The 54,860-nt window shown below is 75.1% G+C and carries 52 protein-coding genes, 1 pseudogene and 1 riboswitch (2 of these 54 cut by a window edge); of the genes and pseudogenes, 28 read left to right on the top strand and 25 right to left on the bottom strand.

All coding sequences use genetic code 11. The annotated features are described in order from the left end of the window. The 5 genes from V6D49_RS01945 to V6D49_RS01925 all read right to left on the bottom strand — a co-directional run. Window positions 1-702, bottom strand: partial view of a glycosyltransferase family 9 protein gene (locus tag V6D49_RS01945; RefSeq protein ID WP_340556521.1) — the 5' portion only. The gene continues 324 nt to the left of window position 1, outside the view; 702 of the gene's 1,026 nt are visible here — the first part of the coding sequence; it begins with the start codon at window positions 700-702; its stop codon lies beyond the left edge, outside the window. Beyond that, window positions 699-1,235, bottom strand: a complete 537-nt coding sequence (locus V6D49_RS01940) for a D-glycero-alpha-D-manno-heptose-1,7-bisphosphate 7-phosphatase (RefSeq protein WP_340556520.1) — start codon at window positions 1,233-1,235, stop codon at window positions 699-701. Before V6D49_RS01940 ends, V6D49_RS01945 begins: the two co-directional genes overlap by 4 nt. Then, on the bottom strand, window positions 1,232-2,290 hold the full coding sequence (locus V6D49_RS01935) for a glycosyltransferase family 2 protein (RefSeq protein WP_340556519.1): 1,059 nt from the start codon (window positions 2,288-2,290) through the stop codon (window positions 1,232-1,234). Before V6D49_RS01935 ends, V6D49_RS01940 begins: the two co-directional genes overlap by 4 nt. After that, on the bottom strand, window positions 2,287-3,924 hold the full coding sequence (locus V6D49_RS01930) for a carbamoyltransferase family protein (RefSeq protein ID WP_340556518.1): 1,638 nt from the start codon (window positions 3,922-3,924) through the stop codon (window positions 2,287-2,289). Before V6D49_RS01930 ends, V6D49_RS01935 begins: the two co-directional genes overlap by 4 nt. 107 nt (window positions 3,925-4,031) lie before the next feature. Then, window positions 4,032-5,030, bottom strand: coding sequence for an NAD-dependent epimerase/dehydratase family protein (locus tag V6D49_RS01925; RefSeq protein ID WP_340556516.1), 999 nt, complete (start codon window positions 5,028-5,030; stop codon window positions 4,032-4,034). Window positions 5,031-5,117: 87 nt separating this feature from the next. On the opposite strand from V6D49_RS01925, the gene V6D49_RS01920 reads away from it, so the two are divergent. Further along, window positions 5,118-5,372 (top strand): DUF6480 family protein, encoded by a 255-nt coding sequence (locus tag V6D49_RS01920; RefSeq protein WP_340556514.1) that lies wholly within the window; start codon window positions 5,118-5,120, stop codon window positions 5,370-5,372. A gap of 14 nt (window positions 5,373-5,386) precedes the next feature. Beyond that, window positions 5,387-6,289 carry a polysaccharide pyruvyl transferase family protein gene (locus V6D49_RS01915; RefSeq protein WP_340556512.1) on the top strand — a complete coding sequence of 301 codons (903 nt, stop codon included), beginning with the start codon at window positions 5,387-5,389 and terminating at the stop codon, window positions 6,287-6,289. Window positions 6,290-6,306: 17 nt separating this feature from the next. On the opposite strand, the gene V6D49_RS01910 is transcribed toward V6D49_RS01915, so the two are convergent. Further along, entirely contained in the window at window positions 6,307-7,392 is a 1,086-nt protein-coding gene (locus V6D49_RS01910) for an NAD-dependent epimerase/dehydratase family protein (protein WP_340556511.1), read from the bottom strand. Window positions 7,393-7,565: 173 nt separating this feature from the next. Here V6D49_RS01910 and V6D49_RS01905 point away from each other — a divergent pair, with 173 nt between their 5' ends. The 3 genes from V6D49_RS01905 to V6D49_RS01895 all read left to right on the top strand — a co-directional run bounded on the left by V6D49_RS01905 (window position 7,566) and on the right by V6D49_RS01895 (window position 9,670). Then, window positions 7,566-7,928, top strand: coding sequence for a DUF6343 family protein (locus V6D49_RS01905; protein ID WP_340556509.1), 363 nt, complete (start codon window positions 7,566-7,568; stop codon window positions 7,926-7,928). A 57-nt stretch (window positions 7,929-7,985) separates the two neighbouring features. Further along, window positions 7,986-9,161, top strand: a complete 1,176-nt coding sequence (locus tag V6D49_RS01900; protein WP_340556507.1) for an anhydro-N-acetylmuramic acid kinase — start codon at window positions 7,986-7,988, stop codon at window positions 9,159-9,161. 62 nt (window positions 9,162-9,223) lie between these two features. Beyond that, window positions 9,224-9,670 (top strand): SRPBCC family protein, encoded by a 447-nt coding sequence (locus V6D49_RS01895; protein WP_340556505.1) that lies wholly within the window; start codon window positions 9,224-9,226, stop codon window positions 9,668-9,670. A 106-nt stretch (window positions 9,671-9,776) separates the two neighbouring features. Here V6D49_RS01895 and V6D49_RS01890 read toward each other — a convergent pair whose 3' ends face one another. Continuing rightward, window positions 9,777-10,976 carry a zinc-dependent alcohol dehydrogenase gene (locus V6D49_RS01890; RefSeq protein WP_340556503.1) on the bottom strand — a complete coding sequence of 400 codons (1,200 nt, stop codon included), beginning with the start codon at window positions 10,974-10,976 and terminating at the stop codon, window positions 9,777-9,779. Between the two features lie 177 nt (window positions 10,977-11,153). Here V6D49_RS01890 and V6D49_RS01885 point away from each other — a divergent pair, with 177 nt between their 5' ends. Next, entirely contained in the window at window positions 11,154-11,612 is a 459-nt protein-coding gene (locus V6D49_RS01885) for a hypothetical protein (RefSeq protein WP_340556501.1), read from the top strand. A gap of 74 nt (window positions 11,613-11,686) precedes the next feature. Then, window positions 11,687-12,943 (top strand): cation:proton antiporter domain-containing protein, encoded by a 1,257-nt coding sequence (locus tag V6D49_RS01880; protein ID WP_340556499.1) that lies wholly within the window; start codon window positions 11,687-11,689, stop codon window positions 12,941-12,943. A 53-nt stretch (window positions 12,944-12,996) separates the two neighbouring features. On the opposite strand, the gene V6D49_RS01875 is transcribed toward V6D49_RS01880, so the two are convergent. The 6 genes from V6D49_RS01875 to V6D49_RS01850 form a co-directional block, all read right to left on the bottom strand. Beyond that, window positions 12,997-14,352 (bottom strand): transglycosylase family protein, encoded by a 1,356-nt coding sequence (locus tag V6D49_RS01875; protein ID WP_340556497.1) that lies wholly within the window; start codon window positions 14,350-14,352, stop codon window positions 12,997-12,999. 111 nt (window positions 14,353-14,463) lie between these two features. Further along, a complete protein-coding gene (locus tag V6D49_RS01870) occupies window positions 14,464-15,267 on the bottom strand; it encodes a DUF6227 family protein (RefSeq protein ID WP_340556495.1) in 804 nt (267 codons plus the stop codon). 268 nt (window positions 15,268-15,535) lie between these two features. Next, complete coding sequence (locus V6D49_RS01865; RefSeq protein ID WP_340556493.1) at window positions 15,536-15,763, bottom strand: DUF2277 domain-containing protein; 228 nt, start codon at window positions 15,761-15,763, stop codon at window positions 15,536-15,538. 66 nt (window positions 15,764-15,829) lie between these two features. Continuing rightward, window positions 15,830-16,099: a DUF1876 domain-containing protein gene (locus tag V6D49_RS01860; RefSeq protein WP_340556491.1), complete on the bottom strand. Its 270-nt coding sequence runs from the start codon at window positions 16,097-16,099 to the stop codon at window positions 15,830-15,832. A 93-nt stretch (window positions 16,100-16,192) separates the two neighbouring features. Beyond that, window positions 16,193-17,677, bottom strand: a complete 1,485-nt coding sequence (locus tag V6D49_RS01855) for a glycine hydroxymethyltransferase (protein ID WP_340556490.1) — start codon at window positions 17,675-17,677, stop codon at window positions 16,193-16,195. 29 nt (window positions 17,678-17,706) lie between these two features. Further along, window positions 17,707-17,800, bottom strand: a riboswitch (ZMP/ZTP riboswitch). Window positions 17,801-18,005: 205 nt separating this feature from the next. Continuing rightward, entirely contained in the window at window positions 18,006-18,464 is a 459-nt protein-coding gene (locus V6D49_RS01850; RefSeq protein WP_340556488.1) for an SCP2 sterol-binding domain-containing protein, read from the bottom strand. A gap of 70 nt (window positions 18,465-18,534) precedes the next feature. Between V6D49_RS01850 and V6D49_RS01845 the strand changes: the two genes are divergently transcribed. Beyond that, window positions 18,535-19,188, top strand: coding sequence for a TetR/AcrR family transcriptional regulator (locus V6D49_RS01845; protein WP_340556487.1), 654 nt, complete (start codon window positions 18,535-18,537; stop codon window positions 19,186-19,188). Here the strand turns inward: V6D49_RS01845 and V6D49_RS01840 are convergent. Both V6D49_RS01840 and V6D49_RS01835 read right to left on the bottom strand, forming a co-directional pair. Continuing rightward, entirely contained in the window at window positions 19,174-20,043 is an 870-nt protein-coding gene (locus V6D49_RS01840) for a MaoC family dehydratase (RefSeq protein WP_340556486.1), read from the bottom strand. The genes V6D49_RS01845 and V6D49_RS01840 overlap by 15 nt on opposite strands. Window positions 20,044-20,048: 5 nt before the next feature. Continuing rightward, window positions 20,049-21,398, bottom strand: a complete 1,350-nt coding sequence (locus V6D49_RS01835; RefSeq protein WP_340556485.1) for a 3-oxoacyl-ACP reductase — start codon at window positions 21,396-21,398, stop codon at window positions 20,049-20,051. Window positions 21,399-21,473: 75 nt separating this feature from the next. Between V6D49_RS01835 and V6D49_RS01830 the strand changes: the two genes are divergently transcribed. Next, window positions 21,474-23,828: an AMP-binding protein gene (locus V6D49_RS01830; RefSeq protein ID WP_340556484.1), complete on the top strand. Its 2,355-nt coding sequence runs from the start codon at window positions 21,474-21,476 to the stop codon at window positions 23,826-23,828. A 48-nt stretch (window positions 23,829-23,876) separates the two neighbouring features. Here the strand turns inward: V6D49_RS01830 and V6D49_RS01825 are convergent, their stop codons facing one another. Beyond that, the gene (locus tag V6D49_RS01825; protein ID WP_340556483.1) at window positions 23,877-24,110 is read right to left on the bottom strand and encodes a hypothetical protein; all 234 of its coding nucleotides are present in this window, start codon (window positions 24,108-24,110) and stop codon (window positions 23,877-23,879) included. 199 nt (window positions 24,111-24,309) lie between these two features. Between V6D49_RS01825 and V6D49_RS01820 the strand changes: the two genes are divergently transcribed. Beyond that, entirely contained in the window at window positions 24,310-24,732 is a 423-nt protein-coding gene (locus V6D49_RS01820) for an HIT family protein (protein ID WP_340556481.1), read from the top strand. Between the two features lie 39 nt (window positions 24,733-24,771). Here the strand turns inward: V6D49_RS01820 and V6D49_RS01815 are convergent, their stop codons facing one another. Genes V6D49_RS01815 through V6D49_RS01805 form a run of 3 tightly spaced genes read right to left on the bottom strand, consistent with a single transcriptional unit; the run spans window position 24,772 to window position 28,185 of the window. Then, entirely contained in the window at window positions 24,772-26,370 is a 1,599-nt protein-coding gene (locus V6D49_RS01815; protein ID WP_340556479.1) for an ATP-dependent DNA ligase, read from the bottom strand. Window positions 26,371-26,426: 56 nt separating this feature from the next. Then, a complete protein-coding gene (locus V6D49_RS01810; RefSeq protein WP_340563614.1) occupies window positions 26,427-27,161 on the bottom strand; it encodes an ABC transporter permease in 735 nt (244 codons plus the stop codon). A 37-nt stretch (window positions 27,162-27,198) separates the two neighbouring features. After that, window positions 27,199-28,185 carry an ATP-binding cassette domain-containing protein gene (locus V6D49_RS01805; protein WP_340556477.1) on the bottom strand — a complete coding sequence of 329 codons (987 nt, stop codon included), beginning with the start codon at window positions 28,183-28,185 and terminating at the stop codon, window positions 27,199-27,201. Between the two features lie 99 nt (window positions 28,186-28,284). On the opposite strand from V6D49_RS01805, the gene V6D49_RS01800 reads away from it, so the two are divergent. The 6 genes from V6D49_RS01800 to V6D49_RS01775 all read left to right on the top strand — a co-directional run bounded on the left by V6D49_RS01800 (window position 28,285) and on the right by V6D49_RS01775 (window position 34,689). Beyond that, the gene (locus V6D49_RS01800) at window positions 28,285-29,052 is read left to right on the top strand and encodes a TetR/AcrR family transcriptional regulator (RefSeq protein WP_340556475.1); all 768 of its coding nucleotides are present in this window, start codon (window positions 28,285-28,287) and stop codon (window positions 29,050-29,052) included. Beyond that, window positions 29,039-29,530 carry a DUF309 domain-containing protein gene (locus tag V6D49_RS01795; RefSeq protein ID WP_340556474.1) on the top strand — a complete coding sequence of 164 codons (492 nt, stop codon included), beginning with the start codon at window positions 29,039-29,041 and terminating at the stop codon, window positions 29,528-29,530. Before V6D49_RS01800 ends, V6D49_RS01795 begins: the two co-directional genes overlap by 14 nt. Before the next feature lie 423 nt (window positions 29,531-29,953). Next, the gene (locus tag V6D49_RS01790) at window positions 29,954-30,508 is read left to right on the top strand and encodes a hypothetical protein (RefSeq protein WP_340556472.1); all 555 of its coding nucleotides are present in this window, start codon (window positions 29,954-29,956) and stop codon (window positions 30,506-30,508) included. 91 nt (window positions 30,509-30,599) lie between these two features. Next, entirely contained in the window at window positions 30,600-32,000 is a 1,401-nt protein-coding gene (locus V6D49_RS01785; protein ID WP_340556470.1) for a hypothetical protein, read from the top strand. Beyond that, window positions 31,997-33,100, top strand: coding sequence for a DUF917 domain-containing protein (locus V6D49_RS01780; protein WP_340556468.1), 1,104 nt, complete (start codon window positions 31,997-31,999; stop codon window positions 33,098-33,100). Before V6D49_RS01785 ends, V6D49_RS01780 begins: the two co-directional genes overlap by 4 nt. Then, window positions 33,097-34,689 (top strand): PucR family transcriptional regulator, encoded by a 1,593-nt coding sequence (locus tag V6D49_RS01775; RefSeq protein ID WP_340556466.1) that lies wholly within the window; start codon window positions 33,097-33,099, stop codon window positions 34,687-34,689. The genes V6D49_RS01780 and V6D49_RS01775 overlap by 4 nt, the downstream gene beginning before the upstream one ends. Here the strand turns inward: V6D49_RS01775 and V6D49_RS01770 are convergent. Both V6D49_RS01770 and V6D49_RS01765 read right to left on the bottom strand, forming a co-directional pair. After that, window positions 34,678-36,411: a hydantoinase B/oxoprolinase family protein gene (locus V6D49_RS01770; RefSeq protein WP_340556465.1), complete on the bottom strand. Its 1,734-nt coding sequence runs from the start codon at window positions 36,409-36,411 to the stop codon at window positions 34,678-34,680. The genes V6D49_RS01775 and V6D49_RS01770 overlap by 12 nt on opposite strands. Continuing rightward, entirely contained in the window at window positions 36,408-38,450 is a 2,043-nt protein-coding gene (locus tag V6D49_RS01765) for a hydantoinase/oxoprolinase family protein (protein WP_340556464.1), read from the bottom strand. The genes V6D49_RS01770 and V6D49_RS01765 overlap by 4 nt, the downstream gene beginning before the upstream one ends. Before the next feature lie 493 nt (window positions 38,451-38,943). On the opposite strand from V6D49_RS01765, the gene V6D49_RS01760 reads away from it, so the two are divergent. The 4 genes from V6D49_RS01760 to V6D49_RS01745 all read left to right on the top strand — a co-directional run bounded on the left by V6D49_RS01760 (window position 38,944) and on the right by V6D49_RS01745 (window position 42,365). Next, on the top strand, window positions 38,944-39,525 hold the full coding sequence (locus V6D49_RS01760; protein ID WP_340556463.1) for a toxin: 582 nt from the start codon (window positions 38,944-38,946) through the stop codon (window positions 39,523-39,525). A 2-nt stretch (window positions 39,526-39,527) separates the two neighbouring features. Further along, a complete protein-coding gene (locus V6D49_RS01755) occupies window positions 39,528-40,736 on the top strand; it encodes an MAB_1171c family putative transporter (RefSeq protein ID WP_340556461.1) in 1,209 nt (402 codons plus the stop codon). 94 nt (window positions 40,737-40,830) lie between these two features. Continuing rightward, on the top strand, window positions 40,831-41,814 hold the full coding sequence (locus tag V6D49_RS01750) for a DNA-binding protein (RefSeq protein ID WP_340556459.1): 984 nt from the start codon (window positions 40,831-40,833) through the stop codon (window positions 41,812-41,814). Next, window positions 41,811-42,365, top strand: a complete 555-nt coding sequence (locus V6D49_RS01745; RefSeq protein WP_340556457.1) for a DUF3574 domain-containing protein — start codon at window positions 41,811-41,813, stop codon at window positions 42,363-42,365. The genes V6D49_RS01750 and V6D49_RS01745 overlap by 4 nt, the downstream gene beginning before the upstream one ends. Window positions 42,366-42,436: 71 nt before the next feature. Here V6D49_RS01745 and V6D49_RS01740 read toward each other — a convergent pair whose 3' ends face one another. Next, the gene (locus tag V6D49_RS01740; RefSeq protein WP_340556455.1) at window positions 42,437-42,997 is read right to left on the bottom strand and encodes a hemerythrin domain-containing protein; all 561 of its coding nucleotides are present in this window, start codon (window positions 42,995-42,997) and stop codon (window positions 42,437-42,439) included. A 227-nt stretch (window positions 42,998-43,224) separates the two neighbouring features. Between V6D49_RS01740 and V6D49_RS01735 the strand changes: the two genes are divergently transcribed. Then, window positions 43,225-43,641 carry a DUF2795 domain-containing protein gene (locus V6D49_RS01735; RefSeq protein WP_340556453.1) on the top strand — a complete coding sequence of 139 codons (417 nt, stop codon included), beginning with the start codon at window positions 43,225-43,227 and terminating at the stop codon, window positions 43,639-43,641. A gap of 120 nt (window positions 43,642-43,761) precedes the next feature. Here the strand turns inward: V6D49_RS01735 and V6D49_RS01730 are convergent, their stop codons facing one another. Beyond that, the gene (locus V6D49_RS01730) at window positions 43,762-44,736 is read right to left on the bottom strand and encodes an SDR family oxidoreductase (protein ID WP_340556451.1); all 975 of its coding nucleotides are present in this window, start codon (window positions 44,734-44,736) and stop codon (window positions 43,762-43,764) included. A gap of 249 nt (window positions 44,737-44,985) precedes the next feature. Between V6D49_RS01730 and V6D49_RS01725 the strand changes: the two genes are divergently transcribed. Further along, window positions 44,986-45,543, top strand: a complete 558-nt coding sequence (locus tag V6D49_RS01725; RefSeq protein WP_340556450.1) for a hypothetical protein — start codon at window positions 44,986-44,988, stop codon at window positions 45,541-45,543. Next, entirely contained in the window at window positions 45,522-47,804 is a 2,283-nt protein-coding gene (locus tag V6D49_RS01720) for a catalase (RefSeq protein ID WP_340556448.1), read from the top strand. The genes V6D49_RS01725 and V6D49_RS01720 overlap by 22 nt, the downstream gene beginning before the upstream one ends. Before the next feature lie 42 nt (window positions 47,805-47,846). Here V6D49_RS01720 and pdxR read toward each other — a convergent pair whose 3' ends face one another. Continuing rightward, window positions 47,847-49,358 (bottom strand): MocR-like pyridoxine biosynthesis transcription factor PdxR, encoded by a 1,512-nt coding sequence (pdxR, locus tag V6D49_RS01715; protein ID WP_340563611.1) that lies wholly within the window; start codon window positions 49,356-49,358, stop codon window positions 47,847-47,849. 135 nt (window positions 49,359-49,493) lie between these two features. Beyond that, the gene (locus V6D49_RS01710; protein ID WP_340556446.1) at window positions 49,494-50,915 is read right to left on the bottom strand and encodes a DUF2252 domain-containing protein; all 1,422 of its coding nucleotides are present in this window, start codon (window positions 50,913-50,915) and stop codon (window positions 49,494-49,496) included. Between the two features lie 170 nt (window positions 50,916-51,085). On the opposite strand from V6D49_RS01710, the gene V6D49_RS01705 reads away from it, so the two are divergent. The 5 genes and pseudogenes from V6D49_RS01705 to V6D49_RS01685 all read left to right on the top strand — a co-directional run. Next, complete coding sequence (locus tag V6D49_RS01705) at window positions 51,086-52,057, top strand: MBL fold metallo-hydrolase (protein WP_340556444.1); 972 nt, start codon at window positions 51,086-51,088, stop codon at window positions 52,055-52,057. 96 nt (window positions 52,058-52,153) lie between these two features. Further along, window positions 52,154-53,722, top strand: a complete 1,569-nt coding sequence (locus V6D49_RS01700) for an ATP-binding protein (RefSeq protein ID WP_340556443.1) — start codon at window positions 52,154-52,156, stop codon at window positions 53,720-53,722. After that, a pseudogene (locus V6D49_RS01695) lies at window positions 53,719-54,142 on the top strand (roadblock/LC7 domain-containing protein); the annotation flags it as partial. The gene V6D49_RS01700 and the pseudogene V6D49_RS01695, both read left to right, overlap by 4 nt. Continuing rightward, complete coding sequence (locus V6D49_RS01690; RefSeq protein WP_340556439.1) at window positions 54,123-54,485, top strand: DUF742 domain-containing protein; 363 nt, start codon at window positions 54,123-54,125, stop codon at window positions 54,483-54,485. The pseudogene V6D49_RS01695 and the gene V6D49_RS01690, both read left to right, overlap by 20 nt. Further along, on the top strand, window positions 54,463-54,860 hold the 5' portion of the coding sequence (locus V6D49_RS01685) for a GTP-binding protein (protein WP_340556437.1). Its footprint extends 226 nt past the window's final position; 398 of the gene's 624 nt are visible here — the first part of the coding sequence; it begins with the start codon at window positions 54,463-54,465; its stop codon lies beyond the right edge, outside the window. The genes V6D49_RS01690 and V6D49_RS01685 overlap by 23 nt, the downstream gene beginning before the upstream one ends.

The following is a 54,860-nucleotide window of genomic DNA, read 5'->3' as shown; positions in this document are numbered from 1 at the left end:
CGCGTGGGCGCCGGCCACGGCGGCCGTCAGCGCGCGCTCCCCGGCGGAGCCGGTCACCACGACGCGGTGCCCGGCGCCGGCCAGGAGCCGCGCCGTCTCGGTGAACCGTCCGCTCTGCCAGCACCGGGCGGGCGCGCTGGCCCCGGGGTGCACGACGACGTAGGGCCCGTCGCCCGTCAGCCGGGCGGCCGCCTCCCGGGCCGCCGCCGAGGGCGGACGGACCCGCAGCGCGCCGTCGTCGCCCTCCGGCAGGGTGAAACCGGCCGCCTCGGCGAGGGCGAGAGCCGCCCGCGCCTCGTGGTGGCCGGGGTCGCGCCGGTGGCGGACGTCCAGCAGACCGCCGGGGTAGTGGACGCTGTCGGCGGCGACGCGGGCGACGCCGGCCAGCCGCAGCACCAGGGCCGTCGGGAGCGGGCTCTGGTGGGCGGAGGCGAGCACCAGCGCGGTGTCGCAGCGGCGTTCGCCCAGGTCGGCGACGACGGCGGCGATGTCGTCCGGCTCCACGGGCAGCGCCTCGGGGCCCGCCCAGGGCGCCTCCCACACCAGGACGTCGTCGACGCCGGGCAGCAGCCGCGCCGCCGCCTCGCCGCGCGGCCCGCACAGGAACGTCACGTGCTCCGCCGACCCGGCCACCGCCCGGACGGCGGGACCGGCCAGCAGCACGTCGCCGAAGCTGTCGACGCGGGCCACCAGTGCCCTCACGGCCGGCCGCCCAGGACGGCGCGGACGGCGGTGAGCAGGTCGGGCGCCACCAGCGGCGCGGCGGCCACCTCGTCGGCCAGCGTCTGCGGCGTGGGCACCAGGACGGACAGGGCGCCGGCCGCGCGGGCGGCGTCCATGTCGGAGCCGATGTCGCCGATGACGGCGCACTCCTGCGGACGCACGCCCAGCCGCCGGGCGGCCTCGATCACCAGCCCGGGCCGGGGCTTGCGGCAGCGGCAGCCGAAGTCGCGGTCGTGCGGGCAGACGACCCAGGCGTCCAGCGGGCCGAGCAGTTCCTCCACCCGCGCGTTGATGCGGCGCAGTTCCGGCCACCGCAGCTGACCGCGTCCGAGGGCCGACTGGTTGGTCACCACCGCCGTCCGCAGTCCGGAGGTCCGCACCCGCTCCAGGGCCTCCCGCGCGGTCGGCATGGGCTCGACCCGGCGCCAGTCGGTGTTGCCGGGGACGTCCGCCACCAGGGTGCCGTCCCGGTCGAAGAGGACCGCGCGCACACGCGTCGCCTCGCCGCTCATCGTCGTGCCTCCCCTCGCCGGGGCGGCCGGGGCGCCGCCCGGTGGCGCACCTCCCCGGCCAGCCGGTGGTAGACGGCCAGCGGTGGGATGAGCACGCTCGTGACGAGCATCGTCGCGATCTCCCCGGCCGTGCGCGGGCCCGGCGCGATGCGGGCGCCCGCGAACTCGGCGGTCCCCACCAGCCAGCCGGTGCCCGCGAGCGCCGCCGCCCGCCGCCGTCCGGACAGGCCGAGCGCCAGTGCCGCCAGCCCGCAGGCGGCGACCGCCGCGTGTCGGCGGATGCGGCCGCGCGGGGCGGCGGCCCGCCGCCACCAGTCCGGGCCGTGCACGGCGCACATCAGGGCGTCGTCCGCGTTGCCCCGCTGCGCCTTGACGGACACCCAGGGGTCGGCGGGGCGCACCGGGTGCCGGGTACGGCGGGTGCCCGACGTGAGGTCGTGGCCCGCCGCCTGGAGCCGCAGTGCCAGGTCGGCGTCCTCGCGGAAGGCCCGGGGGAAGCGTTCGTCGAAGCCGTTCACCGAGGCGAGCGCCGCCGTGCGGAAGGCCATGTCCGCGGTGGCCCAGCGCGCCGTCTCCAGCCCGGCGGTGTTGCGCTCCCAGTCGGTGGGGCGGCGTCCGGACGGCAGCGGGACCTCCAGGACGCCCTGGACGCCCGCGGTCGTGGGGGAGGCGGCGGTGAGGTCCGCGCGGAGCCGCTCGCGCCAGTCGGGGCCGACCCGGACGTCGTCGTCGAGGAAGACCGTCCACGGCACGTCGCCGACGGCCCGCAGACCCGCGTTGCGCGCCCCGGCCGGGCCGCGTCCCCGGGTCCGCAGGACGCTCACGCGTCCGCGCAGCGGCCCGAGGGCGTCCAGGGGCAGGTCGGCGCCGGGGCGTACCGGGCCCCCGCGCGGGGGACCGGGGCGGTCGTCCACGACGACGATCCGCACCGGCTCCGGGCCGGTGGCGTCGGCCAGGGCGCGCAGGCACTCCCGCAGGCACGGCCGTCCGACCGTCGGGATCACGACCGCGTACGCGACGCCCCGCGCCGTCGTCGACCTCTGTCGGCGGCTCATGCGAAGACCGCCCCCCTGCGCACCGCGAACGGTCCGAGGGCCAGCAGGTCCACCGGGGAGGACCCGAAGCACTCCAGCGCGTCGCGCGGGCTGTCGACCATGGGCCGCCCGGCCGTGTTGAGGCTGGTGTTGACGACGGTGGGCAGCCCGGTCCGCCGTTCGAACGCCGCGAGCAGCCGCGCGGTCAGGGGGTCGCTGTCGGCGCCGACGGTCTGGATGCGGGCGGTGCCGTCCACGTGGACGACGGCGGGGATGCGCTCCCGCCACTCCTCCGCCACCTCGTGCGTGAACAGCATGTAGGGGCTGGGCAGCTGACCCCGGAACAGCTCGGCGGCCCGGTGCTCGGCGACCATCGGGGCCACCGGGCGGAACTCCTCCCGCCCCTTGACCCGGTTGAGCCGGTCCAGGTTCTCCGCCCGCCCGGGATGGGCGAGCAGCGAGCGGTGGCCCAGGGCCCGGGGCCCGAACTCGCTGCGTCCCTGGAACCACGCGACGATCTCGTTGCCCGCGAGCACCTCCGCGGCGGCCTCGGCGATGTCCTCGGGCCGGTCGTAGGGGACGCCCGCCTCGGCGAGCCGGGCCGCCAGCTCCTCCTCGCTCCAGCCCCGGCCGAGGTCGGCGCCGGGCATCGGGGCACAGGGGTCGCCCCGCTCGGTGGCGAGGTGCAGGGCCGCGCCCAGCGCGGTGCCCGCGTCCCCGGCGGCCGGCTGCACCCACACGTCCTCGTAGGGGCCCTCGGCCGCGATCCGGGCGTTGGCCACGCAGTTGAGCGCGACGCCGCCCGCGAGGGTCAGGTGCCGGCCCCCGCCGTGGGCGTGCAGCCAGCGCACCAGGTCGAGCAGCGTCTCCTCCAGGCAGGCCTGCGCGCTGGCGGCCAGGTCGGCGTGGTCCTCGGTCCACTCGGTGCCCGGGGGCCGGGCCGGGGCGAGCGCGGCCCAGTCGATGCCGTGGGCGCGGAACCCGCCGTCGTCCGTGCCGTGCACCCACTCCCGCAGCTGCGGCAGGAAGCGCGGTTTGCCGTAGGAGGCGAGGGCCATGACCTTGTACTCGTCGCTGGAGCGCAGGAAGCCCAGGTGGGCCGTCAGCTCCTCGTAGACCAGGCCCAGGGAGTGCGGGAGCCGTTGCCCCGCCAGCACCTCCAGGGCGCCGTCGCGGTAGCGGCCGGAGAGGTGGGAGGACGCCTCGCCACGCCCGTCGAGGACGAGGACCGCGTTGTCGCGGTGCGGACCGGCGATCCCGCAGGAGGCGGCATGCGCGACGTGGTGCGGCACGAACCGCACGAGGGCCGGGTCGAGGCCGGGCAGAGCGGTGGCCAGGAAGAAGGGCGCCTCACGGGCGTAGGTCTGGCGCAGCGCGTCCCACGGGTCGTCCAGCCCCATCTCGGGGGCGGGCAGGGCGAGCGCGGGGTCGTAGGAGAAGGCCACGGCGTCCAGGTCCTCGGGCGTGAGGCCGGCGTGTTCCAGGCACCAGGCCGCCGCCTGCTCCGGCATCTCCCAGGCCGAGAACGGGACCGGGCGCTTGCCGTGCTTGCGTCGGCTGAATCGTTCCTCCTCCGCAGCCGCCACAGTTGTCCCGTCGATCACCAGAGCTGCGGCGGGATCGTGGAAGACGGCGTTGACGCCGAGAATGCGCATGCGAACCTCCTGCGGGGTCGGCGTTGCTCATGGGGCAGCCGAGGCCCTCGGGGCCACTGTGGTTACCCTCGGCAGCGCTCCCAAACGCCCTGAAGCGGCTCGCGCGCTCAGCGCCCGGCCGGCGAGGGAGCGGGCGGCTGCGGAACCGGCAGCTCGGCGAACCAGCTCACCGTCCGCTTCAGACCGTGCTCCCAGCTCGTCCGCGGAGCCCAGCCGAGTCCTTCGCGGGCGAGCGTCGTGTCCGGCCTCCGGCGCACCGGGTCGTCGTCGGGCAGGCCGATGTGGGAGATGTGCGAGCGCGAGCCCGTCAGGGCGATGATGCGGCGCGCCAGTTCGGCGATGGAGATCTCCTCGTCGCCGCCGATGTTCACCGGGCCGTCGAGCTCCGAGGCGGCCAGCGCCACCAGGCCCTCCACGGTGTCGTCCACGTAGCACAGGGAACGGGTCTGACTGCCGTCCCCCGCGACGGTCAGCGGCTCCCCGGCCAGCGCCTGGCGCACGAACGTGGGCACCGCCCGGCCGTCCCCCGGCCGCATACGCGGGCCGTAGGTGTTGAAGATCCGCACGATGGCGGCGTCCGTGCCCCGCGCGCCCCGGTGCGCGGTGACCAGCGCCTCCGCGAACCGCTTGGCCTCGTCGTAGACGCTGCGCGGCCCCACCGGGTTCACGTGCCCCCAGTACGTCTCGCGCTGCGGGTGCTCCTGCGGGTCCCCGTACACCTCGGACGTCGAGGCCAGCAGCAGCCGGGAGCCGTCGCGGCGGGCGAGTTCCAGGGCGTTGCGGGTGCCACTGCTGCCCGCCTCCAGCGTCTCCAGCGGCAGCCGCAGGTAGTCGGCGGGCGAGGCCGGGCACGCCAGGTGCATCACCAGCCCGTACGGGCCGCCGGGCAGGTCCTCCAGCGCGCCGGGCGCACAGATGTCACGTTCCAGGAACCGGAATCCGGGGCGGCCCTCCAGCGCGGTGAGGTTCCGCCGGTCGCCGGAGAGGAGGTTGTCCACGGCCAGGACCCGCAGCCCGTCCTCCAGCAGGCGTTCACACAGGTGCGAGCCGATGAACCCGGCACCCCCGGTCACCACGGCCCGGCGCATGTCGCGCAACCTCGCCATCGAGCTCTCCTTCCGTCGTGCGGTCCGCCCGGGAGCGGATCGGCTGGGCGATGTGTAGGTTCCCGATCGGCGTGCACTCGCTGGACCATGAGCGACAAGACCTTCCCGACGCCCGAACCGGAACCGGGCCGCGCCGCCGGTGAGCACCCCACCCCCGGTGAGCGGGGCGGCAGCGGTGTGCCGCCGCTGGAGACACCGCCCGTGGAGGGCTCGACGTCCGGAGCCGGCCCCCGGGAGACGTACAACCCGAGCCGGGGGTGGGCCGTCGGCCCGCTGATCGTGGTCGCGCTGATCGTGGTCGTCTTCGCCGGGTACTTCATCGCCCGGATCTTCGTGACCTGAGCCGGAGTTCCCCGATGACCCTGCGGAAAACACTGCTCACAGGCTGGTTCAGCTTCCTGCACGGAGAGGTGACGGCGGGCGACGTCCTGGCCCTGCGGCGGGTGCAGCGGCTGCTCGACGCCCGGGGCCTGGCCCACGACACCGCCTGGAGCCCCGGCTTCCGCGCCGGGGGCCCGGGGCTGGACGCCCTGGTGCCGCACGACTACGCCCGGCTCGTCTTCGTCTGCGGGCCGCTGCACGGGCCGCAGGTCGCCGACCTGCACGAGCGCTTCCCGCACTGCGTCCGGGTCGCCGTCGGCGTCTCCGTGATCGACCCGGCCGACCCGGCGGTGCGCGGCTTCCACCGGGTCATCGCCCGGGACCGGGCCGGGGGGACGCCGCGCGTCGACCTGGCGGCGGCGGCCCCGCGCGGCACGGCGCTGCCGGTGGCCGGCGTCGTCCTCACCCACGGGCAGGGCGAGTACGGGACGCGCCGCCGCCACGCCGCCGTGGCGGACGAGCTCACCGGCTGGCTGGGGCGGCAGGACTGCGGACGCGTCGAACTCGACACCCGCCTAGCGGCGGGCGACTGGCGGCTGTGCGGCACCTCGGCGCAGTTCGAGTCACTGGTCGGCCGCCTCGACGTCGTCGTCACCGACCGGCTGCACGGCCTCGTGCTGGCCCTGCGCGCCGGGGTGCCGGCGCTCGCCGTCGACCCCGTGGCCGGTGGCGCCAAGGTGACGGCCCAGGCCCGCGCGTGCGACTGGCCCGCGCTGCTCACCGCCGACGGCCTCTGCGGCCGCGAGCTGGACCGCTGGTGGCGCTGGTGCCTCGGACCCGGCCGCCCGGCGGCCCGCGCGGCCCGGGACGCGCTGTCCGCGCGCGGTGACGCCGAGGACGTCCGGCTCGCCTCGGAGCTCGCCGACGTCCTCGGGTGACCGGTCGGGACGATGCCTCAGGGGCGGCCGCGCACCAGGGCCGCCAGCTCCCGAAGCCGTCCGCCCGGCAGCGTGGGGCGCAGCGGCGGCGAGTCCATGCCCTCCCCGCGCCGGAACGCCGCGAGGAACTCCGTCAGGGTCTCGGTGGCCGACGCCCCCGGCTCCCACTCCAGCTCCCGGCGGGCGCGCAGGGTGCTCATCAGTGGCAACCGCAGGAACGCGTCGAACAGGTAGGGCGAGGACGGCACCAGACGCAGCCGCCAGGCCAGGGACAACGCCGCCCGCAGGGGCGGCACGGGCACCCGCACCGGCCGCGCCGAGAGCAGCCCGGCCAGCACCCCGGCGTCCACCACCGGCTCGGCGGCCAGGTTGAACGCGCCGGACACCGGGCGCACGACGGCCCGCACGAACGCGTCGGCGGCGTCGGCGGTGTGCAGCACCTGGAACCGCAGCCCCGGCACCTCGGGGACGAGGGGCAGCAGCTCGGGCCGCACCAGCGCGTGCGGGACCACCGGGCCGCCGAACAGCCGCCGCTGCTCCATGGCGGACTCGCGCTTGAACATGAAAGCCGGCCGCATGCGCACGGTGCGGATGCCGGGGTGGTCGCGCTCGAAGGTGTCCAGCAGCCGCTCCACGTACGCCTTCTCGCGCGGATAGGCGGCCTCCGGCCAGCCGTGGGTGGGCCACGCCTCGTCGACCCGGGCCCCCGGATCGTCCGAGGGCCTGGGGGAGTAGACGCCGACCGAGGACGCGTAGACCAGCGCGGGCACGCCGGCCGCCGCCATAGCCCGCAGCAGCCGCTCGGTGCCCCGGACGTTCGTCTCCCATGTGACCTGGGGGGCGTGCGTGGGCTGGATCAGCCACGCGAGATGGACGACGACGTCGGCGCCCTGGAGGAGGCCGGTGAGTTCGGCCTCCGCCTCCGGCCGCCCGAGATCCGCCCGCGCCCACCGCGCGCCGCCGGGCAGCTCGCCCGGTTCCCGGCGGCTGATCCCCAGGACCGAGGCGACGCCCGGTTCCTCGGCGAGCCGTGCGAGCACGCTCGTTCCCACGTTGCCCGTGGCCCCCGTGACCACCACCCGGAGTCCGTCCGTCCCACTCACGCTGTCCCCTTCCGCCGCAGGAGCGGCCGGGTACCCGCCGGGGCCGGAGGGAAAACGGGCCCCTCATCCGTCCCGCCGCCCCACGCCGCCCCACGCCGCCGCTCTCCGCCGTGCCCCGCGCGTTTCCTCCTCCGGGTGCCGGGTACTGCGCACGCCAGAGCGAAAGGCGACCCATGCAGGAACCCGATCCCCGGCGTGACCGCGCCCCCGACCCCGAGCGCGAGGGCCTGCTCGGCCGCGTCTCGCCACGGACCGGCACCGAACCGCTGCGGGCCCGCAGCCCCCTTCGGCTGCGGCTGCTGCTCGGCCTGCTCTTCACCCCGCTGTTCATCGCCGGGGCCCTGCTCTTCTGGTCCTGGTCGGCGGCGTCCGGCCCGCAGGACGTGCCCACCGACGCCTCGCTGCGCACGGTGGCCATCGTCTTCAGCCTGCTGGCCCTCTTCTCGCTCGTCGACCTGCTGATCGTCCAGCGCAGGCTGCGCCGGGCGCGGCGGCGCGCCGCGCGGGAGCACCGGGGCGGCCGGGGCGACGCCTGAGCGCGGCGCGCCCGGCGCCTGCGCCACCCGTCCCCACCGGCGGCGCACAATGCGGACATGCGCGTGATCGGCCTGCTCAGCGGCACCTCGTGCGACGCGGTGGACGCCGCGCTCGCCGACCTGACCTGTGATCCGGGCGGCGAACTGACCCTGCGCCCCCGGGGCCTGCTCAGCGTCCCCTTCCCGCCGGACCTCCACGCGGAGCTGGCGTCCTGCCTCCCGCCCGCCGAGCCGACCTGGCGGCGGATCTGCCGGCTGGACGCCGCGCTGGGTCGCCTCTTCGGGGCCGCCGCCGCCCGGGCCGACACCGAACTGGCCGGCGGCACGGCGGAACTCGTCGTCTCCCACGGCCAGACCTGCTACCACCTGACGGAGGGCCCCCGGGCGCTCGGCACCCTGCAACTCGGCGCGCCCGCCTGGATCGCCGAGGCCACCGGCCTGCCCGTCGTCTCCGACCTGCGGACCCGCGACCTCGCCCTGGGCGGCCAGGGCGCCCCGCTCGCCGCCACGTTGGACGCCCTCCTCCTCCCGCACGACGGCCGTCCGGCCGCCCTCAACCTCGGCGGCATCGCCAACCTGAGCCTCCGGGACGGGGACGGGCAGGTGCTGGCCTACGACCTCGGCCCCGCCAACGCCCTGATCGACGCCGCAGCCCGCCACGTCAGCGGCGGTCGCGCGCGCCTGGACGACGGCGGGGCCCGCGCGGCGCGCGGCAGCGTCCGGCCGGAGCTGCTCGCCGCCCTCCTGGCCGATCCGTACTACCGGCTGCCGCCGCCCAAGTCGACGGGCCGCGAGCACTTCCACACCGCGTACCTGCTGCGGCACCTGCCCGAGCCGCCGCCCCCGGCCGACGACCTGCTGGCGACCGTCACCGAACTCACCGCGCGGCTGGTGGCCGACGCCTGCCGGACCCACGGCCTGACCGCGCTCACGGTCTCCGGGGGAGGGGTGCGCAACCCCGTCCTGATGGCGCGCATCCGCACGCTGACGCGGCCCCTGCCCGTCACCGACATCTCGCCGGCCGGTCTTCCGGCCCAGGCCAAGGAGGCGTACCTCTTCGCCCTGCTCGGCTTCCTGACGGTCCACGGCGTCCCCGGCAACACGCCCTCCGCCACCGGTGCCCGGGGCCCGGCGCTGCTCGGCTCGCTCACCCCCGGGGCCGGACCGCTCCGGCTTCCGCCACCCCTGCGCCACGCGCCCACGCGGCTGCGCGTCACGACGTCGGGGGAGTGAACCCCGGGGAGCCGGGTACGCGGCAGCGCAGTCCCCGACAAGATCGTTCACCAGGAGGTGCCATGTCGCACATCGAGGAATCCATCGAACTCGACGTCCCGGTCCGGGCCGCGTACAACCAGTGGACCCAGTTCGAGGACTTCCCGCACTTCATGGACGGCGTGGAACGGGTCGACCAGGTGACGGACGCGTCGACGCACTGGGTGACGAAGATCGCCGGTGTGGAGCGCGAGTTCGACGCCGACATCACCGAGCAGATCCCCGACGAACGGATCGCCTGGACGAGTGTCAGCGGCCCCAAGCAGGCCGGTGTTGTCACGTTCCACCACCTCGACGCCGACCGCTCCAAGGTGATGCTCCAGATGGAGTACGCCCCCGAGGCGTTCGCCGAGGCCGTGGGCGACACCCTCGGTCTGGTACGCCGCAAGACCAAGGGCGACCTGGAGCGCTTCAAGGCGTTCATCGAGAGCCGCGGCGCCGAGACGGGCGCCTGGCGCGGCGAGGTCTGACGCGTGTCGCGGCACGGCCGCCGCGCGCGCCGCGACACGGGAACGGGACCGGGCGGATGGGCCCGGTCCCGTTCCCGTGGGCCGTGCTCCTCCCATTGGCTCACGGTCAGGGCCGGAGCACCACCTTCACCGCACCGTCCTCCTTCTTCTGGAACATCTCGTAGGCCTCGGGGGCGCGGTCGAGCGGCAGGTGGTGGGTGGCGAAGTCGTCCACGCCCAGGGGATCGCCGTCCTCCAGCAGCGGCATGATCTCGGGGATCCACCGCTTGACGTTGGCCTGCCCCATCCGCAGCTGGACCTGCTTGTCGAACAGGACGAGCATCGGCACCGGGTCCGTCATCCCGCCGTAGACGCCGGACAGGGAGACGGTGCCCCCGCGCCGCACCATGTCGATGGCGAGGTAGAGCGCGCCCAGCCGGTCCACGCCCGCCTTCTGCACCAGCTTGCCCGCCCACTTCTGCGGCAGGAAGCCGGTCATGTCCTGCATGGCCTTCGCGGCACCGGACCCCGCTCCGCCGTGCGCCTCCATGCCGACGGCGTCGATCACCGCGTCCGGCCCGCGCCCCCCGGTCATCTCCCGGACGGCGTCGGCCACCCCCTGCCGGTCGTCGAAGTCGTTCAGGTCGACCGTCTCCACCCCGCGCGCCCTGGCGCGCTCCAGCCGTTCGGGCACCAGGTCCACTCCGATGACCTGCGCGGCGCCCTGGTGCGCGGCGACGCGGCAGCTCATGTCGCCGATCGGCCCGAGCCCCAGCACCGCAACACTGCCGCCCTCGGGCACGTCCGCGTAGGTCACGGCCTGCCAGGCCGTCGGCAGCACGTCGGAGAGGAACAGGTACCGGTCGTCCGGCGGCCCGTCGGGGATCTTCACCGGCCCGTACTGCGCCTGCGGCACCCGCAGGTACTCGGCCTGCGCGCCGGGCACCGCGCCGTAGAGGTTGGTGTAACCGAACAGGGCCGCGCCCATCTTCTGGTCCCTGACCTGCGTCGTCTCGCACTGGGTCTGGAGCCCCTGGTCGCACATGAAGCAGTTCCCGCAGGCGATCTGGAACGGCACGACCACGCGGTCGCCCGGTGTCAGCCCGCTCACGCCGTTGCCGACCTCCTCGACGACGCCCATCGGTTCGTGGCCGAGGATGTCGCCGGGGTTCATGAGGGGGCCGAGCACCTCGTACAGGTGCAGGTCCGAGCCGCACAGGCCGCTGGACGTGATCCGCACGATCGCGTCCGTCGGCCTGACCAGTTCGGGATCGGGCACGCGTTCCACCCGCACGTCGCGCTTGCCGTGCCACACGAGGGCCTTCACGCCGCTCACCTCCGTCGTCGGCGGGTCTTCCCGGAAGTCTCCGGAAGCGGTCCGGGTACCCGGCCACCACCGGGCCAGTCGTCCGCGCCCGGCACGGCTGACCGGTGGTTTTCCCGCCCGGCTCAGGGGTACGCGACCGGCGGCGCACCCCGACCCCGCACGGGAGGGAGACCGGTGATGACCGAGCCGAACGACCCCGGACGCCACCCCGAGGAGGAGGGCATCCCCGACCTCCAGGACGGTTCGCCGGAGGCCCGGCGGGCCGAGGATCCGCAGCGGATGCCGGTGCCCGGTGAACGGCCGGTGGCCGCCGAGAGCCACGGAACCACGTTCGCCGAGCAACGCGAGGGCGAGTCGCTGGACGACCGGCTCGCGCAGGAGGTGCCGGACGTCGGTGAGGAGGACGGTGCCGCCGGCCCGCCGGACCCCGAGGCGGGCCGCCTCGACGACGCGTCGTCGCCGGGCCGTCCCTCCGGCGACCACGTCGTCGGCGAGGTCGGCGACGAGGCGACGCCCGCGGCGGGCCTGTCGGCGGAGGAGTCCGCCGTGCACGTCGAGCCGCTCGACGAGGCCGACGCGCCGCCCCCCGACCCTGAGGAGAACCCGGCCGACGACGAGGACCGCCCGCCGGGCTAGACGGGACGGGCGGGCGCCACGGCGCCGTTGGCCGCTGACATGGAACCCGGCGCACGCGGGTACCGACGGGCGGCATGTTCGTTGACGTTCTGCTGACGGTCGTCGGTGTCCTCGCCCTCGTCGTGGCCGCCTTCTCGGCCGTGGTCCGACGGCTGCCGCTGTCGGGACCGCTGCTGGCTCTGCTCGCGGGGGTGCTGCTCGGGCCGGCCCTGTTCGGCGTGCTGGACGTGCCCACGGTGTTCGACGGGCACCGGGAGCTGCACGAGGCGACCCGCCTCCTGCTGGCGGTGTCGGTGATGGCCGTGGCCCTGCGCTACCCGATCGCCGCCGTCCGCTCACGGGTCCGGCCCGTGATGCTGCTTCTCGTGGTCGCGATGCCGGTCATGGCCCTCTCCACCGCCGGAGTGGCCGCCGCCACCCTCGGTGTCGGCCTCGGCGCCGCCGCGTTGCTGGGCGCCGCGCTGTGTCCGACGGACCCGGTGCTGGCCTCCAGCGCCGTCACCGGGGAGCCCGCCGAACGCGACATCCCCGCGCGCACCCGGCAGCTCCTCTCCCTGGAGTCGGGCAGCAACGACGGGCTGGCCCTGCCCCTCGTCCTGGCCGCCGTGGCCGTCGCCGGACCGTTGTCCGGGCCCGAAGCGCTGCTCACGAGTGTGTGGCAGGTCGTCGGTGCGGTGGCCCTGGGCGGGGTGGTGGGGTGGGTGGCCGGGCGCACCCTGCGACGGGAGTCGGCGGCCGGAGCGACCGAGCCGGGCCCCCTGCTGGTCTTCACCCTGCTGCTCGCCCTCTTCGTGCTCGGGGTCTCCGGGCTCCTCCACGTGGACGACGTCCTGGCCGTCTTCGTGAGCGGCCTGGCCTTCAACGCCGCCGGCTCCGTGCAGGAGCGGTCGGACGAGAACCAGGTCGACGAGGCGGTGAACCGCTTCGTGGTCCTGCCCCTCTTCGTGGTCCTCGGCGCGATGCTGCCGTGGTCGCAGTGGGCCGAGTTCGGCTGGCGCGGTCCGCTGTTCCTGGTCGGGGTGCTGGTCCTGCGGCGGCTGCCCGTCCTGCTGCTGCTCGGCCGGTTCCTCCGGGTGCGTCGCCGGGACGCGCTGTTCCTCGGCTGGTTCGGGCCGGTCGGGGTGTCGGCCCTGCTCTACCTCACCCTGGAGGCCCACCGCCTCGGTGTCGATCCCACCGTGCTGGCCGCCGGGACGCTCGCCGTCGCCGGGAGCACGGTGGCGCACGGGCTGACGTCCTCGCCGGGTCGGGTGTGGTACGCGAAAGCGGCACGGCACGGAGCCGACCGCCCGGCGAGGTCCGACGGCCGGGCGGCGGGATCCGGCCCCTGACCTCGCCGGGTCGGGTGCGGCTCGTCAGGTTCGCGCCGCGGCGCGGCCGTCGCTCAGATGCGGACGCCGTGGTGACGCAGGTAGGCCACGGGGTCGATGTCGGAACCGTAGCCGGAGCCGGTGCGTATCTCGAAGTGCAGGTGCGGGCCGGTGGAGTTGCCGGTGTTCCCGGACCGGCCGACGCTCTGCCCGGCGTCGACCCGCTGGCCCGCCCGCACGGTGAGGGCGGACAGGTGCGCGTACTGGCTGAAGCGGCCGTCGTCGTGCTTGAGGACCACCTGGTAGCCGTAGGCGCCGGCCCAGCCCGCCGAGACCACGGTCGCCCGGGTCACGGCCTTCACGGACGTGCCCGTGGGCACCGGGAAGTCCACCCCGGTGTGGTAGCCGGACGACCAGGAACTGCCCGTCACGCGATAGGCGGTGCCCGGCGAGGCACCCGGCAGGGGGGAGCTGTACGCGGCCCGGGCCGACCGCTTCGGGGCCTGGCGGGAAGCGTCCGCGTCCTCCTTCTGCCTGGCCTTCTCGGGCTTCTCAGTCTTCTCGGCAGCGGGCTTCTCCGCCGTCGCCTGCTCCTGGCGGGGTGCCTCCGGCTTCTTCTCCCGCTTCTCCTGCTTGTCCTGCTCGGCCGCGGCCTCCTTCTGCGGAGCTTTCTTCTGCGCGGCGTCCTTCTGAGGGGCGTCCGACCGCGACGACTCCGGCCGCTTCGGGCCGGAGTCCGGCGTCCCGGGCGGCGCGGGGTTCAGATGCAGGCGCTGCCCGGGGAGGATGAGGTCCGGGTCGCCGCCGACCGTCTCCCGGTTGCGCTCGTACAGTTGCGGCCAGCCGCCCCGGACCCCGTGGTCGGCGGCGATCGAGGACAGGGTCTCGCCCTGGACGACGGCGTGCGTCTCGTTGCCCCGCTGGTGCTCCTGCCCGCCCGGGTCCTCCGTGCGCCGCTGCTCGGGAAGCCGCTGAACCACCGAGCGCTCGGTGAGCGCCTCCCGTTGCGACTGGGGGCGCGGGGCGGACCGCGTGGCCCGGTCCTCGGCCATCTCGCGGGTGAGTCCGGCCTCGTCGGAACACGTGGGCCAGGCGCCGGGGCCCTGCCCGGCGAGCACCTTCTCGGCCACCGCGATCTGTTCTTCCTTGGACGCCTGGTCCGCGCGCTCCGCGTACCGTGCGCCGCCGAAGGCGAGCCAGGTCGACTGCGCGAACTGGAGCCCGCCGAAGTACCCGTTGCCGGTGTTGACGTTCCATCGGCCGCTGCTCTCGCAGGCGGCGACCTTCTCCCAGGTGTCCACGGGGGCGGCCTGGACGTGGCTGACGCCGATGAGCGGAAGGGCGATGCCCGCGCCCCCGGCGGTCACGGTGAGCGAGGCACGGGACACCGGACTGGGCCGGTGCCGACGGTGGCGACCACGCGGTGCCATGGGTTCCCTCCCCTACCTGCTGCACGGACTCCAACGTTTCCCGTCGGGACGGGAGTTGACGAGCGCGTCAAACGTAGAGCGGGTCGGCCGGACCCGGCAAGCGCTTCCGGATTATTCCCCGGTCCGGCCACCCGCGCCATGGGCCGTCACATGCCGCTCGGCGGCGCGGTCCGCCGTCGCGGCGTCGGCGTACACCTCGCAGACCAGACGGCGGTCCTCGGTGAAGTCGTGCTCGAGTTCGTACAGGTTCACCTCCCTCCCGTCCGCCAGCAGGAAGGCGTGCTCGTAGACCGAGCAGAACGCGTTCGGCCCCGCCGGGCCGAACGGCTGCGGCACCCGGGAGATCTGATGACGGGTCGCCGTCCTCAGCAGGTCCAGCGTCCGCGCGCCGGGGCGGTCGGGGTTGACGGCCCGGCGCAGCAGCCGCCGGGCGTGGTCGGCCGAGTCGCGCTCGGTGTAGCTGTGCTGCCCCCTGCGGGGAGCGGGCAGGCAGAACCGGGACCTTTCGACGCGGGCCGGTGTCCGCGCGGCGTCCCCCGCCCCGGCGGGCGCGTCGGGCAGGGCACCGCCCATGCGCTGGTGCACGCGGCTCTCCGCCTCCTGGAGGGCGGCGAAGTCCGGGTACACCTCACACGTCACCTGCCCTTCCGCCTCGGTGTCGTGGCGCAGTTCCCACAGCACCAGGACGCTGTGGTCGGCGAAGGTGAAGGTGTACTGGTAGGTCGAACAGCGCAGCGCGGGAGGCGGGTTCCTGTGCTGGCGGAACGACCGGAGCTGAACGTCGCACCGGACGGCCGTGGCCAGCCGGTCGGTCAGCGGTTCGCTGATCTCGAAGGGGTTGCGTGCGCGGGCTATGAGCAGGGCCAGGTGGTCGCCCGGCGCCGGCCCGCCCGGGCGCCGCGCCGTGTCGTTCATCGGGTGCCTCCACGTGAGCAGGAGCGGAATCTCCCCGTCCACCCGTTGAATACCCAAAGTAGCGGCTGCCCGTCACCTGGTGCGCATATTGGCTGACATGTGCGGTTCGCGTGGCTCATGTGAGCTGTTTCATCGCTCCGCAGCCCGCGTTCCGTCACGTTGAGTCAACGTCCCCGTTCGCCTTTCCGCCCAGCCGGGGAGACGCCGGTGCGCGCCGGAGCCCCTCACCGCGCACCGGTCGGCACGCACGTCGCCCCCGGCGCGGGCGTCAGGGATTCTTCGACGCGGCCCCGCCCCGGACGCTCAGCGAGGCCAGCAACTCCTCGGTGGCCGCCGTCACCTCGTCCACGGCACGCTCGAACGCCGCCGCGTTGTGCGCGGCGGGATGACGGAAGCCGGACACCTTGCGGACGTACTGCAGCGCGGCGGCACGCACGTCGTCCTCCGTGACCGCCTCGGTGTACGGGGGGCGCAGCGTCTTGATGCTTCGGCACATACCTCGACGGTACGCCGCCGGTCGGACACCCGGGGCCCGATGGCCCGGGTGTCCGACCGGCGCGGCTCAGCGCGTCAGGTGCGCCGGCTGGTGCGTGACCGACTCGATCTCGTGGCCGGCCTTGGCCAGGAGCTGGTGGGAGAGGTCCCGCAGGGCCCGGGCCGCCGCGATCTCCTCACCGACCCGCTGCTGGGCCGGGTCCGAGGGGTAGCGGTCGGCACGGCCGTGGGCCTTCAGCTCCGTGCCGTCCTGCAGCCGCATCAGGCAGGACGCCCGCGTCTTGTCGCCGTCCTCCCAGAACTCCATCTCGACATTCATGCCGACGATCGTCTCCATGGCACTCACCTCTCACCGTGGCTTCTTCCAGGGTGCCCCCACCGCGTGCGGGAAGCGACTTCGCGGCGGACTCGGGCGTCCCGGTCGCCGCGCTCAGCCCAGGTCGACGCCCGGGTACAGCGGGTGCTTGCCGAGCAGGTCGGCGGAGCGGCTGCGGACCTCATCGGCGACGCCGTCTGCCAGCACGTGGCGGGCCTTGGACGGCGCGCCGGAGGGGGTGGTGCCCGCCGTCGTGCGGCTCAGCACGGTGTGCGTCAGGTCGGCCACCTCGTCCATCTCCGCCGCCCCGAAGCCGCGTGTCGTCAGCGCCGGTGTGCCCATCCGCACGCCGGAGGTGTACCAGGCCCCGTTGGGGTCCTGCGGGATCGCGTTGCGGTTGGTGACGATGCCGGCGTCCAGCAGGGCCGCCTCGGCCTGCCGGCCGCTCAGCCCGTACCCGGAGACGTCGAGCAGCACCAGGTGGTTGTCGGTGCCGCCGGTGACCAGCCGGCCGCCCCGCCTGCGCAGGCCCTCGGCCAGGGTCCGGGCGTTGTCCACGACGCGCTGGGCGTAGTCGCGGAACTCCGGCCGCCGCGCCTCGGCGAGTGCGACCGCCTTGGCGGCCATGACGTGCGGCAGCGGACCGCCCAGCACCATCGGGCAGCCCCGGTCGACCTGCTCGGCCAGGGAGTCGTCGCACAGCACCATGCCGCCGCGCGGCCCGCGCAGCGACTTGTGGGTCGTGGTGGTGACGACGGCGGCGTGCGGCACCGGGTCGAAGTCGCCGGTGAGGACCTTGCCCGCGACGAGTCCGGCGAAGTGCGCCATGTCCACCATGAGGGTCGCCCCGACCTCGTCGGCGATCTCCCGCATCAGGCGGAAGTTCACCAGCCGGGGGTAGGCGGAGTACCCGGCGATGAGGACGAGTGGACGGAACTCCCGCGCGGCGGCGGCCACGGCGTCGTAGTCCAGCAGGCCGGTCGCCGGGTCGGTCCCGTAGCTGCGCTGCTCGAACATCTTGCCCGAGATGTTGGGCCGGAAGCCGTGGGTGAGGTGGCCGCCGGCGTCCAGCGACATCCCGAGCATCCGCTGGTTGCCCAGCGCGCGCCGCAGCCGCCCCCAGTCCTCCTCGCTCAGGTCGTTCACGTGGCCCGCCCCGGCCTCGGCCAGCGCCGGCACCTCGACCCGCCGGGCGAGCACGGACCAGAAGGCCACGAGGTTGGCGTCGATGCCGGAGTGCGGCTGGACGTAGGCGTGCCGGGCGCCGAACAGCTCCCGGGCGTGCTCGGCGGCCAGCGCCTCGACGGTGTCCACGTTGCGGCAGCCCGCGTAGAAGCGGCGCCCGACGGTGCCCTCGGCGTACTTGTCGCTGAACCAGTTCCCCATGGTGAGCAGGACGGCGGGCGAGGCGTAGTTCTCGCTCGCGATGAGCTTCAACGAGGCGCGCTGGTCGGTGATCTCGGCACCGATCGCGTCGGCGACCCGGGGTTCGACGCCCCGGATGACCTCCAGCGCGCTGCGGTAGGCGACGGACTCCGGCGTCGGCCGGGCGGCGTGGGAGCCGTCGGACGGGGTGGGGTGCGCGGTCGGCTGGGCCACGGGGACCTCCTGGAGGCGGCGGGGTGTGCTCCGGTGGCCCAGGCGCGCGGCGGTGCATCGTCGTCGATGGAGCCGCTCCCCAATGGTCAGTCCCATTTTCTCGCGCCAGTCACGACTCGCCGCGAGGGTATCAAGACGGCGGCCGCGAGCGAGGTGCCGAACAGGGCCAGCCCGACGCGTCTCCTCCCGCTCGTCCCACTCGGTGGCGGCCGGGAGGACGACGTCGGCGGCGAAGCCGTGCACCCAGGCCCGCAGATCCCGCTGCTCCTCGGTCAGGTCCGGGGAGAACCCGCTCATGGCCGTGTCTGTTCCGGTCGGTGTGGGGCGCTCACGCCTTGGGGATGTCGAAGAGGCGGGTGAGCCCGGTGGCCATGCCCACGTCCCCGGCGACCTTGAGCCTGCGCGCCATGAACATCGTCGCGGGGGAGCCGTTGCCCGAGACGGGCTTCAGGAACTCCGCGTCGCCCATCACCAGGCTGACCCGGGGCTCGGCCTCGCCGCGCCCCTCGCGCACCGTGCGGGTGCCGTCCTCGATGACCGTCTCGTAGACGGCGTCGCTCTCGCCGGTGATCTTCCACCGGATGAGGGCGCGGAGGGAGCCGGCGCTCTCGGGGCGGAACTGCCGCTCCATGCGGGCGAAGACCGCGCCGAGGACGCGGGTGCGGAACTCACCCGTCATCATCGCGTCGATCTCCTTGCCGGAGAGCCCCTTCACCAGCCGGGAGAACTCCGGTGGGGAGATGTTCGCGAAGTCCAGTGCGGCCAGATCGTCACGCGATGCCGCCATGAGCCGTCCTTACTAAAGAGTAAGTTTACTTATGAGTAAGATTGGCGAGGGGGTGAGTAGGCTGGCAAGGGTGACGGAGAAACGCAGGCGCCGGGTCCCCCGGCAGGTCCGGGAACAGCAGATGATCGACGTGGCCATCCGGGTGTTCGCCAAACGCGGTTACCACGCCGCCTCGGTGGACGAGATCGCCGACCTCGCCGGGGTCTCGAAGCCGATGGTCTACCTCTACCTGGACTCCAAGGAGAACCTCTTCGTCGCCTGCGTGCGGCGGGAGGCCCAGCGCCTGGCCGGGGCCTTCCAGCACGCGGCCCGCGAGAAGGCGAGCCCCGACGAGCGGCTGCGGGCCGGGCTGGCCGCCTTCTTCGGCTTCGTGCACGAGCACCGGGACAGCTGGGTCGTCCTGCACCGCCAGGCGTCCGAGCTCTCCGAGCGGATCGCCGCCGAGGTCTCCGCCGCCCGGCGGATGGTGATGGCCGAGGTGGCCGGGCTGGTCCGGGACGGCATCGCCGAGAGCCCGAACCCGGCCCGGCTCGGCGAGGACGACGCCGACTTCGTGGCGCACGCGCTGGTGGGCGCCGCCGACTCGCTCACCGACTGGCTGGAGAACCACCCCGACGAGTCCCCCGAGCGCGTCACGCTGCGGCTGATGAACATGGCCTGGGTCGGCATGCGCAACGTGCTCGGGGGAGAGGTGTGGGCGCCCCCCGCGTCAGCGAAGCGGTGAGACGCGGCCACGCAGGTGCTCCCGCGTGCCGTCCGCCGAGCGCACCGCGAAGGCGTGGCCGTCCCCGTGCGCGGCGGCGCTGAAGTCGGCCTCGGCGGGCAGCAGGACGGGGGAGCGGAAGTCCACGGTGACGCGGCAGGCGTCCGGCAGGACGTCGGCGAGCGCCGCCAGGGCCCGCGCCTTGGTCCACATGCCGTGCGCGACGGCCCGGGGAAAGCCGAGCAGGCGGGCCGTCAGCGGATACAGATGGATGGGGTTGCGGTCGCCGGAGACGGCGGCGTACGCACGGCCGGTCGCGGCGGGCAGCCGCCAGCGCTCGGTGCGGTCGGGACGTTCGACGCCCGGCGGCGCCTCACCCGGCGCCTCCCCGGTCGGCCGTCCGCGCCGCAGGTAGGTACTGGTCGAGCGCCACACCACGGCGGAGCCGTCCGAAGCCTCGGCGAGCATCCGGAACGCCGCCCCCCTGGGGTGGCGGACGCGGTCGCCGGTGCGCACCCGGTAGGTGAGCGCCTCCCCGGGGGCGAGCGGACGCGCGCACTCGACCTCGTTGGCGAGGTGCACCAGACCGAGCAGCGGGTACGGGAAGTCCCGCGCGGCCATCAGCTCCATGGCGAGGGGGAAGGCCACCAGGTGGGGGTAGGTCGGTGGCAGTGGCCCGCCCGTGGGAAAGCCGCACACCTCCGCGTACCGGCGCACCCGCGCGTCGTCCGCCCGGGCGGTCACCACCAGTTCCCGGCGGGGCAGCGGGCCGTCCCCGCCGCTCTTGGGCAGCACGGCACGGGCGTAGAGCGGCACCAGCGCGGGCACCGTGCGCAGTTCGCGGGTCGTCAGCGGGGATCGGGAGGCGGAGGTCACGGCGCTCACGCTCCCAGCAGGGCCTGGCCGCACACGCGCAGCACCTGCCCGTTGACCCCGGCGCTGCCGGGGGAGGCGAGGAACGCGACGGCCTCGGCCACGTCCACCGGCTGCCCGCCCTGCGCCAGGCTGTTCATGCGGCGCCCCGCCTCCCGGATGAGCAGGGGCACGGCCGCCGTCATCCGTGTCTCGATGAAGCCGGGCGCGACGGCGTTGACCGTGATCCCGCGGTCGGCCGTGAGCGGTGCCAGTGCCTGCACCAGCCCGATCAGCCCGGCCTTGCTCGCCGCGTAGTTGGTCTGCCCGACGTTCCCGGCGATACCGGAGATGGACGACGTGCACACGACCCGCCCGCCGTCCCGCAGCACCGGGGCCTCCCCGGCCAGCAGCTCCTCCGTCATCCGCTCCACCGAGGTCAGGTTGACGGCCATGACGGCGTTCCAGCGGTCGGCGTCCATGCGGCCGAGCGTCCGGTCGCGGGTGATGCCCGCGTTGTGCACGACGACGTCCACCCCGCCGTGCTCCGCGCGCAGACGGGCCGCCAGGGTGCCCGGCGCCTCCGGCGCGGTGACGTCGAGTTCCAGCGCGCCGCCGCCGCACCGGGCGGCCACGGCGCGCAGCGCCCCGCTCTGTCCTGGGACGTCCAGGCAGACGACGTGGGCTCCGTCGCGGGCGAGCGTTTCGGCCACGACCGCGCCGATGCCGCGCGAGGCCCCCGTCACCAGGGCCACCCGCCCGGCGAGCGGCCGCTCCCAGTCGCCCGGGACGGGTGCGCCGCCCGCCTCCTCGATCAGGAGCACCTGCCCGGAGACGTACGCCGAGCGCGGGGAGAGCGCGAAGCGCAGGGTGGACTCCACGGCGTCCTCGGCCCCCGGCGCGACGTGCAGCAGGTGAGCGGTCGCGCCGCGCCGCAGCTCCTTGCCCGCCGAGCGCACGAAGCCCTCCAGGGCGCGCTGGGCCGCCGCGGCGCCCGGCGAACCGGCCCGCTCCGGGGGCGTCCCGACGACGACGAGCCGTCCGCACGGGGCGAGCGAGCGGACGCGCGGGTGGAAGAAGGCGTGCAGGGCCGCCAGGTCGGCGCTCGCGCTGATGCCGGTGGCGTCGAAGAGGAGCGCGCCGGGCGGGCCGCCGTGCTCCGCCGTCGGGTCGAGCACGGGGACACCGATCGCGTCCAGCACCTTCCGCAGCGGCTGCCGGGCCCGCCCGCCGTCGGCGCCCCCGAGGACGACGGGCCCGACGGCGACGGGAGCGCCCGGCTCGTGCCGCCGCAGGACCTCCGGACGCGGCAGCCCGAGCCGGCGGGCGACGAACGCCCCCGGCCCGGAGGCGGTCAGCCGCTGGTAGCGGTCGGCCATGGATTTTCTCCTTACGCGCGAGTAAGTTTACCCAAGAGTAAGAACCGCGTTCCCGGATCACAAGGAGAACCGTCCATGACATCTCCCGGACGCCGTGTCGCCGTCGTCGGAGGCAACCGCATCCCCTTCGCCCGGGCGGACGGGCCCTACGCCACCGCGAGCAACCAGGACATGCTCGGCGCCGCGCTCGCCGGGCTGGTGGACCGGTTCGGCCTGCACGGCGAGGTGCTCGGGGAGTTCGTGGCCGGGGCCGTCCTCAAGCACGCCCGCGACTTCAACCTCGCCCGGGAGGTCGTCCTCGGCTCCCCGCTGGACCCCCGCACACCCGCCTACGACGTCCAACAGGCCTGCGGGACGGGGCTGGAGGCCGTCATCCTCGTCGCCAACAAGATCGCGCTCGGCCAGATCGAGTGCGGGGTCTGCGGGCGGCGTCGACACGGCGAGCGACGCGCCCCCCCGGCCGGGCCCGCCAAGCCCGTTTCCATCCCCACCAGACCCCGCGAACAGGAGCCGTCCATGGGAGTACGCAAGGACCTGAAAGCAGCGAGCGGCCGCCGCGACCTGGCCACCCGGGTGTCGGTCGACGTCATCCGCGAGGGGGGCGTCGTGCGGGAGGCGCGCACGTCCCCCTTCGCCACCGCGCCGGCCGCCGGGAGCACGGCCGACATCCCCTTCACCAACGCCCGTGAGGCGCCCGACGCCGTCGTGGTCAAGCGCAGGCGGGGGGAGACCTGGCACCCTGTCACCGCCGCCGAGTTCGCCCGGGAGGTGACCGGCGTGGCCAAGGGGCTCGTCGCGGCCGGACTGCGCCCCGGCGACCGGATCGCGGTCATGTCCCGGACCCGTTACGAGTGGGCCCTCCTCGACTTCGCGATCTGGGCGGCCGGCGGGCAGAGCGTGCCCGTCTACGCGACCTCCTCCGCGCACCAGGTCGCCTGGATCCTGGAGGACTCCGGCGCCCGGTTCGCCGTCGTGGAGAACGCCGAGAACCAGGAGACCGTCCTGGCGGCCGCCCGCTCGTTCGGCGGCGACCCGCGCGTGTGGCGGTTCGACGCGGGGGCGGTCGCCGAACTCACCGAGGCCGGCCGGGACGTCCCCGACGACGCCGTCACCGAGCGCCGGGCCGCCCTGACCACCGACACGGTCGCCACCGTGTGCTACACCTCCGGCACCACGGGCCGTCCCAAGGGGTGCGTCCTCACCCACGGCAACCTGCACGCCGAGGCGAACAACACCGTCCAGCTCCTGCATCCGGTCTTCCAGGCCGTCACCGGCCAGACGGCGTCGACCCTGCTGTTCCTGCCGCTCGCCCACATCCTCGGCCGGGTCATCCAGATCGCCTGCATGACGGCGCGCATCGAGGTGGGCCACTGGCCGAGCATCAAGCCGGACGAACTGCGGCCCGAACTGCGCCGGTTCCGCCCCACGTTCGTCGTCGGCGTCCCCTACCTGTTCGAGAAGATCCATGACACCGGGCGGGCGACGGCCGAGCGGATGGGGCGCGGCTCCTCCTTCGACCGCGCCGACCGCGTCGCCGTGCGGTACGCCGAGGCGGTCATCGACGAGTTCCTCGGCCGGGGCAAGGGCCCCGGGCCCGGCCTCACCCTCGCCTGGGCGCTCTACGACCTGCTCGTCTACCGGCGCGTGCGCAGGGAACTGGGCGGCCGGCTGCGGTACGCGATCAGCGGCGGCTCACCCCTGGACCGCAACCTGAACCTCTTCTTCGCCGCCAGCCGCATCGTCGTCTACGAGGGCTACGGCCTCACCGAGACGACCGCCGCCGCCACCGTCATCCCGCCGCTCGGGCCGCGACCCGGCACCGTCGGCCAGCCCGTCCCCGGCACCAGCGTCCGCATCGCCGACGACGGCGAGGTGCTGATCAAGGGGAGCATCGTCTTCACGTCCTACTGGAACAACGAGGCCGCCACCCGCGAGGCCCTGGACGACGGCTGGTTTGCCACCGGGGACCTGGGCACCCTCGACGAGGACGGCTACCTCACCATCACCGGCCGCAAGAAGGACATCATCGTCACCGGCGGTGGCAAGAACGTCTCCCCGGCCGTGCTGGAGGACCGGCTGCGCAGCCGCCCGCCGGTGGCGCAGTGCGTGGTCGTCGGGGACAACCGGCCGTGCGTCGGCGCGCTCATCACCCTCGACCCCGAGGCCATGGAGCACTGGCTGGCCGTCCGCAAGCGGCCCCGGGACACCCCCTTCGCCGCCCTGCGCGAGGACCCCGATCTCCTCGCCGACGTCGGCAGAGCCGTGGACTACGCCAACGAGGCCGTCTCCCGGGCGGAGTCCATCCGCACCTTCCGGCTGGTGGAGGGCGAGTTCACCGAGGAGAACGGGCTGCTGACGCCGTCGCTGAAGGTCAAGCGGCAGGTCGTCCTCACCCGCTTCGCCGAGGAGGTCGACGCCCTCTACGCCTGAGCGCCGGAGGCCGCCGGCACGCCGGGCGCACGGGCGGCCGGTCCGCCGTCAGGCGTGGTCGACGAGCTGGGCGTGACCCTGGACGCGCGCGCAGTGCGCACAGCAGAAGAACCGTCCGTCGGACTGGACACCGTGCCCGAGGATGCGGCACGAGCAGTTCTCACAGACGGGCGCCATCCGCTGGGCCATGCACTCCAGGCTGTCGAACACGTGGACCGCGCCCTGCGCGTGCACCTCGAAGGACATGTCGTACTCGTTGCTGCACACTTCGCACACGGCCATGGCTGCTCACTCCCACACTGCTTCGACGGTGGCGGGCCCTCACGTCGCCCGCCGCCGGGCCAGCATCGCTCCCCCCGGTCGGGCGCGGCCCCGCGACGCGGGGGGCCCGTCCGTCCGGCCGACCCGGGATCACCCGCGCGGACGACGCCCGTACCCCCGGCCGTGGGCGCCGCGTGCGACGACACGGTTCACTGGGGGCATGAGCTGCCTCTTCTGCGCCGTCGTCGCCGGACGAACCCCCGTGCACCGGGTCTTCGAGGATGAGGTGGCCGTCGCGTTCCTGGACCACCGGCCGGTCTTCCCCGGCCACGTGCTCGTCGTACCGCGCGAGCACCACGAGACGCTGACCGACCTGCCGCCCGATCAGATCGGGCCCTACTACCTGCGGGTGCGCCGGATCGCGGGCGCGGTCGAGCGGGGGATGCCGGCGGCCGGCACGTTCGTCGCGGCCAACAACCGGATCAGCCAGTCCGTGCCGCACTTCCACACCCACGTCGTCCCGCGCAACCGCAAGGACGGACTGCGCGGCTTCTTCTGGCCCCGCACCCGGTACGCGGAGGACGCCGAGGCGGCCGACGTCGCCGCACGGCTGCGCGCGGCCCTCGACGCGGACGGGACGTGACGGCGGACGGGCCGTGACGGCGGGGCTGTAGGGCGAGGCTCACGCCTCCCCGGGCTCCTCGCGGCCGTGCAGCGCCCGCACGGCCGCCACGGTGTCGGCCTCCTCCGGCCGCTTGTCGTCCCGGTACCGCAGGACCCGCGCGAAGCGCAGCGCCAGCCCCTCCGGGTAGCGCGGCGAGCGCTGGACGCCGTCGAGGGCGATCTCCACGACCAGTTCCGGACGCACCCGCACACCCCACGGCTCGTGCGTCACCGCCAGCTCCGACAGCCGCTCCGTCTGCCAGGCCAGCAGGGCGTCCGTCAGTCCCTTGAAGGTCTTGCCGAGCATGGCGAACGTGCCGTCGGCGCGGCGTGCCCCCAGGTGGAGGTTGGAGAGGGTGCCGGTGCGCCGCCCGTGGCCCCACTCGGCGGCGAGCACCACGAGGTCCAGGGTGTGCACGGGCTTCACCTTCAGCCACGCCGCACCGCGCCGCCCGGCGCTGTAGGGGGAGTCGAGAGCCTTCACGACGACGCCCTCGTGCCCCCGGTCCAGCACGTCCTCGGTGAAGTCGCGGGCCCCGGCGCGCTCGCGGTCGTCGGCCGGATCGGACACGGTCAGCCGCCGGACGCGCAGCGGCTCGGGGACCACGGCGGAGAGTTCCGCGTGCCGCTCGCGGGCCGGCAGGTCGAGCAGGTCGCGGCCGTCCACGGACAGCAGGTCGAAGAAGACGGCGGACAGCGGCAGCGCGGCACGGGCCGTGGCCACGTCCGTGCGGGAGCCGACCCGGCCCGCGATGTCCTGGAACGGCCGCGGCCGTCCCGTCGCGTCCAGGGCGATGACCTCCCCGTCCAGCACCGCCGAGCGGCACGTCAGCTCCCGGGCCGCCGCGACGACTTCGGGGAGCCGGTCGGTGATCTCGTCCAGCGTGCGGGTGTGGACGGCCACGTGGTCGCCGTCCCGGTGCACCTGCACGCGGATGCCGTCCAGCTTCTCCTCGACCGCGCACGGCCCCAGCCGCGTCAGCGCCTCGTCCACGTCCCGCGCGGTCTGCGCGAGCATCGGCTGCACCGGACGGCCCACGGTGAGCCGGAACCGGTCCAGCGCCGGTGGACCGTCCGCCAGCAGCGCCTCGGCCACGGCGCCGAGCGAACCGCCGAGCATCACCGCCCGCCGCACCCGCGTGGACTCCACGCCGACCGCCGCCGCCAGCCCCTCGACCGCGAGGGCGTCCAGGGCCCCCTGCCGCAGCTCGCCGGAGATGAGCCGGACGAGGAAGTCCTGCTCCTCCCCGGTGGCCGCGCCCAGCAGCCCGCCCAGCAGCCGCCGCCGCTCGCCCTGTGCGCCCTTCCCGGCGACGGCCGCGATCGCGCCGAGTGCCGCGTCCGTCTCCGCGACGGTCAGCGTCGCCGCCGCCGATGGGACCGCCGCCTCCGCCGCCGATGGGACCGCCGCCTCCGCCGCCTCCACCGCCTCCGTCAGCGTCCGCCAGCCGACGCCGATACGCCGCTGCGGCAGCCGTCCGGCCAGATAGGTGACGGCGACCGGGGCCTCGGCCGGCTCGGCGGTGCGGAAGAGGTCGGCGAGGAGGGCCACCTTGGCCGAGCGGGCCGAGGCGGCGGCGACGGCGTTCGACGTCCGGGCGAGGTCGGCGAGCAGCATGCGTCCATCCTGACCCCGGCGCCCCCGTGGCGCAGGGCCACGCCCGGCGGGCGGCCCTAGGAGGTGCGCCGCCGGAAGGCGAGGGCGCACAGCGGGAGGGCCAGGGCCGTCAGGCCCGCGCTCCACGCCAGGGCCAGCCAGGGGGCGTCACCGGCCGGCCGGTCCAGCAGCAGCGCCCGCAGCGACTCGATCACGGGGGTGACCGGCTGGTGCTCCGCGAAGCCGTGCAGCCAGCCCGGCATCGTGTCGATCGGCACGAAGGCGCTGCTCGGGTAGGGCAGGAAGAGGACGAAGAACGTGAAGCCCCCCGCCGCCTCGGCGGAGCGCGCGAGCAGCCCCACGACGGCGGCCAGCCACGCCAGGGCCACGACGTAGGCCAGCAGGACGCCCAGGGCGGCGAGCCAGCCGGCCGGGTCGGCCGCCGGACGGAAGCCGATGGCCAGGGCGACGGCCAGCACCGTCGCCGTCGCCGCGAGGTTGCGCACCGTGCTGGCGGCCACGTGCCCGGTGAGGACGGCGGTGCCGCTGACGTCCAGGGAGCGGAAGCGGTCGATGACGCCCTCCGCCATGTCCCGGCTGACGCTGACGGCGGTCATCGACGCGCCGTACCCGGCGCACAGGATGAGCACGCCGGGGGCGACGTAGGTGACGTAGTCCCGGTGGGGTGTGCCCGTGTCGATGGCACCGCCGAAGAAGTAGACGAAGACCAGCATCAGCATGACGGGCAGCACCAGGGAGGCGAGGACCGCGTCGACGTTGCGGACGGAGAGCCGCAGCGAGCGGCCGACCATGGTCAGGGCGTGGCCCGCGCCGCGGGCCGGGGCGAGCTCAGCCACGGACGGGCTCCTCACGGTGTGAGCCGGCCGGGTGGGCCGGGGCGGTCGGGTGCGTACCGGTGAGGGCCAGGAAGACGTCGTCGAGGGTGGCTCCGCGCACCTCGAAGCGGGTCACCTCGGCGCGGGTGGGGTCGACCTCGTCGAGCAGGGCCCGTACGTGGGCCGCGCCGCCGTCGGTTGCGAGCCCGACGGCGTGGTGCTCCGGGTCGCGGTGGACGGCCCGGGGGCCGAGCGCGCTCACCAGCCGTGCGTAAGAGTCCGCGTCGCGCAGCGTCAGGTGCAGCCGTCGCTCGCCCACGCGCGCCTTCAGCTCGGCCGGGCCACCCTCGGCGACGATGCGCCCGTCGTCGACGACGGCCACCCGTCCGGCGAGCCGGTCGGCCTCCTCCAGGTACTGCGTGGTGAGGAGGACGGTGACGCCGCCCGAGGCGAGTTCCCGGACGACGTCCCACAGGGTCTGGCGGCTGCGCGGGTCGAGCCCGGTGCTCGGCTCGTCGAGGAAGACCACTTCGGGGGAGCCCACCAGGCAGGCCGCGATGTCCAGGCGCCGCCGCATGCCTCCGGAGTAGGTCGCGACGCGCCGCCGGGCCGCCTCGGTGAGGGCGAACCGCTCCAGCAGCTCGTCGGCGCGGCGCCGGGCCGCGCCGCGCGGGTGTCCGGCGAGGCGGGCCGTCAGACGGAGGTTCTCCGCCCCGGTCAGCATCTCGTCCACGGCCGCGTACTGGCCGGTCAGGCTGATCCTCCGGCGGACCCGGGACCGTTCACGGCGCACGTCCGCGCCGGCCACGACGGCCCGGCCCGCGTCGGCCGGCACGAGCGTGGCGAGGATGCGCACGGTCGTCGTCTTGCCCGCGCCGTTGGGCCCCAGCAGGGCGAACACACCGCCGCGCGGGACCGACAGGTCGATTCCCCTCAGGACCTCCACGGACCCGTAGGACTTCCGCAGTCCCTCGGCCTCGACGGCCGTCACACCCTGCATGGGCCTCCCCTTCCACTCCTGCTGACACCTCTGACAGCGTTTATGGCATACACTAAAGTTTATGACATAAACAGTAGTGCGTATGTTAGACACAGGCCCATGGGAGAGCGCAAGGAGACGCCGGCGACGGGGCTGCCACCGGGCATCGAAGCGGCCTGGGGGCTGCGGGAACCGCCGGGCAAGGGGCCGCGCCGAGGGCTCAGCACCGAGCGGATCGTCGGCGCGGGCATCGCACTGGCGGCGGCGGAGGGGATCGAGGCCGTCTCCATGGCCCGGGTCGCCGCGGAGCTCGGTGTCTCCGCCATGGCGCTCTACCGCTACGTCGCGGCCAAGGACGAGCTCATCGTGCTGATGGAGGACGCCGCCGTCGGGCCACCGCCCGACCCGCCGGAGGTCACGGGGTGGCGGGCCGGGCTGGCCTCCTGGGCCCGGGCGCACCGGGCCGTCCTCCACCGGAACCTGTGGCTCCTGCGGCTGCCGATCAGCACTCCGCCGGCCACCCCCCACTCCGTCGCGTGGATGGAGCGGGGGCTGTGCCACCTCTCCGGGACCGGCCTGGAGGTGGGTGAGAAGCTCGGGGTGCTCAGCCTCGTCGGAGGGTACGTGCGGACGGAGGCCTCCCTGACGGCGGACCTCGCCTCCGCCGCGCGCCGGTCGGGCGGCACCCTGGAGCAGGCCTCCGCCGCCTACGGCCGCCTGCTCGCCCGGCTGGCCGACCCCGAACGGTTCCCCGAGGTGCGCCGGGTGGTCGACTCCGGGGTGCTGGCCGGACCGCAGGTGGAGGACGAGGAGTTCGAGTTCGGCCTCGCCCGGGTTCTGGACGGTGTCGAGGTGATGGTGAAGGAGCGCGGTGATGCGGGATCGTGACGAGGAGGGCCGGGCCCGCAACGCCCGGCCCCGCGACGGGCTCGGCCGGCCGCTGCCGTACGGCGCGCCCGGCGTCGAGCGGCAGCCCGAAGGCGTCGTGCGGACGCCGCTGGAGTCCCTGACGGAGGCCCAGCGGCTACTGGACCAGGGCAAGCCGTTCCACGCGCACGAGGTGCTGGAGGACGCCTGGAAGTCCGGACCGGACGGCGAGCGGGAACTGTGGCGCGGTCTGGCCCAGTTGGCCGTGGGGGTGACGCACGCCGCCCGGGGCAACGCGGTGGGCGCGGCGTCGTTGCTGCGGCGGGGCGCGCGCAGCGTCGGCCCCTACGCCGCCGAGCCCCCGCACGGCGTCGACGTGGCCGGGCTCGTCGCGTGGGCGGAGGTGCTCGCCGGGGAGTTGGGCGAGACGGGAGCCGTCTCCTCGGCCGCCGCGATCGCGCCACGACTGCGGGGTCCGAGGGGCTCGTTTCGGCCGTGATGGGGGCGCGCGTCCGGCGGCGTACGGCGTCCGCGTGGCGCCGGTCACGGAATGCGGGCGTAGCTTCGCGCTACGTGCAACCGCCGGTAACCCATCGACATGCTGCGGCGATGTCCGAGGGAGGGGTCGCGTGGCCCGGTGAACCGGGCGCGCGGCCCAGCATGCGAAGGGGAGACTGTGCACGGTGCACAGGCGCAACCTGTGGTGCCCCACTAGCGTCCCTTGCGACCGTGTACCACACCACGCGGCACCCCCCGGCCGACCGACCGGGATCCGGTGCTGTGCTCACCGCTGGGGGGCAGCCATGCAAAGGATGGTTGAGCTGTCAACATACAACCGTCTCTGTCGGGATGGAAGAGGCGGACACTGGACGGGGGGAGCGTCCGAGGTCGTTCACCGGGTCGCCGCGCGAGGGGAGCGACCATGATCGACGCCGTCCGGTTACCGTGGCTCGTCAGCTTCGGTGAGGCCGCACCGCCCGAACTGAGCGGGCATCAGGGGAGCGTGGTGCAGGCGCCCCGGCGCAGCGCCGTGGAGTCGCTGTCGACGATGCGTCAGCAGGGCTTCCCGGTGGGAGCGGTCCTCATCTGCCTCGTGCACGAGCTGGCCCACGTACCCATCGGACCTGACGAGGGGCCCTGGCAGTGGCCACCGCCCAGCGCCCTGTGCCGGCGGCGCACCACGCGGTGCGGCTCACCCGACGGCGGCGGGCTGGACTACCGGCCGTGCGCCGCGCGCTTCTGGCTGCTGCCGCCCGAGGGCGGCGACCTCCTCACCGACGGCGTCGCCCTCTACGACACGCTCTGCCGGGTCCGCTCGCTGCGCAGGCGCGGTGCGGACCGGTTCGCCGCGACCCTCCCCACGGAGGCCCCGCATCCGGAAGAATTCCCACCGGAAGCACATCCGTCACCCTACGCACCGCAGGAACCACACCCACCGCAGGAGGCGGCCGACCTGTACTACCGCTGGACCTCGTGAGAGAACCGGCCGCCCGCTCCTCGGCACCGCGCTCTCCGCACCGCACCACGTACCACGGCAAGCACCGCACCACACCGCACGAAGGGAACGCATGCGCATCGGGGTCCGGCTGGGCACCCGGGAGATCCATGCCGCGCTGCTCGACGGCGAACGGATACTCGGTGCGGCGACCGCGCCGCTCGACGGCTTCGCCGACCACGGTCCCCGGGAGGCGGCCGAACGGGTGCTGCGCACCCTGGCCGCCGCGGCGCCGTCCGGGGTCGACTCCGTCACCTGGGACGTCGCGGCCGTGCTCGAAGCCTCCCTCACGGAGACGACCGGTCCCGGGCCGGACGATGACGCTCCGGCGGACCGCGTCGGCCCCTGGCTGCCCCGCGCGCGGCCCGTCGCCGCCCTGCGGCTGGTGCCCCGGCCGCCCGCCGTCGCCGGGGCGGGCTGCCATCCGGCCGCCCTGATCCGCTCGCTCGTCGGCTGGCGCGGCACCGCGCCGGGCGGCCACGACCTGTTCGGCACCGAACTCGCCGAGGCCGACGTGCGCGCGGCCCAGCGGTGCGCGGACGCCGTCACCGAGGCCGGGATCTCCACCGTCGCCGTCACCGCGACCGGAGCCACCGCCTGCGCCGACCACGAGGTCCGCGTCGCCGCCGCGATCCTGGAACGCCACCCGGACCTGCACGTGTGCCTCTCGCACGAGACGGGCGGCCTCGGCCTCCTGGAACGGGAGGCCACCACGGTCGTCAACGCGGCCCTCCTCGCTCCGGCCGAGCACCTCATCGCCTGCTGTGAACTGACCACCGCCGTCCTGCCCGGCCGGCCGGCGTGCTGGTTCGCCACCGGGGACGGCGGACGCGTCTCACCCCGGCGGCTGTGCTGGCTCCCCGTGCTGGGGCTCGGAGCCACCGCGGCCACCGCGCTCATCGCCGCGGCCCGCCAGTCCGGCACCGCCGACGCGCTCGTCGTCCTCGTCCGGGACGGCACCGTGACCGTCGGTCAGGTGCGGGACGGGCTGCCGCACGTGGAGGCCGACCTGCCCGGCGTCGGAGGCGTCCGCGTGGTCACCCCGCAGCCGGTCCTGACCGCCGCGCCCGTCCGTAGCCCCGGCACGACGCTCACGGCCGTCCGCAGCCGCCACACCGCCGACGTGGTGGCGGCCCTCGACGCGCCGGGCCGGGAGACGGCCGAGGAGATCGCCCGGCTGGCCGGGCGCGGGACCGTGCTCCTCACCCCCGAGGCCGACCTCGCCGCCGCCGGCGCGGCGGGCACCGAACCGGGCGCCTGGCTGGACCTGCTCGTGCCGGTCGGCACCGCGCAGACGCTGGAGGAGGTCCAGGGCCAGGCCGAACACCGCGCGCTCGCCCTCGTCGCCGCCCACGGGGCCGAACCCGGCACGGCCGCCGTCGTGCGCTCCTCCGCGACGGCCGTGGGGTACCTGAGCATCTACCGGCTCCAGATCCGGGCCGGCAGCCGCCCGGGGACGGAGGCGGGAGCGTGAACCCCGAGCCGCTGCGCCACATCGCCGCCGCCGACCTGCCCGTCCTCGTCGCCGGGAACGAACTGCTCAGCTCCGGCCGGGGCGCGGCGGCGCTCGACGGCCTGACGGTCTGCGTCGCCGCCCTGCTCGAGCAGTACGGCCCCGTGCCGCTCGTGCCCCTGGACGCGCTGCCGCCCGAGGCGCGGTGCGTCGCCGTCGGCGCCGTCGGGGGGTTCGCCCCGCTGATCGAACTTCCCTTCAGCGGCGACGAGTTCGCCGGGGCCGTCCGGGCCCTGGAGGACCGCCTCGGGCACCGCGTCGACGCGATCGTCGCCCTCAACTCCGCCGGCCCCAACGCGCTGGTGCCCCTCGCCGCGGCCGCCGCCCTCGGGCTGCCCCTGGTCGACTGCGACGGCATGGGCCGTATCCTCCCGCTCATCCACCAGACGACGTACGCGCTCGCCGGACTGCCCGTCGGCCCGCTCGCCGCCATGAGCGCCGCCGGGGACGCCGTCGTGCTCGACACCTCCACCGCCCGGGCCGACCTGCTCCTGCGCGGGGTGGTGGACGCCTCCGGCGGGCTGATGGCCTGTGCCATGTACCCGGCGACGGCGGCCCGGCTGCGGCACGCGGCCATCCGCGGGGCGACCAGCCGCATCGTGCGGATGGGCGAGCTGCTGACCACCCAGAACCGGCACGCCGCCGTCCTCGCCGGGCTGGCCCGCACGGTCGGGGCCCGGCTGCTGGCCAGCGGCCGGGTCGTCGCGCTCGACCTGCCCGGCCCCACGGCGGGAGCCCGTCAGTACCCGTCGATGCCGACCAGCATCGTCGTCTCCGACCCGGCCACCGACGGTCCCGTGGTGCGGCTGGAGGCCCAGAACGAGATCCTGCTGGCGCTCGTCGACGGCGCCGTCGTCGCGGCCGTGCCCGACGTCGTGTGCCTGCTGGACCGTCAGGAGCTGCGGCCGGTGGGCCTGGAGGGGATCGCCGTCGGGGACCACGTCGACGTCCTGGTCGTCCCGGCGGCGCCGATGTGGCACACCCCCGAAGGTCTCGCGCTCGCCGGGCCGCGCGCCTTCGGCTTCCCCGTGCGTCATCCGAACGAGGAGGGCAACCGATGAGCCGCAGCCGTCCGTCCGGCCCGCTGACGGTGGCCGAACTGGTCCGCTTCGGCCCGCTCAGCGGCGCTCAGGTACGCGCCGGCAGCAGGCTCGACCGGCCGGTGACGGGCGTGAGCCTCATCTCCGACCTCGACCAGGCCCGGCGCTGCGCCCCCGAGACCGCCATGGTCCTGCACCCGGCCGCCGCGCACGGCAGCTGGGCGCTGGAGGCGGCGATGCGGTTCGCCTGGGAACGCAACGCCTCCTGCGTGGTCGCACCCGCCTCCGTCACGGTGACCGGCTCCACCCCGCAGCTCGCCGAGCGGCTGCGGATGCCGCTGCTGTCCGTCGCCGATCCGGCCCGGCTCGCCCTCGACCTCGCGGTGGCCGTCGCCGACACGGAGGCCGCCAGAGCCCGGCTCATCGCCCGGTGCGCCGTGCTGTTCAGCGAACGGCACAACCTGCGCGACATCGTCGGGGCCATCAACGCCGAGGTGCCCGGCGCCCTGGTCGCGCTGCTCACCCAGGAGGGCCACCTGCTGGCCGGACGGGCCGCGGCGGGCCGAGGCGACGACCCGGGGGCCGCGCACGACCGGCGGGTCTGCGTGCCCGTGCCCGGGCCCGACGGAGGACCGTGGGCCACGCTCGTCGCCCAGCTCACCGAGGCGTCCCCCTCGTGGGCCGACACGGTCACCACCATCCTCAAGCTCGCCCGGTCCTCCATCACCGCGGCCGGAGCCGGACTCCGGATGTCCCTCTCCCACCAGGCGGGACGGGACCGGCTGCTCCTGGAGACCCTGCTGCGCACCGGGCCCGGCTCCGCACCGACGGCCCCACCGCCGTCCACCGGGGCCGCCGACGAGGAGCCCGACGCCGTGGAGCCGGGGGCCGTGGAGCCGGAGGCCGAGCAGATGGCCCGGGAGGCCGGCTGGCCCGTGGACGGGCTGCACGTGGCGGTACGGCTGCGCCCCGCCGAGCCCGTCACCGCCGACCTCGACGGCGCCGCCGCCGGCGTCATCGCGGCCTGGCAGACGGGCCGGTTCGCCGCGCCGCTCGTGCCGCAGAACGGGGGCTGGACGACCTGGTTCACGGACACCGACCCGGGCCAGGTGTCCCGGCTCGTGCGGCGCAGGCTCGCCCAGGCGCGCATACCGCTGCCCCTGACGGCCGGGGTCGGCGAGCCGGGGGAGGGGCTCGACGGCCTGCGCGACTCCGTGGCCCAGGCGGAACTGGCCGCCGTCGCCGCCAGCCGCCGCGCCCCGGGCACGGTGGAGCGGTACGCCGAACTCGGGCCGCGCGTCGTCCTCGCCAACCTGCCCGTCGCCGAACTCGCGGCGGCCGCCCGCACCCTGCTCGCTCCGCTGCTGGCCGACCCCAAGGCCGAGGTCCTGCTCGTCACCCTCGCCGCGCTTCTGGACTGCGCGGGCTCCACGGGGCAGACGGCGGCCCGGCTCGGCGTCCACCGCAACACGGTCCTCGGCCGCCTGGAACGCATCCGGGCGCGCGGCGTCGACCCCGACGCGCCGGACGGCCGTCTGGCGCTCCACCTGGCCTGCCACGCCCTGCTGAGCACCGAGCCGTTCGCCACCGGGCGGCCGTCAGCCCTCTGACGCGCCCCGCGTCCCACCGGGGGACGCGTCCGTGGCCCGTCCGTACGCCGCCGCCGCGTGGGCGGGGGAGACCTGGCCGTCCAGCACGTCGGCCCGCACCGCCCGCGGGTCGCGATCGGCGGGGTCGCCGTACCCGCCGCCGCCCCCGGTCAGGCAGCGCACGACGTCCCCCGCGCGCAGCCCCACGCCGTTGCACTTCAGCAGCCGCCGCTCGTCGGGGCGCCCCGGGTTGATCACCACCTCGGGCGGCGCCGCGTCGCGGCCGCCGGCCAGCCCCCAGGCGGGTGTCACCGAGCGCTCGAACCACAGCGACACGGTGCAGTCGGCCAGCGCCTCGTACTCCCGCAGCACGCCGTTGCCGCCGCGCCAGCGCCCCGCGCCCCCGGAGTCCGGACGGATGCGGTACCGCGTGACGCGCAGGGGGTACCGGGCCTCAAGGACCTCCACCGGCAGGTCCTTGAGCGAGCCGTTGACGTTGTTGATGAGGGCGTCCTGGCCGTCGCCGCCGTGCCACGCGCCCCACCCGCCGAGCGTGGCCTCCAGACTGACGTAGGGGCGCGCGACCCGGGGGTCGGTACCGGCGAACATCACCACCATGGAGTCGCCGTGGCTGGCCGCCGCCACCCGGTCGGGCAGCGCCGGCGCGAGGGCCTTGGCCACCAGGTCGATGAGCAGGCCCAGGTGGGAGAAGTACCATTGGCAGGCGGCCGGAGGAAGCGCCCCGAAGACGGAGCCCTCGCGCACCCGGACCGCCAGCGGCCGGAAGGAGCCGCCGTTGCCGGGCACGTCCGGGCTGACCAGCAGCTTGTACCCCACCCGGCAGGCCGAGACGGCCTGGGCCACGCCGCAGTTGACCGGCCCGGTGGTCTGGTCGGCGGACTCCGTCACGTCGAACTCGACGTCGGAGCCGGAGACGGTGATCCGCAGCCGCACCGGGACGGGGGCGCCGAGGTCGATGCCGTCGTTGTCGAGGAACCCCTCGGCGGTGTAGACGCCGTCGGGGACGCCCTGGATCACGGCGCGTTCGAGGCGTTCGGTCTGGCGGAAGATCTCGTCGCGCGCCGCCCGGAGCGTCGCGAGCCCGAAGCGCGCGACGATCTCCGCCAACCGCCGCTGCCCCGTCCGGACGGTGGCGACCATGGCGTTCATGTCACCCGTCGTGGGGTAGGGGAAGCGCACGTTGGTGGCGATGGTGTCGAGCACCCCGGGGACGTCCGCGCCGCCCTCGACGAGCTTCTGCGGCCCCATGCGCAGGCCCTCCTGGAAGATGCTCACGGAGTCCATCGACCCGCCCGGGTCCTTGGAGCCCACATCGATCCAGTGCGCCCGGGTGGCGGTGAAGCCCGCCAGTTCCCCCTCGATGAAGACCGGCCCGAAGATCGTCACGTCGTTGAGGTGCGTGCCGCCCAGATAGGAGTCGTTGAGGATCCACACGTCGCCGGGCTGCCACACCGAGCGGCCGAAGCGCTCCTCGGTGGCCCGTGTGCAGCTCTCCAGGTTCCCCAGGAAGATGGGCAGCCCGGCCGACTGCCCCAGCACCTGGTGCTCGTCGTCCAGCAGCGCCACGACGCAGTCACCGCACTCGTAGATGATCGGGGTGTAGGACGAGCGCATGAGAGTGGCGTTCATGTCGTCGGCGGCGGCGATGACGGCGTTGCGGATGATCTCCACGGTCACCGGGTCGACGGCTTCCCGCCCTGCGGCGGCGGTGGTGGGCGTCATCGCGCCTCCCCGTTGATGACGAGGACGCCGGAGGCCGCCACCGTGACCCGGTGGCCCGGCGGGACGACGGTGGTGGCGGTGTCCTCGGTGATGACGGCCGGTCCGCCGAACGCGTGGCCGGGCCGGAGGTCCTCGCGGGCCACGACGCGCGTCCGGTGCTCGCGCCCGCCGAACACCACGGCCCGCTCGGCGAAGGGGACGTCCGCGTCCTCGGCCGGTGGCAGCACCTCGGGCCGCAGCCGGCCGAGGTCGCCGAACGCCGTCACGCGCAGCGCGGTGAACTCGATCGGAGCCCCCGGGTTGGCGTGCCCGTACCGGCTGTGGTGCGCAGTGGCGAATCGTTTCTCCACCGTGCTCGTGAAGTCCGCGTCCAACGGCTCCCGGGGGCCGTTGAGCGGCACCGTCAGCGTGTACTCCTGCGCGGCGTAGCGGATGTCGACGGCCGCCTCGGCCCGGCGCGCGTCCTGGGGGACGCCCTCGCTGTCCAGCGACGCCAGCGCCCGGTCGGTGACCTCGGTGAGCCGGGCGGCCAGGGCCGCGCCGTCCAGGTCGGCGTCCAGCCGGAAGTACGGTTCGGCGAAGTCCCGCCGAATCTCGGTCTGGAGCATGCCCCAGGCGGAGAGCGCGCCGGGGAACCGGGGCACCACGACCTCCTCGATCCCCAGTTCCCGTGCGAGGAAGACGCTGTGCATCGGCCCGGCACCACCGAAGGCGACCAGGGTGAAGCGGCGCGGCTCGATGCCCCGGGAGACGGTGATCGTGCGGATCGCCTGCGCCATCTTGGCGTTCGCCACGTCGCAGACGCCCTCGGCCATCGCCCGCGTTCCCAGGCCCAGGGTGCCGCCGAGCCGGGCGAGCGCGGCGGTGGCGGCGCCGGTGTCCAGGGCCAGCCGGCCCCCGGCGAACCCCCGCTCGTCGACGCGGCCCAGCACGAGGTTGGCGTCCGTCACCGTGGGTTCCGTCCCGCCCCGGCCGTAGCAGACCGGGCCCGGATCGGCGCCCGCCGAACGTGGGCCGACGCGCAGCCCGCCCGCCTCCGTCCGCGCGACCGAACCGCCGCCCGCACCGATGGTGTGCAGGTCCACCACGCTCATCAGGATCGGCAGGCCCTCCAGCCGGGCCTCGGCCGCGACGTCCGGTCGGCCGTCGACGACCAGTGACACGTCGAAGGACGTCCCGCCCATGTCCACGCAGATGAGGTCGGGCCGCTTCAGGACGCGGGCGAGCTCCACCCCGCCCATCGTGCCGCCGACCGGACCGGACAGCAGGGTCTGCAGGGGTCTGCGGCGTGCCGACCCGGCCGTGATGACGCCGCCGGAGGACTGCATGACGTGCAGGGGCGCCGTCACCCCCCGCGCGGCGAGTGCTTCCGTCAGACCGCTGAGGTAGCGCCGCACCACCGGGCCGATGTAGGCCTCCGTCACCGCCGACGAGGTGCGTTCGTACTCCCGCCACTCGTTGGCCGCCTCGTGGGAGAGGGAGAGCGTCAGGTCGGGACCCAGCTCCTCCAGGAGGATGTCCCGGGTGCGCCGTTCGTGTGCGGGGTTGACGTGGCTGAACAGGTATCCGACGGCGACGGCCGTGAACCCCTCGGCACGGAAGCGCGTCGCCGCCTCGCGCACGGTGGCCTCGTCCAGCGGCTCGATCTCCCGCCCCTCGGCGTCGATCCGGCCGCCCACGGGGACGATGTCCCGCAGCGGCACCAGCGGTTCCGGCTTGCGGTAGTGGAGGTCGTACAGCCGCGTGCGCGGCCCCCGCGCGATGTGGTAGGTGTCCGCAGCGGCCGCCGAGGCGAGCAACAGCACCCGCGCGCCACGCCGTTGGAGGAGGGCGTTGAGGCCCTGCGTCGTCCCGTGCACGAGGAAGGAGATCCCGGCCTCGGAGTCCACGACGGCCCGCAGGGCGCTGAGCACCCCCTCGGTGAGATCGCCGGGCGTGGTCGAGGCCTTGGCCGCCCGGTAGCACCCGGTCCGTGCGTCGTGGACGACGACGTCGGTGAACGTGCCCCCGATGTCCATCGCCACCCGTAAGTCACCCATCAACGTCCTCGCTGTCGGTTGCCGGTGGCCTGACGGGCCCAGGCTAGGCCAGCGGAAACGCTCTCGGGCCGGAACGTCCCCGATCCGTCCTCTTGACACGGATCCGGGAGGGTGTTCCGCCCGCACCCGGCGGACGTCGCCCGCCAGGCCGCGTAGTCCACGAGCGTCGCCCACTCGGTGTCCACCCGTCCCGGAACGGTGCGCCGCGCCGCGGCCCACCGCCGGCGCAGTGCGCTGTAGATGGGCGTGGCACCGGGCGGGGGAATCGTTTCGTCACCGGCGGGGCACAGCGGGGTCCGCAGCCGCTGCCACGCGGAACCGGAAGGAGGGGTCGTCACACGACGCCAACGCCCCACCCACGGACGAAGTCACGCGGTTCGGGCAGGGGTGCCCAGGAGAGTGACGACGCCACTACTCTTGACTCACACGGACCAACCCGAGGGGGTCCGCCCCCCACCGCCCGGCCACCGGGTCCTCACCGACGGAGTACGTGATGAACGCCGCCTCTTCCCGCCCGAACGCGCGGCAGCGGCGAGGCCGTCACCTCAAAGCCCTGCGCCGGGGGTGCGAGGACATCCTCACCGCGCTCGACGTCGGTGACCCGCCCAACGTCTTCGCCCTCTGCGCGCAGGTGGGCCGCAGCCGCGGCCGTTCCGTGCGCACGGCCCCCGTGGACCTGCGCGACTCCGGCGTCTACGGGCTCTGGATCGCCACCCACGAAGCCGACTTCGTGCTCTACGAAGCCCGCACCAGCCGGCTCCACCAGGAGCACATCGTCGCCCACGAACTCGCCCACATCCTCTGCGACCACCACGGCGGCGGCGGCGACCTGGACGACGCGACGATCGGCACGCTGTTCCCGCACCTGGAACCGTCCACCGTGCGCGGCATGCTCGGGCGCTGCGGCTACCTGGCGGCCGAGGAGCAGGAAGCGGAGGTGATGGCCTCCATGCTGCTCACCCGCGTGCGGCGGCGGCCCGCGGAGGCGAGCTGGCCCGTGCCCGCCGAGGCCGCGCAGACCCTCGCCCGCATCGAGAACGTCGTCGGACCGGACGTCCAGGGGGAGCGACCCTGACCATGTTCTACCAAGTCCTCTCCTGGGCCTGCGCGCTCGGCGGTCTGATCGCCCTGCTCTACAAGCTGCCCGCCCTGCCCCGGCATCGCGGCGACGTCGCGTACCTCGCCCTGTGCCTGTACTTCCTCTGCTCCAGCCTCAGCTTCTTCGTCGAACTCGACCAGATCCGCGACGACATCGCCCGGCTGCTGCACTACCCCAGCATCACGACGTTCCTGTGCCAGGCCGCCGTGGTCGTCCTGACGGCCGCCCAGCAGGTCGTCCTCGTGCACTGGTCCCACGCGCCGGAACAGGCACGGACGAAGGCGCGCAACAGGACGCTGGGGTACGGCGCGGCCCTCGCCGTCCTGGCGGTGCTCTTCTTCTTCGTCAACCCGCCCGGTCGGCACGGCTCGGCCGAGGTCGTCGTCCTGATCAACCTGGAGAACCCCGGCTACGCGGCCTACTTCGCCTTCTACCTCGCGATCTGTGCCGTCGGACAGGTCGAGACCGTGCGGCTGTCCCTGCGCTACGCGCACATCGCGCACCGCTCCTGGCTGCGTTCGGGCATGTGGGCGGTGGCCGTCGGCGGCTCGCTCATCCTTGTCTACTGCCTGACGCGGTACCTCCAGATCGCCGGCCTCTACACCGCCCTCCCCGAACCGTGGCCCGACCTGTACTGGATCGCCGGGAGCATCGGCTCGCTGCTTCAGGTGTTCGGCTGGACCGTGCCGTCCTGGGGACCCCGGCTCTCCGAAGCGGCCCGGTGGTGCGGTCACTACCGCTCCTACCGGCGGCTGCGTCCGCTGTGGTGGGCCCTCTACCGGGCCCATCCCGGCATCGCCCTCGACGACCCGCCCTCGCGGCTGTACGACCTCGTGCCCCGGCTCGACCTGGAGTACCGGCTCTACCGGCGGGTGATCGAGATCCGGGACGGCCAACTGGCCCTGCGCCCCTACATGGACCCCACCGCGCTCGCGCGGGAGGCCCGGCGGCTCGGCCTGCCGGAGGCCGTACCGTCGACGGCCCACGAGGCGCTGCTGCTCCGGGGCGCGCTCGACGCCCGGGCGGCCGGGGCGGCGCCGTCCGGCGGTCCGGTGGAGGCGTTCACGCACGCACCCGACGGCGACATCACCGAGGAGATCGCCTGGCTGACCCAGGTGGCCGATCACTTCCGGCGCCTGGCCGCGCACCGCACCCCGGCCGGGGACCGCGCCCCGACCGGTTCCTGAACGGCCGCCCGGCCCCGTAACGGCCCCCGTCCGCCCCTCGCCCCCGTCCGCCGCCCGCGTCCCGCACGCCGCCCCGCACCGAAGGAGCCCCGCCATGGAGCCCGGCAGACCGCCGCTGACGGCGGAGCAGTTCGCTCGCCGCGTGCGCGCGGCCACCGGCGCCGTGCTCGCACTGGAGGCCCGCGCCGGCGCGGCGGCGGCCGGCCCCGAGGCCGCCCGCCGAGCCGGCCGTGCCCTCGCCCTCCGACGTCACCTGGGCGACCGGGCCCACGAGCCCGGCAGCGGGGCCGACGCCGCGCTCGCCGAACTGGCCCAGGTCGCGGGGTGGCTGTTGTTCGACGCCGAACGGCACCGGGCGGCGCACCGGTTCAGCCGACTGGCACTGAAGCTGGCGCGCGACTGCGGGGAGCGCGCCACGGAACACCTCGTCCTGGCGACACTGAGCATGCAGGCCGCGCACCTCGGCCGTCCCGACGCGGCCCTGCGTCTCGCGCGGGACGTGCTGGACGGGCCCCGCCTCCCCACCCGGGTCGCCGCCGTCTTCCGGCTCCGGGAGGCCGGCGCGCACGCCCTGGCCGGGCGACGGCCGGACGCCCTGCGGTCCCTCGGCCGGGCCGGCGCCCTCGTCGCGGAGGGTCCCGGGCCCCGCGACCCCGCCTGGGCGTGGTGGGTGGACGAGGACGAGGCCGCCGGGCACGTGGGTCTCGTCCACGCCGGGCTCGGGGCGTGGGGCCGGGCCGTCGAGGCCCTCACGGGGGCGCCCGGCGCACCGGCCGGGACGACGGGGTTCCGGGCGCTGTTCGACGCCCAACTGCTCGCGGCCCAGCTGCGGGCTTCGGCCTGGCACGACGCGACGGAACTCGCCACCCGGCTCAGCGGACACGCGCACGGCATCGGATCGGCCCGCGCGAGGACGCTGCTGCTGCGGGTCGCCGGGTCGGCCGCGGCCGACCCGCGCCTGCCCGGACCGCTGCGGGACGCCGCGCGGCACCTGTGGACCACCCTGCCGTCACCGTACGACGGCGGGACGTCGGGCCCGTTCACCACGGGCCCCGCAGAAGGGAGCCCGCTCACGTGAGGAGCACCTCCGGCGCGTCACCGCGCCCACCGCACGGACGGCACGGAACGCCTGCCAGGACCGCCCTGGCTCTGGCCCTGGCCGCACTGGTCACCAGCGCCTTCGCCCTCCTCCTCGTCGCGCTCGACCGCGAGGGGAGCGGCGCCGTCCTGCCCGCCCACGCACCGGCCGCGCAGGCGGCGGACGCCGCACCGGACGCCGGGGGCGGCCGGGAACGGGGGGAGCAGTACCTGGAGACGAGGCTGTTCTTCGGGACCGGCCGCCACCACGGGAAACCGCCCATCACCGAGGAGGAGTTCCACGCGTTCCTGGACCGGGAGATCACCCCGCGCTTCCCCTCCGGCCTCACCCTCCAGGAGGGCTACGGGCAGTGGCGCGACCGCGAGGGCGACATCAACGGCGAGCGGTCCTACGAGCTGATCCTGCTCTACCCGGCCGACACCGCGCGGCGCAGTGACGCGGCGATCGAGGAGATCCGCCGTGCCTACACCAGCCGCTGGGACCTGGAGTCCGTGGGCCGGGTCGACGATTACGTCCGCGTCGACTTCTGACCCCGCGGGGGACGGTCGTGGCGCCCGGCTCCCCTTGGGGGAGCCGGGCGCCACGGCGCCGGGCCACCGTCTCAGGACCGGCCGCGGCCCGAGAGGGCGTCGCGCATCCGGTCGACCATGCCCGCCGCCGGCCCGAGCAGCTTGTTGCCGGGCGGGGTGTCGGGGGCCGAGGGGTGCGGGCGGGTGGGCGCGGACTTCTTGGCCCGCCGCACCTTCTCGCCCAGCTCGTCGAGGATGTCGGGGGTGGTGGAGGCGCGCAGGGCGGGGAAGAGGTTCTGCTCCTCGTCGGCCACGTGCGCGCGGATCTCGTCCATGAGCTGGGACATCAGCCGGTCGAAGTCCGCGTCACCGGGTTCGCTGCGCTCCAGGTCCTTGAGGATCCGCTCGGCCTTGGCGTGGTCCTCGAGCTCCTTGTCCGCGATCGAGTCGCCGCCGGGCACGTACTTCCGCACGGCCGGGTAGAGGTACTCCTCCTCGGCGACCGAGTGGCGCACGAGCTCGATGGTCACTTCGTCCGCGTAGTGCTTGCGCTCGCCGTCGCCCTTCGGCAGCGCGTCGATGCGGCCGAAGAGCTCCTCGACCTCGCGGTGGTCGGTGGTCAGCTCGTCGATGACGTTTCCGCCGTGACCCATGGTGGGGTCCTCCTTGAACGGGGCTGTGATACGTGTCAGTGCTCCGGACCCCGCCGGGCCCGAAGCGCGGCGGGTTCCCCGGCCCGGGCCGTGTCAACCCTTCCGCGGCGATCGTTTCGGTGGGCCGGGCCCGGGTACTCCGCGGCGTCACAACGCTGCACGGCGGTGAGACGGCCCCACGGCACCTGTCGCCGGCCGACTCGCCCGCCTCCGGAGGAGAGAGGCCGATGACCACGGAGCACGGACCAGGCAAGCGCGGGGCGATGAGGGACGACGCGGCCAAGGAGGAGCTGCGGGGGGAGCTGCGGGCCGGCCGCTCCCCCCGCGCGGACGAGGCGCGGGAGGCCGAGCCCTCCGGGGAGGACCAGCCCGAGACCGACCGGGCCCCCGACACGACCCTGACCGGCGGCACGCCTCCCGGCATGGGCGCGGACGACGTCGAGCTTCGCAACGAACTGGCGCGCCACCTCGGCATCAGCGTCTATCCGGCCGAGCGCGACGCCATCCTGCGCACGCTCCGGGGCAACAACGCACCGGACCGCCTCGTCGACCTCGCCGCCGAACTCCCGGCGGGACACACCTTCGGCAACGTCCAGGACATCATGCGCGCCCTCGGCCTCGGGACCGAGCAACGCCGGACCTGACCGGCCCTCCCCGCCACACCGGACCGCGCGGACCGGGCCCCGCTGCACCGAGCACGTCCGGTGCACCGGGGCCCGCCGCGCGTCTCGGGTCCCGCCCCCCGCCCGCCCGCGCCGGGCCCGTCAGCGGGCCAGCGCCCGCCCGCAGGCCGCGGCGGCCCACAACAGCGCCGTCGCGAGCACGGCCCGGCGCACGGCCCTGCGTCGGCGACCGCGCCAGCCGCCGTGCACCGCGCCCTCCCCGGCTGCCGGCTGGTACAGGTTCCCGTGCCCGGCGTGGGCCGTCCGCCGCCGGGACAGGTGCCGCCGGTCGACCTGGCGGGCCATCAGCCGTTCGGCCCGTGCCGGACGGAGCCGCGCGCCGCGCACCAGGGAGCGGGCGGACGCCCCGACCACGAGCTCCCGGCGCGGCTTCGCCGCGAGGCTCACGATGGCGCGGGCCACCCGTTCGGGGCTGTGGACCGGGGGCATGGCCAGCACCTCGCGGCCCGTGTAGTTCGCGGCGTGCTGGAAGAGGGGCGTGTCGACGGTCGGGGGCAGCACGGTGCACACGTGGACGTTCCTCTCCCGCTCCAGGAGCAGCTCCTGGCGCAGGCTCGCACCGAGCGAACGGACGGCGGCCTTGGACATGCCGTAGGCGTGGGTGTAGGGCTGGCTCACCTCGCCGACGACGGAGGAGACGTTGATCAGCGTGCCGCTTCCCTGCTCCCGCATGACCCGCAACGCGGAGCGGGCGCCGTGCACGGACCCGAGCACGTTGACGTCCAGCACCGTGCGGACGTCGCGCAGCGGCACCTCCTGGAACGGGCCGAAGACGGAGACGGCGGCGCAGTTCACCCACACGTCGATGCGGCCGAACTCCTCCAGGGTCCGGTGCGCCAGCCACGCCACCTCCTGGTTGTCGGTCACGTCGGTGGGCACGACCAGGGTGCGCGCGCCGCGCCCCCGCTCGCACTCCTCGGCCGCCGCCCGCAACGCCCGGACGCGCCGGGCGGCCAGGACGACGTCGCACCCCTTCCCGGCGAAGGCCTTCGCCGTCGCCCGGCCGATGCCGCCGGACGCCCCCGTCACCACCACCACGGAACCGCGAACCCGCATGTTCTGACCTCCTTGACCCGCACGTCCGCGCGGGCCGCCCCGGCCCGCGGACCACGGCGGGTACCCGTGGCCGGTCCGGCCAAGCGCCCGATTCGTCCGGTCGAAGCGCCCCGTGGTGGAGCCGGAGGAAATCGAGTGGTTTCCACCGGCCCGTTCGGAGCCACCCTGCGGGGAGGTGGAACGACGCGCGTCGCTGCGGACCGCACGGCGGGAGGCGCGGCGCACGGCCGTCCCGCCCGAGGTTCGGCAGTGAGCCTCACCGCCGTTGGCCCGGACGCGTCCGGGCCAACGGTGTCCCCGCGCACCGTGCGCGCGGCGGCCCCGCTGGCCGCCGCGCTGACGACCGGCCTGGTGGCCGGTCTCTTCGCCCGCTTCTCCCACGCCAAGATGCCCGGACTGCGCCGGGTGGAGGACGCCGCCTTCGTCCAGGCGATGCGGCACGTGAACCGTGCCGTCCTCACCCCCTGGTTCCTCAGCGCGTTCCTCGGCGGCGCGCTGTTCCCTCCACGGCCGCGACCTGCTGCAGCGGAGGAGCGGGCGCCCGGGCGCGGGCGCTCCGGGCTCACCCCTCCGCGTCCGGCTCCGACCGTTGGCGGCGCCCCGCAGGATGACCAGCTCCCGGTCGGCGGGCGGCGGCCCGGGCCCGAGCAGGAGGTGGGCGCCACGCCGCAAGGGCCCGCCGGCGCGGGCCGCGTCGGCCGGGTGAGATTCCCGCCCACCCCGTTTCGGCGCCACGGCCCCCGGTCACTTGAAGTGCCGTTGCTGTACCGAGGTGCGGAGGAACGATGGACAAGCCGAATCCCGTGAAGGCCGCTGCGGACAAGGCGGCCGAGAAGGCCCGGGCCGCCGTGCGCCAGGTCGCCGGGGAGGACGGGATCCCCGGTCGGCCGGCTCCCGAGCCGCCGTCGCTGGAGGAGCCGACCCGCCCCCGCGGGCCGCTGCCGCCGAAGCCGGACCAGCGCGGTCCGGAGACCCGTAGCCCCACCGGCGAACCGACCGGCGTGGACCGGGCGGCCGTGGCCCAGCGCGGCGAGCGGCTGACCACCGCTCAGGGACTGCGGCTGCCGGACACCGACCACTCGCTGAAGGCCGGAGCGCGCGGCCCCGTCCTGCTCCAGGACCACCACCTGCGCGAGAAGATCACCCACTTCGACCACGAACGCATCCCCGAGCGCGTCGTGCACGCGCGGGGCGCCGCCGCCCACGGGTTCTTCCAGGGATACGGCACGGCCGCGCACCTCACGAAGGCGGCGTTCCTCGGCAAGGGCGTGGAGACGCCGGTGTTCGTGCGCTTCTCGACGGTGCTCGGCTCGCGCGGCTCGTCCGACACCGTGCGGGACACTCGCGGGTTCGCCACGAAGTTCTACACCGGCGAGGGCGTCTTCGACCTGGTGGGCAACAACATCCCGGTCTTCTTCATCCAGGACGCCATCAAGTTCCCCGACGTCATCCACGCCGGCAAGCCGCACCCGGACCGGGAGATCCCGCAGGCCCAGAGCGCCCACGACACCTTCTGGGACTTCGTCTCCCTGCACACCGAGGCCACGCACCACACGCTGTGGAACATGTCCGACCGGGGCATCCCCCGCTCCTACCGGATGATGGAGGGCTTCGGGATCCACACCTTCCGGTTCGTGAACGCCGAGGGCGCCACGACGCTGGTGAAGTTCCACTGGAAACCCAAGCTCGGCGTGCACTCCCTGGTGTGGGAGGAGGCCCAGCTCATCAACGGCGCGGACCCCGACTTCCACCGGCGGGACCTGGCCGACGCCATCGAGGCGGGCGCCTACCCGCAGTGGGAGCTCGGGGTGCAGGTCTTCCCCGACACCCCCGAGCAGACCTTCGAGGGCATCGACCTGCTCGACCCGACGAAGATCGTGCCCGAGGAGCTGGCGCCCGTGCAGCCGATCGGACTGCTCACCCTCGACGCCAACCCGAGCAACTACTTCGCCGAGACCGAGCAGGCCGCCTTCCACCCCGGCCACCTGGTGCCCGGGATCGACGTCACCGACGACCCGCTGCTCGCGGGCCGCCTCTTCTCCTACCTCGACACCCAGATCACCCGGCTGGGCGGTCCGAACTTCGCGCAGATCCCGGTCAACCGCCCCCACGCGCCGATCAACGACATGACCCGCGACGGGCTGCACCAGGACGCCGTGCACCGCGGGGTCGCGCCCTACCATCCCAACTCGCTCGACGGCGGCTGCCCGTTCCTCGCCGGACCCGAGGCCGGGGGCTACGTCGAGGTGCCGGTGCCGATCGCGGAGTCGTCGAAGGTGCGCGAGGCCCCCGCGTCCTTCGCCGACCACTTCAGCCACCCGCGCCGCTTCTGGCTCAGCCTCACGCCCGTCGAGCAGGAGCACGTCATCGCCGCCTACTCCTTCGAGCTGGGCAAGTGCTACGAGAACGCCGTGAAGGAACGCGCGCTGCGCACGCTCGCCCACATCGACCCCCGGCTGTGCGCGGAGGTCGCCAAGGGGCTCGGCATGCCGGCCCCCGAACCCTCCGAGCCGCTGGCGTCCGTCGAGCCGAGCCCGGCGCTCTCCCAGGTCGGCAAGGAATGGCCGGTGGCGGGACGCGTCGTCGGGATCGTCGCCGACGCGGGGAGCGACCTGGCGGGCGTGCGGGCGCTGCGCCGGGCCGTCTTCGACGCGGACATGGTGCCGCTGGTCATCGCCCCCACCGGAGGGGAGCTCACCGACGGCGACGGTGATCCCGTCACCGTGCAGCGGACCTTCGCGACGGCCCGCTCCGTGGAGTTCGACGCCGTCCTGCTCGCCGGGAACCCGGCGCCGGGCGACGACGCGCACGGTGCCCGCGACGCCAAGGCGGGCGACGGCGGCCGGTCCGCCACCGACCCGCGCGTCCTGCTGCTGGTCGCCGAGGCGTACCGGCACGCCAAGGCCGTCGGCGGCTGGGCGGACGCCGAGGAGGCCCTGCGGGCGGCCGGCATCACGCCGGGCGGGCCCGGAGTGGTGACCGGTGGCGACCCGGCCGGCGTCCTGGACGAGGTCACCCGGCTGCTGGCCCGGCACCGCGTCTGGGACCGCTTCCCCGCGACCGTGTGACCGGCCCGGGGCGGCTCGGCGCGGGCCCGGGCCCGGCTTCGTTCAGGCCCCGGCTCGGCGCAGGTCCCGCACCACGCGTGCGAGCACGGCGACGCCCTCGCGGATCTCCGTCGCCGTGCACGCCGCGTAGCCGAGCACCAGCCCCGGTCCCGTCGGCCGCATCGCGTGCCACGCCAGGGGCTGCGCCTTGACACCGCGCACCAGCGCCTCCGCCGCGACGTCCGTGTCGCGGACGCGGCCGTCGAACGTCACCAGGAGGTGCAGCCCGGCCGCCGTGCCGTGCACCACCGCGCCGGGCAGGTGCTCGGCCAGCGCCTCGATCATCACGTCCCGGCGCCGCCGGTGCCGTCGGCGCAACGCCCGCAGATGCCGCTCCAGATCGCCCGACTCCATGAGCCGGGCGAGGACGAGCTGCGGCAGCAGGGCGTTGCCGAGGTCCGTCAGCCGTTTGGCGGCGACGACGTCGTCGTGCAGGTGGCGGGGTACCAGGAGCCAACCCACCCGCAGCGCCGGGGCCAGCAGCTTGGAGACGCTCCCCGTGTAGCAGACGTGGTCCGGGAGCAGGGAGCGGAGCGCCGCCACGGGCGGGCGGCCGTAGCGGTGCTCGGCGTCGTAGTCGTCCTCGACCACCAGCCCGCCGTCGGCGGCCCACTCCACGAGCTGCCCCCGGCGGTGCCCGCTCAGGACCACGCCGGTCGGGAACTGGTGGGCGGGCGTGACCAGGACGGCGGGCGCCCCCGACCGGCGCAGGGCGTCCACCCGCAGGCCGTCCGCGTCCACCGGTACCGGGGGCGTGGCCATGCCCCACCCGGACAGCTGCTGCCGGACGCCGAGCGAACCCGGATCCTCCACGGCGACCTCCGCCGTGCCCCGGGCGCGCAGCACCTGCGCCAGCAGGGCGAGCGCCTGGGCCACACCGCCCACGACGACGATCTCCTCCGGCTCCGCCCGGACGCCCCGGTTGCGGGCCAGCCAGTCGGCGACCGCCCGGCGGAAGCGCGGGGCGCCGTGCGGATCGCCGTACCCCAGTTCGGGGGCGGCGAGCCCGCCGAGCAGGGCCCGCTCCGCGCGCAGCCAGGCGGCCCGGGGGAAGGCCGCCAGGTCGGGCCGGCCCGGTGAGAGGTCGATCCGGGCGGGAACGGAACGAAGCGCCTCGAAGACCTCGGGGCCGGGTGGGACTGCGAAGAGCGCGCGGGGCGACGGCGGCCGCCCCGGGGGAGCGGACCGGGCGTCCGCCGTCGTGGCCGGGCCCGGCACGCCGACCGGAGCGGCGACGATCACGGTGCCGTTGCGTCCGCGCCCGGCGGCGTGGCCGTCCTCGACGAGCCGCCGGTAGGCCTCCGTCACCACGCCCCGCGAGACCCGCAGCTCCGCCGCCAGCACGCGGGTGGCCGGCAGTCTGCCGCCCACCGGGAGCCGGCCGTCGCGGACCGCCTGGCGCAGGCGGGCGGCCAGCCAGTCGGCCAGCCCGCCCCGGGGCGCCTCCTCGGCGTCGAGCTGGAGGAAGTCCGCGGCCCCCGGTTCGGACCCCTCGTCCGGGGCGTCTTTGGACATGTCCACCGGGCCATGGTGACAGCGAGGCCGACGCCACCGAGCCGACGCCCCCCACGGCTCCGGTGCTGACCGTGCCCGTCCTGGCCGCGCGCCCCCACGTGCGGGTGTGAGGCGCGCGGGGCGGCGGGCCCGGCCTCACACCCCCAGTTCGGCCGCCAGCCGGCCGCTCTTGACCGCCGCCACCAGGTCGGCGTGATCGGCCTCGGTGCGGTTCGCGTAGGCCACGGCGAAGGCGGTCACGGCCTCGTCCAGCTCCTCGTTCTTCCCGCAGTAGCCGGCCAGCAGCCGGGGGTCGGCGCTGTGGGCGTGGGCGTGGGCGCGGGCCAGCAGGGCGCCGGTCATCCGCCCGTAGTCGTCCAGCTGGTCGGCGGTCAGGGCCGCCGGGTCGACGCTGCCCTTGCGGTTGCGGAACTGCCGCACCTGGAAGGGGCGTCCGTCGACCGTCGTCCAGCCCAGCAGGATGTCGCTGACGACCTGCATCCGCCGCTGCCCCGCCACGACCCGGCGCCCCTCGTGGTCCACCTCCGGCACGGCGAAACCGGCGTGCGCCAGATGCGGCACGAGGACCGACGGGCGGGCCTCCTTCACCTGCAGGACCAGTGGCTCACCCCGGTGGTCGAGCAGCAGCACCACGTAGGACCGCGTCCCCACACTCCCCGTGCCCACCACCCGGAACGCCACGTCGTGCACGCCGTACCGGGCGAGCAGCGGCAGGAACTCCTCGGCGACGGTCTCCAGGTACGCGCCCAGTGCCGTCGTGACGGCGGCCGCCTCCGCGTCCGGCACCCGCCGCAGCACCGGAGGGGCGTCCACGAACCGCCGCCCGCCGTCCGGGTCCTCCTCGGTGGACCGGGCGGCGAACCGGGCGCTGGTGTTCCGGCGGGCCTTGCCCGCCACCCGCTCCAGGGTGCCGAGCAGGTCGCGGGCGTCGGTGTGCGAGACGAGCTCCTCGTCGGCGATCGCGTTCCACGCCTCCAGCGCGGGAAGCCTGGCGAGCAGGCGCATCGTCCGCCGGTACGCGCCCACGGCGTCGAAGGCCGCCGCCCGGCAGGCGTCCTCGTCGACGCCGCCGGCCCGACCCGCGAGCACGAGCGAGGCCGCCAGCCGCTTGACGTCCCACTCCCAGGGGCCGACGACGGTCTCGTCGAAGTCGTTGAGGTCGATGACGAGGCCGCCCCGCGCGTCCGCGTAGAGACCGAAGTTCGCCGCGTGCGCGTCTCCGCAGAGCTGCGCGGCCACGCCGGTCACCGGCGTGGCCGCGAGGTCGTGCGCCATGAGCCCCGCGGAGCCCCGGAGGAACGCGAAGGGGGACGCCGCCATGCGCCCGACCCGGATCGGGGCCAACTCGGGCACGCGGCCCCGGCTCGACTCCTCGACCGCCTGTACCGCGTCCGGCCGTGCGCCGTCGAGCACGCGGGCCCCCACCGTTCCGTGGGCGGAGCGGGGCACGCGCTCCCGCAGCGCCTTGCCCGCCTGCTTGGGCGACGGCCACGCCCCCGTCCCGGCACGCTCCGCGAAGCCCTCCACCACCGGAATCCGCCCGCCGAAAGCCGTCATCCCGGCCACCCCCTGTACGCACTGTGTATCTCGACGGCTCCGACCGTACCGTCCGTGTCCGGCCGGGTGAAGCGGCCGGGAGCGGCCGTCCATGGCGCCGGTCCGCCGGTATGCCACCGGTTGACGGCTCCGTATCCTCAACTGATCGTAAGGAAGCCATAATTGCCCGTATGACGACTTCCGCGGCTCATCTGGAGCGACTCGACGACGCGCTGTACGCCTGGCTCCCGCCCCGGCGGGGATGGGGGCTGGCCAACTGCGGGCTGCTCGTCGGTGACGACACCGCGCTGTGGATCGACACGCCCTACGACCGGAACCGGGCGGCCGAGTTCCTCGCCGCGAGCCGGAGCCTGCTGCCGCCCGGGGTCGGCGTCGACCGCGTCGTCGTCACCCACGCCAACGGCGACCACTTCTGGGGGTCGGGCATCGTCCCGGACGCCGAACTGATCGCCACCCGCGAGGCCCTGGAGCACACCCACTTCGAGCCCGACCCGCGACAGCAGCACGCCCTCGTGCAGGGCGGCGACCCCGCCACTCCGCTGGGCTCCTACCTCAAACGGCACTTCGGCGTCTTCGACTGGTCCGACACCGATCCCGTGCGGCCCACCACCCTGTTCCGGGGCGAGTTGGAGTTCCGCGTCGGCGAGCACGAGGTGCGCCTGACGGCGCTGCCGCCCGCCCACACGACCGGCGACCTCATGGTCCACCTGCCGGGGCAGGGGACCGTCTTCTGCGGCGACGTCATCTTCGCCTCCACCGCCCGGCGGCCCGGCGACCACGCGGTGCACTGGGCGGGACCGCTCAGCAGCGTCATCGACGCCTGCGAACGCGTCCTGGCCACCGGCGCCGAGACGGTCGTCCCCGGCCACGGCCCGGTGCTGGACCGGGCCGGAGTGCGCGACCACATCGGCTATCTCGGCTACGTGCGTGAGCGTGCCCACGCCTTCCACAAGGAGGGCGTCCCGGCGCTCGAAGCCGCCCGCCGGGTCGTGGCGGAGAACCGCTTCCCCGAACTGGCCCTGCCCGAACGTCTGGTCATCACCATCGGTACCGAATACCGTCACCTCGGTCCGGCCGAAACGCCCAACGTCCTCGACCTGTTCGGTGAGGTCGCGGCGCTCGCCGCGGAGCTGGAGACCTGACCGGACCGCGGCCCGGGAAGCGCGGGAGAACCCCGGCCCGGACCGTTAGGACAGCACGGACAGCACGGCCCGCAGGGCCGGTTCAAGGAAGTGTTCATGACTGAGATCGCGCTGGTCACGGCGTCGGCCGTCGCCCTGGCCGCCGTCCTCGCCGCCCTCGGCCTGGCCCGGGCGCGGCAGTACGCGCTGCGGCGGGCCGAGGCGGCGGAGGGGACGGCCGCGCAGCACGCCGCGCACCTGGCCGAGCGGGACCGGCAGCTCGCCGGGCTGCAGGCCGCAGTGACGCGTGCGGAGGAACGGGCCGCCGTCGCCGAGCGGTCGACCCGGGAGCTCACGGAGGAGCTGGGGCACCTGGCCGCCGAACGCGTTCCGGCCGCCGCGCTCGCCCTCGTCCACCCCGACCTCACGCCGCCCGGGCCCCTCCACCGCGACCGTCCCGGCGCGGAGGCGGGCCGGGCCATGGAAGCGGTGCTGACCGCCTGCACCACGGCCGTCCTCGACGAGCGCGCCCGGGTGGACGCGGCGGCGCGGGCGGCCATGCGCGGTGCCACCGCGAAGGTGCAGACCCTGTTGCACCAGGCGCAGAACCTCCTGACGCGGCTCCAGCACGAGCACGACGACCCCAGGCTGCTGGAGCTGGACTTCCGCAACGAACTGGCCCTGCGCCGCATCCAGGCGACGGCCGTGCTGTGCGAGGCGTGGCCGGGACTCGCGCGGACCGACTCCCCCCTCGTCGAGACGCTGCTCGGCGCGCAGTCCCGGGTGCCGGGGTACGGGCGCGTCAAGATCGCGAACCATCTGCGGGAGCAGCGGCTCGCCGTCGCCGCCCGCGCCGCCGAGCCCCTGGTCATCACCTTCGCGGAACTCCTCGCCAACGCCACGGCCTACTCGCACCCCGAGACGGAGATCCCCGTGACCGTCCAGCAGGGCGGACAGGGCGCGGTGGTGGTCATCGACGACGCGGGCATCGGTATCGACACCGACCAGCTCGACCGGGCCCGCCGCCTGCTCGACGGTCCTTCCGGCGTCCTGCTCACCGAGCTCGGCAACCCACCGCAGACCGGCTTCGCGGTCATCGGCAAGCTGGCCCGGCAGTACGGTTTCGCCTGCCACGTCGAGCCCTCGCCGTACGGCGGGGTGCGGGCCATCGTCCGCGTGCCCGACCACCTGCTCACGTTGGTGGACACCGAGCACGACCTCTCCGTCCTCACGCCCGAGCCGGTGCGGCCCGCCCCCGTCCGGCGGGCCCCCGGCCCTGACGACGGCCCAGGTGAAGGCCCAGGTGAGGCCCCCGGTGAGCCGCCCGCCGCCGAGCCCGCCGAGCCCGCGAGGGCCTCCGCGCCGCCAGCCGAGGCGCCGACCGCACCGCCCCCGGCGGGCGGCTCCGCTTCCCTGCCCACGCGCCGACGCCGCTCGCCCCGGCCCGGTGCCGCCTCCGGCCAGGCCGAGACGGGGAACGAGGACACCACACCCCCCGTCCGGACACCCGAGCAGGCGGCGGCCCGTTGGGCGGCGCTCCAGGAGGGCACGACCGACGGCCGCAGCGCGGCCGGGGCGGGCGCCGACACCGCGCCCCGGTCCGACACCGCGCACGCGGCGGACACCAGTGCGGCGTCCGGCGCCGCCCCGATCAGGCACAGCCACGAAGGAGACGACGAGCGTTGAGCGCGACCGGCGAGATCAGAGAAGACCTGTCCTGGGTGCTGGAGCCGCTCCTGGAGCTGCCCGGAGTCCTGCACGCCGTGATCGCGACCGGTGACGGCCTGGTGGAGGGCGCGTCCGCCTCACTGGACCGGGCGGCCGGTGAGCGCGTCGCCGCCATGGGCGCCACCCTCCACGCGGCCGCCCGCGCGTTCACCACGGCCTTCACCGGTGAGGAGGCACCGCGCCTGGCGCAGACGGTGGTGGAGTCGGAGAACGGTTTCGCCATCATCGTCCCGGCGGGCCGCAACACGTCACTGGCCGTGTACGCCGGCCCGGAGGCCCAGTTGGGCAACATCGCCTACCAGATGCAGGTCCAGGTGGCGGCGATGTCCAGGGCGCTCGGCGCACCGGCCCGGGAGCAGTGAAGCCGCCGCCCGGCCGCCGGCTGGTCCCCGCCTACCTGGTGACCGGCGGCCGGGCCGCACCGGCCGGCCGCCGGGCGGCTGGGTACGACCGGCTGGCGATCCTCACCCGGTCCGACAGCACGCCGTCGGACGGGTTCGGCCAGGAGCACCACCGGCTGTGGCGGCTGCTGCAACCGGGACCGCTGACCCTGGTCGAGTGCGCCGCACACCTGCGGCTCCCCGTGAGCGCGGCCGTCTTCCTGGCGGCCGACCTCGTCGAGTCGGGCCACCTGCTCATCCGTCCCCCCGTTCCGCCCGCGCAGCGCATCGACCGCACGCTCGTCGAGAGGCTCCTCGTTGGACTCCGCGCCCTCCACTGACCGCATCGGCTATCTGCCCGACCGGGACCAGACGTTGATGAAGATCGTCGTCACCGGCCCCTTCGCGGTGGGCAAGACGACGTTCATCCGCACCCTGTCGGAGATCCCCACGCTGCACACCGAGGAGGTGATGACGCAGGCGAGCGCCCCGCACGACGACCTCGTCGGCGTCCCGGGCAAGACCACCACCACGGTGGCCACCGACTTCGGCCGGCTGACCCTCGACGACGACCTGGTCCTCTACCTGTTCGGCACCCCCGGCCAGCACCGCTTCCTGCCGCTGTGGCAGGACATCGCGCGCGGCGCCCTCGGCGCCCTCGTGCTGGCCGACACCCGTCGCCTGGACCACTCGTTCGAGGTGATGGACCTGGTGGA

Source organism: Streptomyces sp. GSL17-111 (genome assembly GCF_037911585.1).
Taxonomy (GTDB): Bacteria; Actinomycetota; Actinomycetes; order Streptomycetales; family Streptomycetaceae; genus Streptomyces.
The sequence above is the reverse complement of the archived record's forward strand: the minus strand, read 5'-3'. Positions and strand labels throughout refer to the sequence as shown.

Bases quoted from the DNA above. Each gene is read 5' to 3' on its own strand.
- V6D49_RS01940 (WP_340556520.1), bottom strand. From the start codon at position 1,235: ATGAGCGGCGAGGCGACGCGTGTGCGCGCGGTCCTCTTCGACCGGGAC.
- V6D49_RS01935 (WP_340556519.1), bottom strand. From the start codon at position 2,290: ATGAGCCGCCGACAGAGGTCGACGACGGCGCGGGGCGTCGCGTACGCG.
- V6D49_RS01930 (WP_340556518.1), bottom strand. From the start codon at position 3,924: ATGCGCATTCTCGGCGTCAACGCCGTCTTCCACGATCCCGCCGCAGCT.
- V6D49_RS01925 (WP_340556516.1), bottom strand. From the start codon at position 5,030: ATGGCGAGGTTGCGCGACATGCGCCGGGCCGTGGTGACCGGGGGTGCC.
- V6D49_RS01920 (WP_340556514.1), top strand. From the start codon at position 5,118: ATGAGCGACAAGACCTTCCCGACGCCCGAACCGGAACCGGGCCGCGCC.
- V6D49_RS01915 (WP_340556512.1), top strand. From the start codon at position 5,387: ATGACCCTGCGGAAAACACTGCTCACAGGCTGGTTCAGCTTCCTGCAC.
- V6D49_RS01905 (WP_340556509.1), top strand. From the start codon at position 7,566: ATGCAGGAACCCGATCCCCGGCGTGACCGCGCCCCCGACCCCGAGCGC.
- V6D49_RS01900 (WP_340556507.1), top strand. From the start codon at position 7,986: ATGCGCGTGATCGGCCTGCTCAGCGGCACCTCGTGCGACGCGGTGGAC.
- V6D49_RS01895 (WP_340556505.1), top strand. From the start codon at position 9,224: ATGTCGCACATCGAGGAATCCATCGAACTCGACGTCCCGGTCCGGGCC.
- V6D49_RS01885 (WP_340556501.1), top strand. From the start codon at position 11,154: ATGACCGAGCCGAACGACCCCGGACGCCACCCCGAGGAGGAGGGCATC.
- V6D49_RS01880 (WP_340556499.1), top strand. From the start codon at position 11,687: ATGTTCGTTGACGTTCTGCTGACGGTCGTCGGTGTCCTCGCCCTCGTC.
- V6D49_RS01875 (WP_340556497.1), bottom strand. From the start codon at position 14,352: ATGGCACCGCGTGGTCGCCACCGTCGGCACCGGCCCAGTCCGGTGTCC.
- V6D49_RS01870 (WP_340556495.1), bottom strand. From the start codon at position 15,267: ATGAACGACACGGCGCGGCGCCCGGGCGGGCCGGCGCCGGGCGACCAC.
- V6D49_RS01865 (WP_340556493.1), bottom strand. From the start codon at position 15,763: ATGTGCCGAAGCATCAAGACGCTGCGCCCCCCGTACACCGAGGCGGTC.
- V6D49_RS01860 (WP_340556491.1), bottom strand. From the start codon at position 16,099: ATGGAGACGATCGTCGGCATGAATGTCGAGATGGAGTTCTGGGAGGAC.
- V6D49_RS01850 (WP_340556488.1), bottom strand. From the start codon at position 18,464: ATGGCGGCATCGCGTGACGATCTGGCCGCACTGGACTTCGCGAACATC.
- V6D49_RS01835 (WP_340556485.1), bottom strand. From the start codon at position 21,398: ATGGCCGACCGCTACCAGCGGCTGACCGCCTCCGGGCCGGGGGCGTTC.
- V6D49_RS01830 (WP_340556484.1), top strand. From the start codon at position 21,474: ATGACATCTCCCGGACGCCGTGTCGCCGTCGTCGGAGGCAACCGCATC.
- V6D49_RS01825 (WP_340556483.1), bottom strand. From the start codon at position 24,110: ATGGCCGTGTGCGAAGTGTGCAGCAACGAGTACGACATGTCCTTCGAG.
- V6D49_RS01820 (WP_340556481.1), top strand. From the start codon at position 24,310: ATGAGCTGCCTCTTCTGCGCCGTCGTCGCCGGACGAACCCCCGTGCAC.
- V6D49_RS01815 (WP_340556479.1), bottom strand. From the start codon at position 26,370: ATGCTGCTCGCCGACCTCGCCCGGACGTCGAACGCCGTCGCCGCCGCC.
- V6D49_RS01810 (WP_340563614.1), bottom strand. From the start codon at position 27,161: ATGGTCGGCCGCTCGCTGCGGCTCTCCGTCCGCAACGTCGACGCGGTC.
- V6D49_RS01805 (WP_340556477.1), bottom strand. From the start codon at position 28,185: ATGCAGGGTGTGACGGCCGTCGAGGCCGAGGGACTGCGGAAGTCCTAC.
- V6D49_RS01800 (WP_340556475.1), top strand. From the start codon at position 28,285: ATGGGAGAGCGCAAGGAGACGCCGGCGACGGGGCTGCCACCGGGCATC.
- V6D49_RS01795 (WP_340556474.1), top strand. From the start codon at position 29,039: ATGCGGGATCGTGACGAGGAGGGCCGGGCCCGCAACGCCCGGCCCCGC.
- V6D49_RS01790 (WP_340556472.1), top strand. From the start codon at position 29,954: ATGATCGACGCCGTCCGGTTACCGTGGCTCGTCAGCTTCGGTGAGGCC.
- V6D49_RS01785 (WP_340556470.1), top strand. From the start codon at position 30,600: ATGCGCATCGGGGTCCGGCTGGGCACCCGGGAGATCCATGCCGCGCTG.
- V6D49_RS01775 (WP_340556466.1), top strand. From the start codon at position 33,097: ATGAGCCGCAGCCGTCCGTCCGGCCCGCTGACGGTGGCCGAACTGGTC.
- V6D49_RS01770 (WP_340556465.1), bottom strand. From the start codon at position 36,411: ATGACGCCCACCACCGCCGCCGCAGGGCGGGAAGCCGTCGACCCGGTG.
- V6D49_RS01765 (WP_340556464.1), bottom strand. From the start codon at position 38,450: ATGGGTGACTTACGGGTGGCGATGGACATCGGGGGCACGTTCACCGAC.
- V6D49_RS01760 (WP_340556463.1), top strand. From the start codon at position 38,944: ATGAACGCCGCCTCTTCCCGCCCGAACGCGCGGCAGCGGCGAGGCCGT.
- V6D49_RS01755 (WP_340556461.1), top strand. From the start codon at position 39,528: ATGTTCTACCAAGTCCTCTCCTGGGCCTGCGCGCTCGGCGGTCTGATC.
- V6D49_RS01750 (WP_340556459.1), top strand. From the start codon at position 40,831: ATGGAGCCCGGCAGACCGCCGCTGACGGCGGAGCAGTTCGCTCGCCGC.
- V6D49_RS01740 (WP_340556455.1), bottom strand. From the start codon at position 42,997: ATGGGTCACGGCGGAAACGTCATCGACGAGCTGACCACCGACCACCGC.
- V6D49_RS01735 (WP_340556453.1), top strand. From the start codon at position 43,225: ATGACCACGGAGCACGGACCAGGCAAGCGCGGGGCGATGAGGGACGAC.
- V6D49_RS01730 (WP_340556451.1), bottom strand. From the start codon at position 44,736: ATGCGGGTTCGCGGTTCCGTGGTGGTGGTGACGGGGGCGTCCGGCGGC.
- V6D49_RS01720 (WP_340556448.1), top strand. From the start codon at position 45,522: ATGGACAAGCCGAATCCCGTGAAGGCCGCTGCGGACAAGGCGGCCGAG.
- pdxR (WP_340563611.1), bottom strand. From the start codon at position 49,358: ATGTCCAAAGACGCCCCGGACGAGGGGTCCGAACCGGGGGCCGCGGAC.
- V6D49_RS01710 (WP_340556446.1), bottom strand. From the start codon at position 50,915: ATGACGGCTTTCGGCGGGCGGATTCCGGTGGTGGAGGGCTTCGCGGAG.
- V6D49_RS01705 (WP_340556444.1), top strand. From the start codon at position 51,086: ATGACGACTTCCGCGGCTCATCTGGAGCGACTCGACGACGCGCTGTAC.
- V6D49_RS01700 (WP_340556443.1), top strand. From the start codon at position 52,154: ATGACTGAGATCGCGCTGGTCACGGCGTCGGCCGTCGCCCTGGCCGCC.